The organism is Streptomyces sp. NPDC107765 (genome assembly GCF_055657085.1).
On the sequence record NZ_JBVKBL010000015.1, the window covers coordinates 1 to 57,671 of the forward strand.

The 57,671-nt window shown below is 70.7% G+C and carries 45 protein-coding genes (1 of these 45 running past the window's edge); 14 read left to right on the plus strand and 31 right to left on the minus strand.

Going from position 1 to position 57,671, the window contains the following annotated elements:
* Nucleotides 1-366 precede the first annotated feature (366 nt).
* The 3 genes from ACZ7MX_RS30390 to thyX form a co-directional block, all read right to left on the minus strand.
* On the minus strand, nucleotides 367-2,052 hold the full coding sequence (locus ACZ7MX_RS30390; RefSeq protein ID WP_472136683.1) for a ribonuclease J: 1,686 nt from the start codon (nucleotides 2,050-2,052) through the stop codon (nucleotides 367-369).
* A gap of 113 nt (nucleotides 2,053-2,165) precedes the next feature.
* Nucleotides 2,166-3,065, minus strand: a complete 900-nt coding sequence (gene dapA / locus ACZ7MX_RS30395; protein ID WP_472136685.1) for a 4-hydroxy-tetrahydrodipicolinate synthase — start codon at nucleotides 3,063-3,065, stop codon at nucleotides 2,166-2,168.
* Between the two features lie 197 nt (nucleotides 3,066-3,262).
* Nucleotides 3,263-4,021, minus strand: a complete 759-nt coding sequence (gene thyX, locus ACZ7MX_RS30400; protein ID WP_472136687.1) for an FAD-dependent thymidylate synthase — start codon at nucleotides 4,019-4,021, stop codon at nucleotides 3,263-3,265.
* Between the two features lie 232 nt (nucleotides 4,022-4,253).
* Between thyX and ACZ7MX_RS30405 the strand changes: the two genes are divergently transcribed.
* Nucleotides 4,254-4,493: a hypothetical protein gene (locus ACZ7MX_RS30405; protein WP_472136689.1), complete on the plus strand. Its 240-nt coding sequence runs from the start codon at nucleotides 4,254-4,256 to the stop codon at nucleotides 4,491-4,493.
* A 118-nt stretch (nucleotides 4,494-4,611) separates the two neighbouring features.
* Nucleotides 4,612-5,166 (plus strand): PH domain-containing protein, encoded by a 555-nt coding sequence (locus ACZ7MX_RS30410; protein ID WP_472136691.1) that lies wholly within the window; start codon nucleotides 4,612-4,614, stop codon nucleotides 5,164-5,166.
* A gap of 141 nt (nucleotides 5,167-5,307) precedes the next feature.
* Here ACZ7MX_RS30410 and ACZ7MX_RS30415 read toward each other — a convergent pair whose 3' ends face one another.
* The 6 genes from ACZ7MX_RS30415 to eccD form a co-directional block, all read right to left on the minus strand.
* Entirely contained in the window at nucleotides 5,308-5,757 is a 450-nt protein-coding gene (locus ACZ7MX_RS30415) for a tetratricopeptide repeat protein (RefSeq protein ID WP_472136693.1), read from the minus strand.
* Nucleotides 5,758-5,769: 12 nt separating this feature from the next.
* Nucleotides 5,770-6,522 carry a 4-hydroxy-tetrahydrodipicolinate reductase gene (gene dapB, locus ACZ7MX_RS30420; protein WP_472136695.1) on the minus strand — a complete coding sequence of 251 codons (753 nt, stop codon included), beginning with the start codon at nucleotides 6,520-6,522 and terminating at the stop codon, nucleotides 5,770-5,772.
* A gap of 60 nt (nucleotides 6,523-6,582) precedes the next feature.
* Nucleotides 6,583-7,962 (minus strand): M16 family metallopeptidase, encoded by a 1,380-nt coding sequence (locus tag ACZ7MX_RS30425; RefSeq protein ID WP_472136697.1) that lies wholly within the window; start codon nucleotides 7,960-7,962, stop codon nucleotides 6,583-6,585.
* The gene (locus ACZ7MX_RS30430) at nucleotides 7,959-10,181 is read right to left on the minus strand and encodes a polyribonucleotide nucleotidyltransferase (RefSeq protein ID WP_472136699.1); all 2,223 of its coding nucleotides are present in this window, start codon (nucleotides 10,179-10,181) and stop codon (nucleotides 7,959-7,961) included. Before ACZ7MX_RS30430 ends, ACZ7MX_RS30425 begins: the two co-directional genes overlap by 4 nt.
* Nucleotides 10,182-10,473: 292 nt before the next feature.
* Nucleotides 10,474-10,761, minus strand: a complete 288-nt coding sequence (gene rpsO, locus ACZ7MX_RS30435) for a 30S ribosomal protein S15 (protein ID WP_385864344.1) — start codon at nucleotides 10,759-10,761, stop codon at nucleotides 10,474-10,476.
* 155 nt (nucleotides 10,762-10,916) lie between these two features.
* Nucleotides 10,917-12,380, minus strand: coding sequence for a type VII secretion integral membrane protein EccD (gene eccD / locus ACZ7MX_RS30440; protein ID WP_472136701.1), 1,464 nt, complete (start codon nucleotides 12,378-12,380; stop codon nucleotides 10,917-10,919).
* A gap of 255 nt (nucleotides 12,381-12,635) precedes the next feature.
* Between eccD and eccCa the strand changes: the two genes are divergently transcribed.
* Complete coding sequence (gene eccCa / locus ACZ7MX_RS30445; RefSeq protein WP_472136703.1) at nucleotides 12,636-16,589, plus strand: type VII secretion protein EccCa; 3,954 nt, start codon at nucleotides 12,636-12,638, stop codon at nucleotides 16,587-16,589.
* A gap of 87 nt (nucleotides 16,590-16,676) precedes the next feature.
* Here the strand turns inward: eccCa and ACZ7MX_RS30450 are convergent, their stop codons facing one another.
* Nucleotides 16,677-17,447, minus strand: coding sequence for a WXG100 family type VII secretion target (locus ACZ7MX_RS30450; RefSeq protein WP_472136704.1), 771 nt, complete (start codon nucleotides 17,445-17,447; stop codon nucleotides 16,677-16,679).
* Nucleotides 17,444-17,770, minus strand: coding sequence for a hypothetical protein (locus ACZ7MX_RS30455; protein WP_472136706.1), 327 nt, complete (start codon nucleotides 17,768-17,770; stop codon nucleotides 17,444-17,446). Before ACZ7MX_RS30455 ends, ACZ7MX_RS30450 begins: the two co-directional genes overlap by 4 nt.
* A 237-nt stretch (nucleotides 17,771-18,007) precedes the next feature.
* Between ACZ7MX_RS30455 and ACZ7MX_RS30460 the strand changes: the two genes are divergently transcribed.
* From ACZ7MX_RS30460 to ACZ7MX_RS30470, 3 genes are all read left to right on the plus strand, one after another.
* Nucleotides 18,008-18,409, plus strand: a complete 402-nt coding sequence (locus ACZ7MX_RS30460; RefSeq protein ID WP_472136707.1) for a hypothetical protein — start codon at nucleotides 18,008-18,010, stop codon at nucleotides 18,407-18,409.
* Between the two features lie 604 nt (nucleotides 18,410-19,013).
* Entirely contained in the window at nucleotides 19,014-21,266 is a 2,253-nt protein-coding gene (locus ACZ7MX_RS30465) for an ATP-binding protein (RefSeq protein WP_472136708.1), read from the plus strand.
* Nucleotides 21,263-22,597, plus strand: a complete 1,335-nt coding sequence (locus ACZ7MX_RS30470) for an SUKH-4 family immunity protein (protein WP_472136710.1) — start codon at nucleotides 21,263-21,265, stop codon at nucleotides 22,595-22,597. Before ACZ7MX_RS30465 ends, ACZ7MX_RS30470 begins: the two co-directional genes overlap by 4 nt.
* Before the next feature lie 129 nt (nucleotides 22,598-22,726).
* Here ACZ7MX_RS30470 and ACZ7MX_RS30475 read toward each other — a convergent pair whose 3' ends face one another.
* From ACZ7MX_RS30475 to ACZ7MX_RS30485, 3 genes are all read right to left on the minus strand, one after another.
* Complete coding sequence (locus ACZ7MX_RS30475) at nucleotides 22,727-22,984, minus strand: hypothetical protein (RefSeq protein WP_472136933.1); 258 nt, start codon at nucleotides 22,982-22,984, stop codon at nucleotides 22,727-22,729.
* Between the two features lie 376 nt (nucleotides 22,985-23,360).
* Nucleotides 23,361-24,035 (minus strand): hypothetical protein, encoded by a 675-nt coding sequence (locus ACZ7MX_RS30480; RefSeq protein WP_472136712.1) that lies wholly within the window; start codon nucleotides 24,033-24,035, stop codon nucleotides 23,361-23,363.
* Between the two features lie 46 nt (nucleotides 24,036-24,081).
* Nucleotides 24,082-24,387 (minus strand): hypothetical protein, encoded by a 306-nt coding sequence (locus ACZ7MX_RS30485; protein WP_472136714.1) that lies wholly within the window; start codon nucleotides 24,385-24,387, stop codon nucleotides 24,082-24,084.
* 1,197 nt (nucleotides 24,388-25,584) lie between these two features.
* Here ACZ7MX_RS30485 and ACZ7MX_RS30490 point away from each other — a divergent pair.
* Complete coding sequence (locus ACZ7MX_RS30490) at nucleotides 25,585-25,914, plus strand: WXG100 family type VII secretion target (protein WP_472136715.1); 330 nt, start codon at nucleotides 25,585-25,587, stop codon at nucleotides 25,912-25,914.
* A 163-nt stretch (nucleotides 25,915-26,077) separates the two neighbouring features.
* Nucleotides 26,078-27,085 (plus strand): WXG100-like domain-containing protein, encoded by a 1,008-nt coding sequence (locus tag ACZ7MX_RS30495; RefSeq protein WP_472136717.1) that lies wholly within the window; start codon nucleotides 26,078-26,080, stop codon nucleotides 27,083-27,085.
* A gap of 218 nt (nucleotides 27,086-27,303) precedes the next feature.
* On the opposite strand, the gene ACZ7MX_RS30500 is transcribed toward ACZ7MX_RS30495, so the two are convergent.
* From ACZ7MX_RS30500 to ACZ7MX_RS30530, 7 genes are all read right to left on the minus strand, one after another.
* Nucleotides 27,304-28,665 (minus strand): S8 family serine peptidase, encoded by a 1,362-nt coding sequence (locus tag ACZ7MX_RS30500; protein WP_472136719.1) that lies wholly within the window; start codon nucleotides 28,663-28,665, stop codon nucleotides 27,304-27,306.
* 88 nt (nucleotides 28,666-28,753) lie between these two features.
* A complete protein-coding gene (locus tag ACZ7MX_RS30505; RefSeq protein WP_472136720.1) occupies nucleotides 28,754-30,289 on the minus strand; it encodes a WXG100 family type VII secretion target in 1,536 nt (511 codons plus the stop codon).
* A gap of 50 nt (nucleotides 30,290-30,339) precedes the next feature.
* Complete coding sequence (locus ACZ7MX_RS30510) at nucleotides 30,340-30,648, minus strand: hypothetical protein (protein ID WP_351535844.1); 309 nt, start codon at nucleotides 30,646-30,648, stop codon at nucleotides 30,340-30,342.
* Complete coding sequence (gene mycP / locus ACZ7MX_RS30515) at nucleotides 30,641-31,912, minus strand: type VII secretion-associated serine protease mycosin (RefSeq protein WP_472136722.1); 1,272 nt, start codon at nucleotides 31,910-31,912, stop codon at nucleotides 30,641-30,643. Before mycP ends, ACZ7MX_RS30510 begins: the two co-directional genes overlap by 8 nt.
* Before the next feature lie 228 nt (nucleotides 31,913-32,140).
* Nucleotides 32,141-32,434 (minus strand): WXG100 family type VII secretion target, encoded by a 294-nt coding sequence (locus tag ACZ7MX_RS30520; protein ID WP_030414182.1) that lies wholly within the window; start codon nucleotides 32,432-32,434, stop codon nucleotides 32,141-32,143.
* Between the two features lie 117 nt (nucleotides 32,435-32,551).
* A complete protein-coding gene (locus tag ACZ7MX_RS30525) occupies nucleotides 32,552-32,875 on the minus strand; it encodes a WXG100 family type VII secretion target (protein WP_030802605.1) in 324 nt (107 codons plus the stop codon).
* A 412-nt stretch (nucleotides 32,876-33,287) separates the two neighbouring features.
* The gene (locus ACZ7MX_RS30530; protein WP_472136723.1) at nucleotides 33,288-34,943 is read right to left on the minus strand and encodes a type VII secretion protein EccB; all 1,656 of its coding nucleotides are present in this window, start codon (nucleotides 34,941-34,943) and stop codon (nucleotides 33,288-33,290) included.
* Nucleotides 34,944-35,289: 346 nt separating this feature from the next.
* On the opposite strand from ACZ7MX_RS30530, the gene eccE reads away from it, so the two are divergent.
* From eccE to ACZ7MX_RS30545, 3 genes are all read left to right on the plus strand, one after another.
* Entirely contained in the window at nucleotides 35,290-36,516 is a 1,227-nt protein-coding gene (gene eccE, locus ACZ7MX_RS30535) for a type VII secretion protein EccE (RefSeq protein ID WP_472136724.1), read from the plus strand.
* Nucleotides 36,516-37,370 (plus strand): hypothetical protein, encoded by an 855-nt coding sequence (locus ACZ7MX_RS30540; RefSeq protein ID WP_472136725.1) that lies wholly within the window; start codon nucleotides 36,516-36,518, stop codon nucleotides 37,368-37,370. The genes eccE and ACZ7MX_RS30540 overlap by 1 nt, the downstream gene beginning before the upstream one ends.
* A gap of 303 nt (nucleotides 37,371-37,673) precedes the next feature.
* Complete coding sequence (locus ACZ7MX_RS30545) at nucleotides 37,674-40,460, plus strand: SCO5717 family growth-regulating ATPase (protein ID WP_472136727.1); 2,787 nt, start codon at nucleotides 37,674-37,676, stop codon at nucleotides 40,458-40,460.
* A gap of 645 nt (nucleotides 40,461-41,105) precedes the next feature.
* Here the strand turns inward: ACZ7MX_RS30545 and ACZ7MX_RS30550 are convergent.
* From ACZ7MX_RS30550 to rimP, 9 genes are all read right to left on the minus strand, one after another.
* Entirely contained in the window at nucleotides 41,106-42,053 is a 948-nt protein-coding gene (locus tag ACZ7MX_RS30550; protein WP_030802587.1) for a bifunctional riboflavin kinase/FAD synthetase, read from the minus strand.
* 383 nt (nucleotides 42,054-42,436) lie between these two features.
* On the minus strand, nucleotides 42,437-46,636 hold the full coding sequence (locus ACZ7MX_RS30555; RefSeq protein WP_472136729.1) for a hypothetical protein: 4,200 nt from the start codon (nucleotides 46,634-46,636) through the stop codon (nucleotides 42,437-42,439).
* 282 nt (nucleotides 46,637-46,918) lie between these two features.
* Nucleotides 46,919-47,848 carry a tRNA pseudouridine(55) synthase TruB gene (truB, locus tag ACZ7MX_RS30560; RefSeq protein WP_472136731.1) on the minus strand — a complete coding sequence of 310 codons (930 nt, stop codon included), beginning with the start codon at nucleotides 47,846-47,848 and terminating at the stop codon, nucleotides 46,919-46,921.
* Nucleotides 47,849-47,850: 2 nt separating this feature from the next.
* Nucleotides 47,851-48,300 carry a 30S ribosome-binding factor RbfA gene (gene rbfA, locus ACZ7MX_RS30565; protein WP_351536688.1) on the minus strand — a complete coding sequence of 150 codons (450 nt, stop codon included), beginning with the start codon at nucleotides 48,298-48,300 and terminating at the stop codon, nucleotides 47,851-47,853.
* 66 nt (nucleotides 48,301-48,366) lie between these two features.
* The gene (locus ACZ7MX_RS30570; RefSeq protein WP_030414192.1) at nucleotides 48,367-48,660 is read right to left on the minus strand and encodes a DUF503 domain-containing protein; all 294 of its coding nucleotides are present in this window, start codon (nucleotides 48,658-48,660) and stop codon (nucleotides 48,367-48,369) included.
* 149 nt (nucleotides 48,661-48,809) lie between these two features.
* Nucleotides 48,810-51,887, minus strand: coding sequence for a translation initiation factor IF-2 (gene infB / locus ACZ7MX_RS30575; protein ID WP_472136733.1), 3,078 nt, complete (start codon nucleotides 51,885-51,887; stop codon nucleotides 48,810-48,812).
* 177 nt (nucleotides 51,888-52,064) lie between these two features.
* Nucleotides 52,065-52,343, minus strand: a complete 279-nt coding sequence (locus ACZ7MX_RS30580; RefSeq protein WP_472136734.1) for a YlxR family protein — start codon at nucleotides 52,341-52,343, stop codon at nucleotides 52,065-52,067.
* Nucleotides 52,344-52,465: 122 nt separating this feature from the next.
* Nucleotides 52,466-53,470: a transcription termination factor NusA gene (gene nusA / locus ACZ7MX_RS30585; protein ID WP_030802569.1), complete on the minus strand. Its 1,005-nt coding sequence runs from the start codon at nucleotides 53,468-53,470 to the stop codon at nucleotides 52,466-52,468.
* 2 nt (nucleotides 53,471-53,472) lie between these two features.
* Complete coding sequence (rimP, locus tag ACZ7MX_RS30590) at nucleotides 53,473-54,051, minus strand: ribosome maturation factor RimP (protein ID WP_472136736.1); 579 nt, start codon at nucleotides 54,049-54,051, stop codon at nucleotides 53,473-53,475.
* A gap of 160 nt (nucleotides 54,052-54,211) precedes the next feature.
* Here rimP and ACZ7MX_RS30595 point away from each other — a divergent pair, with 160 nt between their 5' ends.
* From ACZ7MX_RS30595 to ACZ7MX_RS30605, 3 genes are read left to right on the plus strand one after another with little or no spacing between them, the layout of a single operon-like run.
* The gene (locus ACZ7MX_RS30595; protein WP_472136738.1) at nucleotides 54,212-54,715 is read left to right on the plus strand and encodes a hypothetical protein; all 504 of its coding nucleotides are present in this window, start codon (nucleotides 54,212-54,214) and stop codon (nucleotides 54,713-54,715) included.
* Nucleotides 54,712-55,218: a ferritin-like domain-containing protein gene (locus tag ACZ7MX_RS30600; protein ID WP_472136740.1), complete on the plus strand. Its 507-nt coding sequence runs from the start codon at nucleotides 54,712-54,714 to the stop codon at nucleotides 55,216-55,218. Before ACZ7MX_RS30595 ends, ACZ7MX_RS30600 begins: the two co-directional genes overlap by 4 nt.
* 53 nt (nucleotides 55,219-55,271) lie before the next feature.
* Nucleotides 55,272-56,183, plus strand: coding sequence for an aminoglycoside phosphotransferase family protein (locus ACZ7MX_RS30605; RefSeq protein ID WP_472136742.1), 912 nt, complete (start codon nucleotides 55,272-55,274; stop codon nucleotides 56,181-56,183).
* Between the two features lie 75 nt (nucleotides 56,184-56,258).
* On the opposite strand, the gene ACZ7MX_RS30610 is transcribed toward ACZ7MX_RS30605, so the two are convergent.
* Nucleotides 56,259-57,671, minus strand: partial view of a proline--tRNA ligase gene (locus tag ACZ7MX_RS30610; protein ID WP_472136744.1) — the 3' portion only. Its footprint extends 297 nt past the window's final position; 1,413 of the gene's 1,710 nt are visible here — the last part of the coding sequence; its start codon lies off the right edge, out of view — the gene reads right to left on this strand; it ends in the stop codon at nucleotides 56,259-56,261.

A 57,671-nucleotide genomic window follows, 5' to 3' on the forward strand; every position in this document is an offset into this window, starting at 1 on the left:
GGCGCTTCCCTTCGGTCTTGCGTTTCCGACTCTATCAGATCCTTGCGGCTCCGATTTTCGCCGGTGCGTTTCGGCCTTTCGGCTTCTTCGCGGTTCCGACTCTATCAGATCCGATTTCTTGCCGTTTCCGGTTCGAATTCGGTCCGATTTCCCGTCGGAGGGGGTTTGCCTTTCGGCTGATCCGACTTTATCAGATTGCTCTGGGCCGGAATTCCGCTCCGTGGCGAGAGGCGCCCGACGCACAGTCGTGCGGCGCTTCCCGTTCAGGCGGAGCCGTAAACGTACTGGAGCGGGGCGCCCGGATGCAAATCCGGGCGCCCCGCTCCGACTTGAGGACCTTCGTACGACTTCGTACGGGCCGGCGCGTCAGACCTCGACGATCACGGGGAGGATCATCGGGCGGCGGCGGTAGTTGTCCGACACCCACTTGCCGACCGCGCGGCGGACCAGCTGCTGGAGCTGGTGGGGCTCGGCGATGCCGTCCTGGGCGGACTTGGCCAGCGCCTCGTCGATCTTGGGTACGACGCCCGCGAGGGACGCGTCGTCGATACCGGAGCCACGGGCGTGCAGGTCCGGGCCACCGACGATCTTCCCGGTGCTGGAGTCCACGACCACGAAGACCGAGATGATGCCCTCGTCGCCGAGGATGCGGCGGTCCTTGAGGGAGGTCTCGGTGACATCGCCGACCGACAGGCCGTCGACGTAGACATAGCCGGCCTGGACCTTGCCGGCGATCTTGGCGACGCCGTCGACCAGGTCGACCGCGACACCGTCCTCGGCGATGACGATGCGGTCCTTCGGAACACCTGTCAGGGCGCCCAGTTCGGCGTTGGCGCGCAGATGGCGCCACTCGCCGTGCACCGGCATGAGGTTCCGGGGCTTGCAGATGTTGTAGAAGTACAGCAGTTCGCCGGCCGAGGCGTGGCCCGATACGTGGACCTTGGCGTTGCCCTTGTGGACGACGTCGGCGCCCCAGCGGGTGAGGCCGTTGATGACGCGGTAGACCGCGTTCTCGTTCCCGGGGATCAGGGACGAGGCCAGGATGACGGTGTCGCCCTGGACGATGCGGATCTGGTGGTCGCGGTTGGCCATGCGGGAGAGCGCGGCCATGGGCTCGCCCTGGGAGCCGGTGCACACCAGCACGACCTCGTCGTCCGGGAGGTCGTCGAGGGTCTTGACGTCGACGACCAGGCCGGCCGGCACCCGCAGGTAGCCCAGCTCACGGGCGATGCCCATGTTGCGGACCATCGAGCGGCCGACGAAGGCGACCCGGCGGCCGTACTCGTGCGCCGCGTCGAGGATCTGCTGGATGCGGTGCACATGGCTGGCGAAGCTGGCGACGATGATGCGCTTCTGGGCGTTGGCGAACACCTGGCGCAGCACGTTGGAGATGTCGCGCTCCGGCGGGACGAAGCCGGGGACCTCGGCGTTCGTGGAGTCCACGAGGAGGAGGTCGATGCCCTCCTCGCCGAGCCGGGCGAAGGCCGGGAGGTCGGTGAGGCGGCGGTCCAGCGGGAGCTGGTCCATCTTGAAGTCGCCGGTGTGCACGACCATGCCCGCGGGGGTGCGGATGGCGACGGCCAGGGCGTCCGGGATGGAGTGGTTGACCGCGATGAACTCGCAGTCGAAGGGGCCCAGACGCTCGCGTTCGCCCTCGGCGACCTCGAGCGTGTACGGGCGGATGCGGTGCTCCTGGAGCTTGGCCTCGATCAGGGCGAGGGTCAGCTTGGAGCCGATGAGGGGGATGTCCGGCTTCTCGCGCAGGAGGTAGGGGACGCCGCCGATGTGGTCCTCGTGGCCGTGCGTGAGCACGATGCCGTCGATGTCGTCGAGGCGGTCCCTGATGGACGAGAAGTCCGGCAGGATCAGGTCGATTCCGGGCTGCTCCTCCTCGGGGAAGAGCACTCCGCAGTCGACGATCAGCAGCCGGCCGCCGTATTCGAAGACCGTCATGTTGCGGCCGATCTCACCCAGGCCGCCGAGGGGGGTGACGCGCAGGCCGCTCTTGGGAAGCTTCGGCGGGGCGCCGAGCTCAGGATGCGGATGACTCAAAAGACTCTCCTCACCACACGCGCCACGCTGCCGTAGAGGCACGTGGCGCGCATGACATTCGTGCACTTGCTATAAGGCGGTTGTTGGTCCGTATTCAGTTGTGAAGTCTTTGATCAGAGCTGTACCCCGCCGGCGGCGAGGTCGCGCGTGAGCTGCTCGGTCTCCTCGGGGGAGAGCTCGACGAGCGGCAGGCGCAGCGGTCCGCCGGGCAGGCCCTGGAGCCCGAGGGCGGCCTTGGTCGTGATGACGCCCTGGGTGCGGAACATGCCGGTGAAGACGGGCAGCAGCTTCTGGTGGATCTCGGCGGCCTTGGTGACGTCGCCGTTGAGGTGGGCGTCCAGGAGGGCGCGCAGCTCGGGGGTGACGACGTGGCCGACCACGGAGACGAAGCCGATGGCTCCGACCGAGAGCAGCGGGAGGTTGAGCATGTCGTCGCCGCTGTACCAGGCGAGGCCGGAGCGGGCGATGGCCCAGCTGGCGCGGCCGAGGTCGCCCTTGGCGTCCTTGTTGGCAACGATCCGGGGGTGCTCCGCGAGCCGGACCATGGTCTCGGTGTTGATCGGGACGCCGCTGCGGCCGGGGATGTCGTAGAGCATCACCGGCAGGTCGGTGGCGTCCGCGATGGCCGTGAAGTGGCGCAGCAGGCCCTCCTGCGGGGGCTTGCTGTAGTACGGCGTGACGGCGAGCAGGCCGTGGGCGCCGGCATCCTGGGCGGCGCGGGCCAGCTCCAGGCTGTGGTGGGTGTCGTTGGTGCCGGCTCCGGCAACGACAAAGGCACGGTCGCCGACCGCATCGACCACGGCGCGGACCAGCTGGGCTTTCTCCGCGTCACTGGTGGTCGGGGACTCACCGGTGGTGCCGTTGACGACGAGGCCGTCGTTGCCGGCGTCCACCAGATGGGCGGCGAGCCGCTGCGCGCCGTCGAGATCGAGAGCGCCATCCGCCGTGAACGGCGTGACCATGGCGGTCAGCACCCGCCCGAAGGGGGTCTGCGGTGTGGAAGTCGGAGCCATGGGTCCCACGCTACTCGTAGCTCACCGTGGGATGCGCCTCTGGGGAGCAGGGATGTGGACTCCGGCACTGCCTGCTCGGGGGTTCAAGCAGTGCCGGGTCCGTCTGTTCAGCGTAGATGAACTTCTCAAAGTGCCGCAATCCGGACACCTCGTACGCCTCTCCCGCGCACCCCGGCGTCCGGCCCGCGGCCTGGGCCTTACGGTGCGATCCGGCCGTTCGCATTGAATGCGCCGTACGTGAGCGGCATGAGCTTGGCCCAGTGGGCCTCCATCTGCTCGCCGACCATCTCGATCTCGCGCTGGGGGAAGGAGGGCACCTTCGCCTGCTCGTGTTGCGTCCGCAGGCCGAGGAAGTGCATCAGGGACCGGGCGTTGCAGGTGGCGTACATCGAGGAGTACAGGCCGACGGGGAGGACCGCGCGGGCGACCTCGCGGGCGACGCCGGCGGCGAGCATCTCCTGGTAGGCGGCGTACGCCTGGCGGTAGGAGTCCTCCATGACGCGGCCGGTGAGCTCGTACTGCGCGGGGGTGCCGTCGACGAATTCGTACTTGCCCGGGCGGCCCTGCTGGACGAGCTTGCGGGACTCGCCGGGGACGTAGAAGACCGGCTCCAGCTGGCGGTAGCGGCCGGACTCCTCGTTGTACGACCAGCCGACGCGGTGGCGCATGAACTCGCGGAAGACGAAGATCGGCGCACTGATGAAGAAGGTCATGGAGTTGTGCTCGAACGGGCTGCCGTGCCGGTCGCGCATGAGGTAGTTGATCAGGCCCTTGGAGCGCTCGGGGTCCTTCTGGAGCTCTTCGAGGGACTGCTCGCCGGCCGTGGAGACCCGCGCCGCCCAGAGCACGTCGCTGTCCGCGGCGCTGTGCTTGACCAGCTCGACCGTCACCTCGCTCCGGAAGCTGACGGCTGCAGCCTCGGGGCTCTCAGCGCTCTCGGCGGGGGTGTGCGACACCGGCGGTTCCTTCCGTTCGATCCACGTGCGCGACCAGCCTACGGCCCGCCACCGACAGTCCGGGAAATGCGGCGTGATGCCGCGTTAGCCGCAAAAGGGACGCTCTATAGCAGGGGATCGAGCGGGAGTTGATATTTTTCACAGAAGTCTTGGAAAACGGGCACCAAACGGGCGGCGCAGACGTCTATCCCTGTGACAGTGCCCACTACGAGGTTCCTAGGAGAGCCCCCTCATGTTCCGCCGGCGCGAGCCCGTCCCGTTCGCCTTCGTCGCAGAGGCAGACCGGTTCCGCAGCAATGTCACTCCCCCGCCGCGTGCACGTCTCTCACGTACGCAGCTCGTCGGCCAGTCAATGATCACGCTAACAGTCGTGGGTGGCCTCGTCGGCGCCCTGCTGTTCGGCGTTCCCGCACTGCAGCAGGACAGCTCGGCCTCCAACCGGGTGCATCAGTCCGAGGCCGCACACCGCTGAGCGGCAGGGGGCCGGGGCGGACCAAGTGGTTCCGCCCCGCCGGCCCGGATAGCCTCACCGGTCACAGCTTCCACCGGTACGCCCCCGCGTGCCGAGCAGCCACCAGTGAGGATCAGCCGTGCCCCTGCCCTTCCTGACGGCCGACCGCCACCTCGACAACGGTGCCGCCGAACAGGCCGCACTGCCGTACGACGAGCCCGACCACTGGCGCCGTCCCTACCGCCCCGGACCGTGGCGGGTAGGGGCGGCGGCTGTGTTTCTGCTGCTCGCGTCGTTCGTCTTCCTGTCCGCGATGATCATCGCGATGGCCGGCTCCCTGCCCGCGGCGGCCGCGGTGGTGACGACCGGCGCCCTGCTCGTCGCGCTCGCGCTGCGGCTGCTGCGGGTGGGTGTGTGGGTCAGCGCCCGGGGCCTGCGCCAGGTGAACCTGCTGCGGACGACCACGGAACCGTGGAGCGCGATCGCGTCGGTCCGTACGGTGCAGCAGCCGGTGCGCTGGCTCGGCCTGCCGCGGACCGTGCAGGGCCAGGCGCTCCTCGTCGAGCGGCGCCAGGGCGAACCGCTGCGGACCCTGGTCACGGACCACAGCGGCGACTTCCTCGGCCGCCCGGAATCCTTCGAACACGCCGCGGACGTCCTGGAGGCCTGGGCGGCGGAGTACCGGCGGGGGTAACGGCGGTAGGGGGCGGAGGGTGGGGAGATTCCCGTCACCGGCCCATGGCAAGACCGCAACCCCCCGGCCCCACGAGTCACCGGCCCATGGCTGGAGCGCCGGCCCACCTCGGCCTGTCCCCACCCTGTTGCCGCCCCTTGGTCAGGCCGTGGCCGTGCCCTCGTACAGGGTGATGGCGCGTTGCATGGCCTTGCGGGCGCGGGGGGTGTCGCGGGCGTCGTGGTAGGCGACGGCCAGGCGGAACCAGGTGCGCCAGTCGCCGGGGGCGGCTTCGGTCTCTGCCTGGCGGCGGGCGAAGACCGCGTCGGCGGAGTCCCGGTCGATGCGGCCGCCGGGGGTCCGCTTCAGTTCGTCGGCCGGGAGACCGCCCTCCGCCTCCAGTACGGCCGCGAGCCGGTGGGCGTTGCGCGCGAAGCGGGTGTTGTGCCACAGGAACCAGCCGCCGAGGCAGGGCAGCACGAAGGCCACCGCGCCCATGCCCATGGCGGCCGGCTCGCCGGTCAGCAGGAGCAGTACGCCCTCCATGGCCACCACGCCGAAGACGAGGACCAGAACGGTGGCGAGGAAGAAGTAGGTGAACTTTCCGCCCATGACTGTCGCGCCTCAGCCCAGATCGAGGAAGTTTTCCAGGCCCACCGTCAGGCCCGGGGTGGTCACCACGCGGCGGACGCCGAGCAGGATGCCGGGCATGAAGCTGCTGTGGTGGAGGGAGTCGTGGCGGATGGTGAGGGTTTCGCCCTCGCCGCCGAGGAGGACCTCCTGGTGGGCCAGCAGGCCGCGCAGGCGGACCGAGTGGACCGGGATGCCGTCGACGTCGGCGCCGCGGGCACCGTCGAGCGCGGTGGCGGTGGCGTCCGGCTGCGGTGCGCAGCCGGCCTGCTCGCGGGCCTTGGCGATCAGCTGGGCGGTGCGTGCCGCGGTGCCGGAGGGCGCGTCGGCCTTGTTCGGGTGGTGCAGCTCGACGACCTCGACGGACTCGAAGAACCGGGCCGCCTGCTGGGCGAACCGCATGGTCAGCACCGCGCCGATGGAGAAGTTCGGGGCGATCAGCACGCCCGCCTGCGGTGCCGCGGCGAGCGAGGTGCGCAGCTGCGCGAGGCGGTCCTCGGTCCAGCCGGTGGTGCCGACGACGGCGTGGATGCCGTGCCGGACGCAGTAGTCGAGGTTGCCCATGACCGAGGCGGGGTTGGTCAGTTCGACCACGACCTGGGTGTCGTTCTCGACCAGCGTCTCCAGCTTGTCGCCGCGGCCCAGGGCGGCGACCAGCTCCATGTCCTCGGCGGCCTCGACGGCCCGTACGGCCTCGGAGCCGATGCGGCCCCGGGCTCCGAGGACGGCCACGCGCAGCTTGCTCATCGTTTCCTGTCTTTCTGTCGGTGGTACGGCGACGGGCGGCCCCGCTCACCCGGTGCGGCGCTAGGCGACGATGTCGTCCAGTCGCGCCGCCTGCCGGTCCTTCAGCGGGCCGATGACGGAGAGCGAGGGGCGCCGGCCCAGGACCTCGCGGGCCACCTCGCGCACCTCGTCGGGGGTGACGGCCGCTATCCGGGCGAGCATCTCGTCGACCGACATCTGCTCGCCCCAGCACAGCTCGCTCTTGCCGATGCGGTGCATCAGCGCGCCGGTGTCCTCCAGGCCGAGGACGGTGGAGCCGCGCAGCTGGCCGATCGCGCGGCGTATCTCGTCGTCGCTCAGGCCGTGCGCGGCCACCTGGTCGAGTTCGTCGCGGCAGATCTTGAGGACGTCGTCCACCTGGTTGGGGCGGCAGCCCGCGTAGACGCCGAACAGGCCGCAGTCGGCGAAGCCCGAGGTGTAGGAGTACACGCTGTAGGCGAGGCCGCGCTTCTCCCGGACCTCCTGGAAGAGCCGGGAGGACATGCCGCCGCCGAGGGCGGTGTTCAGTACGCCCATGGCCCAGCGGCGGTCGTCGGTGCGGGCCATACCGGGCATGCCGAGGACCACGTGGGCCTGTTCGGTCCGGCGGTTGAGCAGTTCGACGCGGCCGGCGGTGCGGATCGCGCGCGCGCCGGAGCGCGGTGCGACCGGGGCGGCGTCCGTCCGGTCGAGCGCGCCGGCCTGCTCGAAGGCGCGGCGGACCTGGCGGACGACCTTGGCGTGGTCGATGTTGCCGGCCGCGGTGACGACGAGGTGGGTGGGGTCGTAGTGCTTCCGGTAGAAGCGGCGGATGCGGTCGGCGGTGAGGGCGTTGACGGTGTCGACAGTGCCCAGGACGGGGCGGCCGAGCGGGGTGTCGCCGAGCATGGTGTGGGCGAAGAGGTCGTGGACGCAGTCGCCCGGGTCGTCCTCGGTCATCGCGATCTCTTCGAGGATGACGCCGCGCTCGGCGTCCACGTCCTCGGCCTCGATCAGCGAGCCGGTGAGCATGTCGCACACCACGTCGATGGCGAGCGGCAGGTCGGTGTCGAGCACCCGCGCGTAGTAGCAGGTGTATTCCTTCGCGGTGAAGGCGTTCATCTCGCCGCCGACCGCGTCGATGGCCGAGGAGATGTCCAGGGCGCTGCGCTGCTCGGTGCCCTTGAACAGCAGGTGTTCGAGGTAGTGGGTGGCGCCGTTCAGGGCCGGGGTCTCGTCGCGGGAGCCGACGTGCGCCCAGATGCCGAAGGTGACGGACCGGACCGAGGGCAGCGTCTCGGTGACGATGCGCAGGCCGCCGGGCAGGGTGGTCCGGCGGACCGTACCGGCGCCCGCGGTGCCCTTGAGAAGCGTTTGGGTACGGGCGACGGCCCGCCCCTCCGTGGAGGTGCGGGCCGTCGTCGTGTGCGTACGGGACGTCACTTGGCGGCGTCGTCCTTCTTGTCTTCCTTGGCGGCGTCCTCTTCCTCGATCACGGGGATGAGGGAGAGCTTGCCGCGCTGGTCGATCTCGGCGATCTCGACCTGGACCTTGGAGCCGACGCCGAGCACGTCCTCGACGTTCTCCACGCGCTTGCCACCGGCGAGCTTGCGGATCTGCGAGATGTGCAGCAGGCCGTCCTTGCCCGGGAGCAGGGAGACGAACGCACCGAAGGTGGTGGTCTTGACGACCGTGCCCAGGTAGCGCTCGCCGACCTCCGGCATGGTCGGGTTGGCGATGCCGTTGATCGTGGCGCGGGCGGCCTCGGCGGCCGGGCCGTCGGCGGCACCGATGTAGATGGTGCCGTCGTCCTCGATCGTGATCTCGGCGCCGGTGTCCTCCTGGATCTGGTTGATCATCTTGCCCTTGGGGCCGATGACCTCGCCGATCTTGTCCACGGGGATCTTGACGGTGATGATCCGCGGGGCGTTCGGGGACATCTCGTCCGGGGTGTCGATCGCCTCCATCATCACGTCGAGGATGTGCAGACGGGCGTCGCGGGCCTGCTTGAGGGCCGCGGCCAGGACGGACGCCGGGATGCCGTCCAGCTTGGTGTCGAGCTGGAGGGCGGTGACGAACTGCTTGGTGCCGGCGACCTTGAAGTCCATGTCGCCGAAGGCGTCCTCCGCACCGAGGATGTCGGTGAGGGTGACGTAGTGGGTCTCGCCGTCGATCTCCTGGGAGATCAGGCCCATGGCGATACCGGCGACCGGGGCCTTGAGCGGCACACCGGCGTTCAGCAGCGACATGGTGGAGGCGCAGACCGAGCCCATGGACGTCGAGCCGTTGGAGCCGAGGGCCTCGGACACCTGGCGGATCGCGTAGGGGAACTCCTCGCGGGTCGGCAGGACCGGCATCAGCGCGCGCTCGGCGAGCGCGCCGTGGCCGATCTCGCGGCGCTTCGGGGAGCCGACGCGGCCGGTCTCGCCGGTGGAGTACGGCGGGAAGTTGTAGTTGTGCATGTAGCGCTTGCGGGTCACCGGGGAGAGGGTGTCCAGCTGCTGCTCCATGCGGAGCATGTTGAGGGTGGTGACGCCCAGGATCTGGGTCTCGCCACGCTCGAACAGCGCGGAGCCGTGCACCCGCGGGATCGCCTCGACCTCGGCGGCGAGCGTACGGATGTCCGTGACGCCGCGGCCGTCGATGCGCTTCTTCTCCTTGATGACGCGCTCACGGACCAGGGTCTTGGTCAGCGAGCGGTACGCGGCGGAGATCTCCTTCTCGCGGCCCTCGAACTCCGGCAGGAGCTTCTCGGCGGCGAGCGCCTTGACGCGGTCGAGCTCCGACTCGCGCTCCTGCTTGCCGGCGATGGTCAGCGCCTGGGCGAGCTCGTCCTTGACGGCCTTGGTGAGGGCCTCCAGGACGTCGTCCTGGTAGTCGAGGAAGATCGGGAACTCACCGGTCGGCTTGGCGGCCTTGGCGGCCAGGTCCGCCTGGGCCTTGCACAGGACCTTGATGAACGGCTTCGCGGCCTCCAGGCCGGCGGCGACGACCTCTTCGGTCGGGGCCTCGGCGCCGTCCTTGACCAGCTGGATGGTCTGGTCGGTGGCCTCGGCCTCGACCATCATGATCGCGACGTCGCCGTCCGGGAGGACCCGGCCGGCCACGACCATGTCGAAGACCGCGTCCTCGAGCTCGGTGTGCGTCGGGAAGGCGACCCACTGGCCCTTGATGAGGGCGACGCGGGTGCCGCCGATGGGACCGGAGAAGGGCAGGCCGGCCAGCTGCGTGGAGCAGGAGGCGGCGTTGATCGCGACCACGTCGTAGAGGTGGTCGGGGTTGAGCGCCATGATCGTCTCGACGATCTGGATCTCGTTGCGCAGGCCCTTCTTGAAGGACGGGCGCAGCGGGCGGTCGATCAGGCGACAGGTGAGGATCGCGTCCTCGGAGGGGCGGCCCTCACGGCGGAAGAAGGAACCGGGGATCTTCCCGGCCGAGTACATCCGCTCCTCGACGTCGACGGTCAGCGGGAAGAAGTCCAGCTGGTCCTTCGGGGTCTTGGAAGCGGTGGTGGCCGACAGCACCATGGTGTCGTCGTCCAGGTACGCCACGGCGGAGCCGGCGGCCTGCTTGGCCAGGCGGCCCGTCTCGAAGCGGATGGTGCGGGTGCCGAAGGAACCGTTGTCGATCACGGCTTCGGCGTAGTGGGTCTCGTTCTCCACCAGGAATATCTCCTCGTCTGCGTCTGCTGCCCGTGTGGCAGCAGACCTTCTCGGTGGAGCGCCGGTGCGGGCCGGTCTTCGATCGAAGCACCCGGAGTGATGCGACATGCCGTGCATGGATCGTCCGGGGGCCACTACCGAGGACCGGCGGCCAGGAGGCGCTCCTACCGCGTTCAGTTTTGCGATATGGCACCAGAGTACAAAGCTTCCGTCCACCATGAGGTGGGACGGACATCCGGTGCGTACGGCAAAGGGAGCGGTCCCCGGTGGGAACCGCTCCCTTTACGGCGTCTTACTTGGCGCCCGCCGCGCCGCGGCGGATGCCCAGGCGCTCGACCAGCGTGCGGAAGCGCGTGATGTCCTTCTTCGCCAGGTACTGCAGCAGGCGGCGGCGCTGGCCGACCAGCAGCAGCAGACCACGGCGGGAGTGGTGGTCGTGCTTGTGGGTCTTGAGGTGCTCGGTCAGGTCCGAGATGCGGCGCGAGAGCATCGCAACCTGGACCTCGGGGGAACCGGTGTCACCTTCCTTGGTGGCGAACTCGGCCATGATCTGCTTCTTCGTAGCGGCGTCGAGCGACACGCGGTACTCCTCTGGTTTGTCGATCCGTGAGCGCCCCTGGTTTGCCTCACAGGGAATCTTGGATGACTCGTCCGGACCGTTACACAGCGTACCAGCTGGAAAACGGCCCCCCGACCGGGTGGTCGGGGGGCCGTTCTCCGCGAGCGGGGGCCGTGCTAGTTGCCGGTGAGGCCGCGCACGGTGTTGTAGACGTCGAGGACCGCCAGGCACAGCGGCACCAGGGAGAGCAGCACGAGGCCGTCGAAGATGTCGAAGATCCGGCCCCAGAAGGGGGTGACGCCCTTGCGGGGGACGACCAGGCCGACGCCGACGAGGACGGCCGCGCCGACCGCGATGCTGCTGGAGAACCAGACGGTGCGGATGTTGAGCGGTCCGGCGTCCTGGTACTGCAGGAGGTCGACGAAGATGTCCTGCGGCGGGTGCAGGGCGATGCCCAGGATGAGCAGGACGATGGTCAGGATGCCGGCGATGGTCAGGCAGGCGACCTGCGCGGTGTAGTCGAAGAGCCGGGCGCGGAGCATGATCGTGATGCCGGCGGCCAGGGCGAGCAGCTGGGCCCACATGTTGTCGGAGAAGCCGAGGACGACACCGGCGGAGCCGACGACGAGGGCGGAGCAGCCGGCGACGAGGCCGAGCAGCAGTTCGTGGCCGCGCTTGGCCTGGTTGCCGATCTTGATGAAGTCGACGGACTCGGTCTCGCCGCCGTTGTCCAGGGAGCCCTTGGCGATCTGGTCCGGGGAGCGGTAGCCGATGGGCAGCCGGGCGAAGCGGGCGGAGAGGCCGGGGAGCCAGGCGACCATGGCGATGGCGACGACGGCGGTGACGGCGGCGACCTCGCGGCCCTGGGCGTCGGTGAGGATCGCGGCGAAGACCGCGAGGGTGCCGATGGCGGAGAGGAAGGCGGCCGCGACGAAGGGGGCGTCACCGCGCGGCAGCAGCACCACCAGCAGGACGGACGCGATGAGTACGGTCACGCAGCCGACGAGGAGGTGCAGCCGGCCGGGGCCGGCGCCGTCGTCGACCGGGAAGATGCCGGAGCCGGCGATCAGCAGGTGCGGCAGCGCGGACAGGCCCAGGGCGATGGAGGAGCCGTGGTCGTCGTAGACCCGGGCGCGGACGCCGGCGAGGGCGACCAGGACGATGCCGACGACGCCGGCGATGATGCCGGGCAGGCGGTGCATGTCGCGGTTCATCGGGTTCGAGAACCACAGGGCGAACGCCATCATGACGAGCAGCAGCACACCGGCGGTGAGGCCGAGGGTGTGCATGAGGTCGTCGCTCCACCGGCTGCGGTTGCGCTTGACCGCGGAGGCGACGGCGTCGGAGACGTCGTCGAAGACCGGGAGCGGCAGCGATTCGGCGAACGGCTTCAGGAGAAGGAGGTCGCCGTCGAGGATCTGCTGCTGCGCGAGCGACTGCCCGGCGTCGAGGACCGTTCCGTCGCGGCGTACGAGGTGATAGCCGGTGGGCGCGCCCTCCGCCTGGGACTGCCCGGAGAGCCGCAGGATCTCCGGGTAAATGTCGACGAGTGCGACGTCCTCCGGCAGTGCCACGTCGATCCGTGCATCGGGCGCGGCGACCGTGACCCGGCAAAAGCCGGTGCCAGTGCTCGTGCTCACCTGGCGGTTCCCCCTATCCGTTGGGCGTTTTGTCGCTTCGCGCGCCGTATATATAGGGCCGTCTCTGCGGGGCCGTGGCACGCTCGCGAGGCGTCAGCGTACCGTCCAATTCGGCGACCGCCCCACCCACCCCGTGACTTGACGCTTAACAGTAGGATCAACGCCTGGTTCGGGCCAAGGACTTGGCTCGGGGGGACCGTCGAATCCAACGGGGGCGGTCCGAGACTGCGAGATGCATGAAGGACTGATGCCTCGGTGAGCGTTGTCATCGTCAAGCGCCCGCCCCGCGCGCTGCCACCCGAAGTCCCCTCGGAGGAGGTGACACTTGAGGCGCCGCCTGAGCTGCCCCGCGAAGGTGAGCAGGAGAACCTCTTCATGACGTTTATGCCCATGATGGGTATGGCGTCCTCCGCGGGATTCCTGTTCATGGGCAACCAGCCGTTCATGAAAATCATGGGTGGCTTTATGGTGGCGTCCACGTTGGCAATGGCGATCATGCAGATCGTCAAGGCGCGGCAAGGCCCTTCGGGACAAATGGTCCAGGAGCGCCAGGATTACCTCAAGTACCTTGCGCAGAAGCGGAAAGAGGTACGGCGCACCGCGCGTAAGCAGCGGGATGCACAGCTTTTCACCCACCCCGATCCGAGCCAGTTGTGGTCGATCGTCGCGGAGGGCAAACGCGTCTGGGAACGGCGGGCGACCGATCCGGACTTCGGGCAGGTGCGTCTCGGGCTCGGACCGCAGCAGCTGGCCACCCCGCTGAGGGCTCCGGAGACCGCCCCGGTCGACGAGCTGGAGCCGCTCACCGCGCATGCGATGAAGGAATTCCTCGACAAGCACGGGCAGTTGGACAACCTGCCGCTCGCGGTCTCGCTGCGCGCCTTCTACCACCTGACCGTCTCCGGTGACCCGGACACCGTCTACGGCTCGGCCCGCGCCATCATCGCCCAGCTGTGCACCCTGCACTCCCCCGAGGACCTGGTCGTGGCCGTCGTCGCCGCGCCCGGTGCGCAGGCGGAGTGGGAGTGGACGAAGTGGCTGCCGCAGGTGCAGGACAAGACCACGGACGGCGCGGGCAGCCGCCGGCTGGTCGTCGGTGACCTCGGCGAGGTCGAGGAGCTGCTGGCCGACGAGTTGGAGGGCCGCGGGCGGTTCAACCCGCAGGGCACCCCGGTCACCGACACCCCGCACGTGGTGATCGTGCTGGACGGCGGCGAGGTGCCGATGGACTCGGTGATCGCCGGGGCCGAGGGCCTGCAGGGCGTCACCATCCTGGAGGTCGTCCCCGGCGACCTGGACGAGATCCGCGGTGGTCTGGCCGTCCAGGTGTGGCCGGGCAAGCTGGTGCTGGAGTCGGCCAGCGGCGCGGTCTACCACGGTGTCTGCGACACCCTCTCGATCGCCGAATCGGAGGCGCTGGCGCGCCAGCTGGCTCCGCTGCGGGCGGGTTCCGGTGCCGACGGCGAGGAACCGCTGCTGTCCGCCCTGGACTTCACCGACCTGCTCAACATCGGCGACGCCGGGTCCCTGGACGTGTCGCGTACGTGGCGGCCGCGGACGCTGGCCGAGCGGCTGCGCGTGCCGATCGGTGTGGACCGCGACGGCCAGCCGGTCATGCTGGACATCAAGGAAGCCTCGCAGCAGGGCATGGGCCCGCACGGTCTGTGTGTCGGTGCGACCGGTTCCGGTAAGTCCGAGGTGCTGCGCACCCTGGTGCTCGCCCTCGCGGTCACGCACTCCTCCGAGACGCTGAACTTCATCCTCGCGGACTTCAAGGGTGGCGCCACCTTCACCGGTATGTCGGACATGCCGCACGTCGCGGCCGTCATCACCAACCTCGGTGAGGACGTCACGCTGATCGACCGCATGCGCGACTCGATCACCGGTGAACTCCAGCGGCGCCAGGAGCTGCTGCGCTCCGCGGGCAACTACGCCAACATCACCGACTACGAGAAGGCGCGTGCCGCGGGTGCCCCGCTGGACCCGCTGCCCTCGCTGGTGATGATCATCGACGAGTTCTCCGAGCTGCTCGCCGCCAAGCCCGACTTCATCGAGATGTTCATCCAGATCGGCCGTATCGGCCGTTCGATGGGTGTGCACATGCTGCTCGCCTCGCAGCGTCTGGAAGAGGGCAAGCTGCGCGGTCTGGACACCTTCCTGTCCTACCGGCTGGGTCTGCGGACGTTCTCCGCGGCCGAGTCGCGGACCGCGATCGGTGTGCCGGACGCCTACCACCTGCCGAACGTCCCCGGTTCCGGCATCCTGAAGTACGACACCGAGACGATGGTGCAGTTCAAGGCCGCGTATGTCTCCGGTACCTACCGCGGCCCGGGCGGCGGCGGCCGGGGCGGCAGCGGCGGCCGGTCGATGCGGATGCCGGTGCCGTTCACCGCGGCCCCGGTCATCGAGCAGATCATCGAGGAGCCGGTCGTCGAGGCGACGGAGCCGGAGATCGACGACGCGCTCGCCGACACCGTGCTGGACGTCATGGTGCAGCGGATGCAGGGCCAGGGCCCGCCGGCGCACCAGGTGTGGCTGCCCCCGCTGGAGGAGGCGCCGACCGTCAACCAGCTGCTGCCGGCGCTCGCGGTCACGCCCGAGCGGGGCGTGCACGCTGCGGAGTACACCGCGCTCGGCAAGCTCGTGGTGCCGGTCGCGCTGGTGGACAAGCCGTTCGAGCAGCGGCGTGACGTGATGTACCTGGACTTCTCGGCCGGTGCCGGTCACGGTCTGGTCGTCGGTGGTCCGCAGTCCGGCAAGTCGACCCTGATCCGTTCCGCCATCGCGGCGTTCGCGCTCACCCACACCCCGGCCGAGGTGCAGTTCTACTGCCTCGACTTCGGTGGCGGCGGCATGCTCACGATGGAGGACCTGCCGCACGTCGGCGGGGTCGCCTCGCGTCTGGACGCGGAGAAGGTCCGCCGTACGGTCGCCGAGGTCGTCGGGATCCTCAACCAGCGCGAGGAGTTCTTCCGGGCCAACAACATCGACTCGATCGCGACCTACCGCCAGCGGCGGGCCGCGGGCGCCTTCCCCGACGAGAAGTGGGGCGACGTCTTCCTGATCATCGATGGCTGGGGAACCTTCAAGACCGACTACGAGCAGCTCGACCCGGTGATCCTGGACATCGCCGCGCGGGGTCTCGGCTTCGGTGTCCACCTCGTCCTCGGCGCCGCCCGCTACACCGAGGTCCGGCCCGCGCTGCGCGACCAGCTCCTCAACCGCGTCGAGCTGCGCCTGGGTGACCCGATGGAGTCGGAGTTCGACCGCAAGCGCGCGGAGAACGTCCCGATGGGCAAGCCGGGCCGTGGTCTGTCCCCGGAGAAGCTCGACTTCCTCTCGGCGCTGCCGCGCCTGGACGGCATGAGCGACCCGGAGACGATCAGCGACGGCATCGCCAACCTGGTGGCGACGGTCAAGGAGCACTGGCAGGGCGAGCCCGCCCCCAAGGTGCGGATGCTGCCGACGATGCTGCGCGCCACCGACCTGCCCAAGGGCAGCGACTACCCGGAGCACGGCATCGCGATCGGTGTCGACGAGACCACGCTGTCCCCGGCGTTCATCGACTTCGAGACCGACCCGCTGCTGGTCATCTACGGCGAGAGCGAGTCCGGGAAGTCGTCGCTGCTGCGCCTGCTGGCCAAGCAGATCGCCGAGCGCTATCCGTCGGACAAGGCACTCATGGTGGTCTCCGACTACCGCCGTGCGCTGCTCGGGGAGATCCCCGAGAGCCACCTGTACAAGTACTGCGCCGCGGGCCCGCAGCTGCAGGAGGTCATCAGCGGACTGGCCGGTTCGCTGGGCCGCCGGATGCCCGGGCCGGACGTCACGCCGGAGCAGCTGCGCAACCGCAGCTGGTACGACCTGCCGGACGCGTTCGTGATCGTGGACGACTACGACCTGGTGGCGACCAGCAGCGGCAACCCGCTGCAGCCGTTGCTGGAGTACCTGCCGTTCGCCCGTGACCTGGGTCTGCGCCTGATCATCGCGCGCAGTTCCTCGGGCGCCGGACGGTCGTCGTTCGAGCCCGTGATGCAGCGTACGAAGGAGCTCGGTGCGCAGGGTCTGATCCTGTCGGCCGACCCGGCGGAGGGCCCGCTGATGGGCAACATCAAGGGCCAGCAGCTGACGCCGGGCCGGGCCACGTTCATCACGCGCAAGCGTGGTGCGCAGCTGGTCCAGACGGGCTGGCTGCCGGCCAGCGGGTAACCGGCGAGCACGGCAACGGCGGTGGGGCGTCCCTCTGGGAGGGGCGCCCCACCGCCGTTGTGTGGGGTGACGGGACCGGGCCGTCGCTCAGCCGAACGCGCCGTGCTGGGTGGTGTCCGGGGCGGCGGAGTCCGCGGGCTTCTGCTCCGCCGGGGCCGGTGCGTCCTTCTTGCCGGACGCGGCCGCGGGAGCGGAGCCGGCGGGCTTGGTGGAGCCGGCAGACGCGGCGGAGCCGGCGGACGGGGCCGGCGCGGCCTTGGGGTCGCGTTCCGCGCCCGGCGCCGGCTCCGGATCGGCCGGCCGGGTCCGTACGCCCTTGGCGAGGCCCTCGCCGCCGCGGGTCGCGGCCTCGCCGTCCCGGACCGGTCCGAACGGGTCCGGCCCGTGGGCGGCCGTGGAGGTCTCCCAGGTGTGCGTCACCTGCGGGACCGAGCTCTGGCCGCCGCCCTTGCCGCCGCGCTTGCCGAACGCGCCGCCGAGGCCGTTGGCGAGCTGGCCGAGCGCCATGAAGCCGTAGGCGACCTGGGGGCCGGACGAGCCCTGGCCGCCGCCCGAGGCGCTGTGCGCCTGCGGGGCGTCGTGGTCCTGGTCGTCCTTGTCGGCGTCGGGGTGGTGCGCGGCGGCGTTCTCCAGGTCGGCCGCGGCCAGTTCGAAGGCCGGCAGCGCGTCGTCGACGGACCGCTTGAGGCGGTGCCACTCCGCGGCGAACGCCTCGCCCGCCGGGCCGTGCCAGTTGGCCGCGGCCGCGGTACCGACGTGCCGGTCCAGGTCGCGGACCATGCCGTCGAGGTGTTTGCCCATCTCCCGCCAGCCGGCCGCCGCTTCGTGCAGTGCCTCGGGGTTGCGTCGTCCGCTCACTTGGCGCTCCGCATCTTCTCGACGCTCCGCAGGGTGTCGACCAGCTCGTCCTCGGCCGCCTCGGTGTTGGCGACGGTCTCCTTGATGCCGCTGCTGACCTCGGCGAGCCGCTCCTGCAGCTGGACCAGGGCGTGCTCGGCCTGTTCGTACAGCTCGCGGAACGGCCGGGCCGCCTCCTCGCTGCCGAATCCGTCCCGCAGCGCCTCGGCATCGGCCCGCCGTCTGAATGCGGCCAGCTGCCGGCTCAGTTCTTCCGCGCGTATCCCGAAGGAGGCACCGAGCGCGTGCAACTCCTCCGTACTGAGCCGGACTTCGTCGGACATCATTTCTCCCCGAATTGAATGACAGCTGCCTGCCAACATCGCCTCAGGTCTAGCACACCCGCAATAGCCCCGAAGCCCACTGTTGATCGGCCGGCCGCCCGGCCGCGGAATGGATACGGAGCAATATGCGGCAATACCGACAACCCCCGCCTTGACGACGCGTTCACATCCGTCATTAGACTCTGGACGCCGGTGCAGCACGCGTGGTTGCTGTGCCATCACGTCAAGGGGGCAGAGATGAGCAACGAGCGGCAGATCCAGGACGAGGACCTGATGGACGTCGCCCAGGATCCGGAGCAGGCGCACCGGCTGCGGAAGGCACTGAAGGTCCTCGCGGAGAACCCCAACGTCGGCGGCAAGCTCCAGGAGATGGCCCAGGAGGTGCTGTCCGGCCGCATCGGCATGAAGGACGCCATCCAGACGCCGGGCTACATGGACGCCATCGGTGACCGGCTGAGCGAGATGCGGCGGGCCGCGGAGGACCAGACCATGGCCGAGCGCGAGGAATCGCGCGAGAAGTTCGCGGCCTGGCAGAAGGAGCAGGAAGAGAAGGAAGACCAGGAGCGCGCCGAGCGCGACGGCCCGTCGGGCAACATCGTCACCGGCTCGCGCCGCGGCGGTCGCGGCCACCGCGCCTGAACCGTTCCGCCGCTGCCGTCCTGGCCGTCCCAGGCTGCCCCGCGGCCCCTGGCCGCCCGGAGCGAATTCCCGGGATCTTCCGGGGGCTTGGGCGCGCGTATGTCGCCTTGTGTCGTATTGCGGCGTCGTGTCGTACGGGGGCGTCGTGACGTAGGGGGACTTTGTGCCGCACAGGAGTCTCGTGCTGCATGAGGCGTCGTGACATATGGGGCATCGAATGCCGTCTCGCATGGGCATGCAAAGCCCCAGGGTGCGCAGAGTGAGAACGAGAGCGAAGAAGCAGATCAATACCCGGGAATTTCGGGCATTGATCTGCTTCTCTCTCCATAGGTCTCCACAGGACATTTCCAGCACTCGCGATATCTCCACAACCGGCGGCCGCATCTGGCGGACCAGGCCGCGGGAGCCCCCGCCGTCACCGACGCCCCACGAGCCACCGGCAGGCCGGCCGTACACCCGCTCCGGCCTGCGTGTTCCAGTTCCGGAACAGCCGGACCCGCGGCGTCCCGCGCACGCGGCCCGGATCATAGGATCGAACCGGTAAGCCGGTACACGCAGGAATCCACGAAGGTGGAGGGCGGGATTGATGGGGGACGAGGAAGCCATGAGCGCCTCAGACGAAGGAAACGCCCGAACGGCCGGATACGCTCCGCATCCGCACATCGGCGGCCGCAGCGCCGTGCTGCGCGCCCTGGCGGCCTGGCGCATGCGCTGGCCCGGTGCGCCGCGCGTCATCGTACTCACCGGAAGTCCGGGCAGCGGGCGGTCACGCCTGGTCACCGGCTTCCTGATGATGTGCGACCCGGACTACCGCAAGCAGCTGCCGCTGGACGAGATGGACCCGGCCACGGTGCCGCCGGACCTGCCGCCGCCGGCCGTACCGAGCGCCGACGGCCGTACCGCCGCGCAGGTGCTGTGGCTCCTCGCGGACCACTTCGGCCTGCGGGCCGGCCGCACGGAGGACGTCTTCACCGAACTCGCCGCGCGCGAGGAGCCGGTGACGATCGTGGTGCCGGACGTGGACCGGGCCGGTCCGGTGCGCGCCGCCCAGGAGCCGGCCCGCCTCGTACGGGAGGTACTCGCCCCGCTCGCCGCCGTCGACACGGTTCAGCTGCTGGCCGACGTCCCGCGCGAACTGGCCGCGGAGCTCGCCGCGGCGCTGCCGTCCGGGCAGGTCCAGGTCATCGACCTCGACGAGCCCGAGTGGGCCGACCCCGCGGGCCTGGTGCTGCACGCCGAGACCGCGCTCGATCCGGACACCGGAGCTCCGGAACTCCCGTACACCACCGACCCGTCGGCCCGCCGGGCGCTCGCCGAGGCGCTGGCCGAACGCGCGGCGGGCAGCCGGCTGACCGTCCAGCTGGCGGTGCAGTCGCTGATCATGCAGCCGGAGGGCTTCGACCCGGCGGACCCCGCCCTGCTGCCCGGCAGCGTGGGCGAGGCGCTCGATCTGCACGCCCGCCGGCTGGGTGCCGACCCGCAGACCCTGCGGCTGATGCTGGCCCCGCTGGCGTTCGCCGAGGGCGAGGGCCTGCCGGTCCAGCTGCTGGGCCCGCTGGCGAACGCCGTCGCCGGACGGGACATGAGCCAGGACATCGCCGACGGCATGCTGCTGGCCGCCCCGTTCATCCAGCCGGTCGAGGCCGGGGCGGACGACGACACGGCGGATGCCGCGCCGGCGGAGGGCGAAGGGGCCGCGGACGCCCCCGGTGCCGGGCCCGCCCGGACGCTGCTCCGCCTGATGCACCCCGCCCTCGCCGAGGAGATCCGCGCCGGCCTGCCCGACGTCCGGGACGCCCAGACCAAAATCGCCATGGCGCTGCTGGAGGCGGTCCCCCAGCAGGACTGGGCGCAGGCCGATCCGTACATCCGCGACCACCTCGCGGCGCACACCCTCGAAGCCGGTCTGCTGCCCCAACTCCTCACCGACCCGGGGCTGTTCGCGCACGCCGACCCGGTGGTCCTGCGGGCCGCCGTCGAGGCCGTCCCGCTGGAGGCGCTGGGCGCACCGGCCCGTACGTATCTGCGCACGGCCCCGCTGCTCACCCGCTCGCAGGCCCCGGCCGAGATGCGGGCGGCCTTCCTGGAGACCGCGTTCGTCGAGGACGGGCTGACGCCGTACGCCGAGGCGCTGCACACCCGCGGCTTCCGGTTGCCGTGGCGCACTCTTTGGAGCGCACCCCTGCCCGGCGTCCAGGCGGTGACGACCGGCGCCCTCCTCCAGGAGAGCGCGGAGGGCACTGAGAACGCTGAGGGCACGGAGGGAACTGAGGGCACGGAGGGAACTGAGGGCACCCAGGCCGCCGGCCCGCGTGCCGTCGTCGCCCTGGTCGTCCCCGAGGGCACCCCCGGCTCCCGTACGGTGCCGTCCCCCACCGAGGGCAACGGGACCGAGGCGGCTACCGCTGAGGGCGCAACGGAGGGCAACGGGACCGAGGCGGCTACCGCCGGGGGCACGGACGGGGCGGGCGCACCGGACGTCGCCGCCGACCCCGGCGGCCGGGCGATCCTCCTGCACGACCTCCGGAGCCCGGAGTTCCTCGACGCCGACCCCGCGCAGGTGCTGCGCCCCTCGGACGACGAGCGCGCCGCGACGCCCTTCGGCCTCAGCCGGGGCGCCGACTACCTGCGGGTCTGGGCCCGGGCGACCCAGGAAGTGGTGGCCGCACTGGTGTCCGACACCCCGATCACCGCCGCCGACCTCTCCCCGGACGGTGTGCTCGTCGTGGCCACCGAGCGCGGAGTGACCGCCCGGCAGATCCTCGCGGCCGCCCCCGCCGCCCCCACCGTGCCGGCCCCACGCTCCGGCACCACTGACGCCGATGCTTCCCACGGCCTCGAAGGAGACCACTCGTGATCACCCAGGCGCAGGCACACGCCACCGCCGCCCGCTGGCTCAACCCCGAGGGGCACCAGGGCCCGCCACGTGAGGTGGCCATGCAGGAGTTCGACCTCGGCTGGGTGGTGTGGGCCGTACCGCCGCCCCCGGAGGTCGACCCGGAGACCGGGCAGCGCCGGCCGCCCGCCGAGATCGGCACCGCCTGCGGCGTCGTCGACCGGGCCTCCGGCGAACTGACCGTCTGGCCGTCCGTACCGGTCGACGAGGTCGTGCGGATGTACCAGCAGAAGCACGGCGGCGGCACGGCCGGCGCGCCCCCGGCGGAACCCGCCCGGCCGCCGGTCACCGGACCCGGCAACACCGCCGTCGCCACCTACGACGACCCCGCGACCGGCGAGGAGACCAGCCTCGCCCGCGTCTCGGCCCCCGGCCGGCCGCCCGTGGAGTACCAGCTGTACGAGGAGCTGCGGCGGCTGGGGGTGGACCCCGCGGCCGTCCGCGCGGTCCACACCGACCTGCGCCCGGCCCTGCTGCCCGGCGGCTACCCCGGCGACTTCGTCCTCCGGACGTTCCCCAACGCCTCGTTCTCCTGCACCGAGGGCTACGGCATGCGCCCCGAGGAGCGCGCCGAAGGCGTCGCGGGGCTGGTGCGGCACGTCGAGATGATGCACCAGCTGGCGGGCCAGCAGCCGCCGCCGCGGCCGCACCGGGTGCCGGTGCCGGAGCGCGTCGAGCCGGCGCCGCAGATGCGGGACGTGGCCCTCGGCAAGCACCTCGTGGAGGTCTACGGCCCCGAGGGCATCCGCCGCCCGGACGCCGACGACCTGGCCGCCACCCAGCTGCCCGAGGCCACCAGGAACACCCTGGTCTGGGCCGGACTCCCGTCCGAGGTCCCGTACTTCTTCACCGCCGACCGCTCCGACGCCCCGCCCGCCGGCGGGCCGTTCACGGACGTGGCGACCCACCTCCGGGAGATCGGCACGCAGGCCAAGGAGCCGACGCTCGAAACGCTGGCCGGTTACGTCCGGATCGGCACCGACGGCCTCTACACCCTCGCCGTCCAGTGCACCGCCCCGGAGACCAACCAGAGCCTGATCGGCACCGTTTGGGCCGTCCAGCCCTCCTCCGGCGGCGGCCGCTTCGTCAACCGCACCCTCTCCGCCTACCTCCGCTCCCTGGCCCTCCTCACCACCACCCGCCAGGAGATGCAGGGCCTGGACCCGACAGCGGCGGGCGCGGCGGTGGCGGCCTTCCAGGAACAGATCGCGGCGATCGACTCCTGGGCACTGGACGACCCCGGCAACTGGTGGTCGCTGGTGATCGAGCAGATGTGGCACGGGTTGTTCTGAGGCCGTGAGCCGTAGGTGGCCGTAGGTTGCCGTAGGTGACGAGTGCGGAGTCCATGGTTCGGGGGGCTCCGCACTTCGCTGCGCAAGGGGGCTCAGCACTTCACTGCGCACGGGCCCTCGGTCGGTTGCTCAGGGCAGCAGGAGCCAGTCGGCGGCGAGGGCGGCCGCCAGGCCGATGCCCAGCATCCAGGTGCCGAGCCGGGTACGCCCGTGCCGGCTGAGCTCGATCACCACGCCGCAGAGCACCAGCGCGGCTCCATACACCCCGACCACGAGCACCGACGTACGCGAGGCCAGACGCACCACGAGCACCACCGCCATCGCGGCCATGAGCACCGAGGCCAGCACGATGCGTATCCGACGAGCCTGACGAGGCGTCAGCCCCACCCGATTCTCGGCCTCAGCCTCGGCCTCGTCGCCGTCGGAAGGAGTCTCTTCCTCGTCGGCAGCGAGCTCCTCCTCGCCGGAAGGGCTCTCTTCCTCGCGTGAAGGGATCTCATCCTCGCGTGAAGGGTTCTCCTCCTCGTCGGGAACGAGCTCGTCGGCGTCCTCGGGAAGGGCCTCTTCTTTACCGCGTACGGGCTCCTCTTCCTTACCTGGTACGGGTTCTCCCCTACCGGAGACGGCCTCTTCCTTCCCGGTGATGGGCACTTCCTTACCGGTGACGGGCTCTTCCTTGCCGGTGACGGGCTCTTCCTTGCCGGTGACGGGCTCTTCCTTGCCGGTGACGGGCTCTTCCTTGCCGGGTTCGTTCATGAGCGGTTCATGCACCTCGGTTCCATGCACTGACGAATGCCTCCATATGCGTGCGTACTGCGCTGCCCAGAGCGATCCAGGAACCGTCGGTGAAGCCGACATCGAACCGTCCCCGGCCACCCACGGCTTTGGGATGCGGAGTGATCCGAACGATGTCCGCACGAGACACCGCCACCCCGAAATCCCACTGCGGTGTGGTGTCGCGCCAACTCGTATTGCGGTCCACGAGCAGGATCAACCGGCTGTCGGTCATCGCCTGCCGCCGTGGAGTACCCCCGGCATTCGTCAGGTCGACGAGGAAGCGGCCGGCCGTGCTGTGCCAGCCACCGTCCATGACAGTGCCCCAGATCGCCCTCTCGACGGCGCGGTCGGCCACATGGTCCAGGGCATCCACCGTGCGCTCGACCCGGTCGCCGACGCGCCCCGCAGCCCGGGCGAACGGGTGGTTGACCAAGCGGCTGTTGGTCACCGCCCCCAGCGGACGGGCCACCGCGCCGAGTGCGCCGCCCAGCACACCCCGTACCCGCTCCTCGAGCGCGGACGGAGCAGGCGGAGTGGTCGGAGCCCGCAGCTCGGCCGGGACGGAAGGCAGCGCCGTATTGGCGAAGTAGTCACAGGCGATGACCAGCCGTTCGCCCGGCCGGAGAAACGGAAGGAAACAGTCGCGGTACTCCGGCTTCATACGGCGCGGCTCCTCTCGTCGGACGGGCGTCGACCGAAGTGGAGCATCAGCCGAAGGGGTTGTCGGGTCGTGGGACTGCTGGACCGCTGCCGAGCGCACGACCCGTGCCGCCGTAACCGAACGGGGACCGGTCACCACTCAACGCCTGATCGACCTTCTCGGCGGTCTCAGCGGTGTCGTCGGTCTCGTCGGTCTCGTCGATTTGGTGGCTGATGAGGGGCAGGGACTGCACCGCGCCGCTCACCGGATTGCCCGTGAAGCCGAGGCCGTGCGTCACGCCCTTGGCACCGTGCTTGATCGCCTTGTGCGTCATCCTGGCGCCCTGGGAGACGGCGAACTCCTCCGCTTTCACCGGCCTCCTTGAGGTGCTTCCAGGTCAGCGGATTGTACCGCCTGACCTTGGACAGCTTCTTGGCCTGCTTGAGCATCTCCCGTTCCAGCACAGCGACCGCCTTGTCCGTGTCGGCCGCTGCCGCCTCCATGGCGATCCCCACTCGGCCTCCAACTCGGTTTCCAACTCGGCGAGGCGATTCCGGAACACCTCGGGGCCGAGCCGGTCCACTCGCGCAAGGGGTCCGCTCGATAGCGGCGTTGGTCGACCACGCTCTCCCGGAACACGGACGCCTCCCCACACCACAGCTTGGCCGCTTCTTTGAGGGCTCCCGGGTCGCCGGTCACCTCACCCCAGCTGTCCGCGAGCGGCTCAACGAGGGAACGCATGACGCTGTCCACGTTGCCGCTCATCCCGCTTCTCCCGCTTCTCCCGCTCATCCCACTCATCCAGTCGTTGGCCTTGCTACGAGTGCACGTGATGCAGGGCGAAGACGGTCCCGTCATCGCTGTCTCTGCTAGAACTGCGACACGGCGGTGCCGCGCAGGGCGTCCTCTTGGCAGTCCTCGTAATCCTTACTGGCCTCGTCCGCTTCCGGCGGCTACCCGAAGACTTCTCGGGGCACGGAGTGCCGGGCAAGGTCGCCGCGAATCCCACGCACTTCTCGGCACGCTGGTCGAAGCTTTTGGCGAACTTGTACGAGGTCTCTTGGCGGTGACGAATTGCTCCGCCACGGGTCCCCCGGTCGGTCGACGTCCCTGAAGCCCAAGACGCCGGCGGCACCAGCAGTGCGGGCACGGCCAGTTCGCGACCACTCGCTGCAGCCAGCCAACGAATCACCTGGTGCAGTACACACGTGAGCCCCGCCTCGTACCGGCCTACTCCAGCATCATCCCCCGCCACCGACCACCTCCCAACGGCCCGTTGACCCTCAGGAGGCAGGCCCCGCCCACCCCTCCCCCTCACCCACAATCCCTCTCCTCTACGCCTCTACGCGGTATGCGCTATGCGGTATGCGGTAAGTGCCACGAATGCCATAGACAGGCCAATTTTCACGGGACCTCCACGCCAACGAGTAAAGAAACTCCCTTGAATCCACCGCCAGATGGCCCGCCTTGACAGCCCGACGTTCGGTTCACCTAACCTGGGAACGCTAAACTCGCGCCAAGAGTCAGACGCTAAGCGTCCGAGCGGACGCACCGAAAAACGGGGGCTGCGGTGGCAGGCAAGGAATTTGACGTCGATCCGGATGTCCTGCGCACGCAGGGCAACGCGTTCGTCCACATCGGTGGCGATTTCTCCAAGGCATCGAAGAAGCTGAAGGCCGACCTGGAGGACCTCGGCAGTCCCTGGGAGAACTGCGACTTCGGCGACATCTTCGAAACGATCTACACGCCCATCAGGGACGGAATGTTCGAGTCCATGGACTCCCTGGGTGAGCGCCTCGAAGGCATCGGCGACAAGCTCCAGCACATGGCCCAGAGGTACGCCGAGTCCGACCAGCAGGGCATCCACACCATCAGCGCCGTCGGCCGCCCGGTCATCTGACGCTCCGCCCACCGTACTTACGTCGGGCCGCACCATCGGGCCGAGGGCGTGAAAGCTCCTCCCGCTCCACGTCCCACCCCCTCAGCCCGATTACCCATCTCTCCTTTCCCACCCTTTCCGTTGCTCTCCGCAATCGGCTACCACTGCACGGGGGACGATCACTGTGTCATTGACGCTGCCAGGCGAGGTCACCTGGGTCCTGGACCTGCTCGGCTACAGCTGGCCGGACGCCGACGAGGACAAGCTCCACGAATGCGCCCAGGTCTGGCGCAACTTCGCCGAGTCCGTCAACCAAGCAGCTTCCTCGGGCACTTCGGCAGCCAATGAAGTCATCTCCGCCAACTCCGGCGAAGCGGTCGAGGGCTTCACCAACGAATGGGGCTCCTTCTCCGGCGGCGGTAACAGCGGAGACAATTACCTCCGCGACGCCGCCGCAGCGGCGGAAGTCATCGCCGTCGCCTTCGACGCCGCCGCCATCGCCGTTCTCGCCGGCAAGATCGCGGTCATCGTCCAGCTCGTGATGCTGGCCGCGGAACTCATCGCCGCACAGGCCGCCGCACCCTTCACCCTCGGCCTCTCCGAACTCGGTGCTGCCGGCGCCACACAGGCGACCCGCCTGATCGTCCGCCAGATCCTCGACAAGATCAAACGCGAGGTCATGGAGGCGGCCACCAAGGCCATGGAGCACGCCACCATGGATGCCATCAAGAAGATGGCGAAGAAGGCCGTGTCCAAGGAAGCCCGCAAGCTGGCGATGGACTACGCCAAGAAGACGGTCAAGGACACTGTCAAGGACACCGTCAAGGAAAAGGTTGTCGACGCGGCCAAGGAAAAGGCCACAGAAGCCGGCACCGAAATGGCCCAGAACGTCGCCCAGCAGGGCATCGAAAGCCACTTCGGAGCCCGCGATGGCATCGACTGGGGAGAAACGGCCGACATCGGCAAGGAAAAGGCCGGTGAATACGTCGACGGCATCAAGGAAGGCGCCAACGACCTCACCGATCCCAAGACCTACGTCGACCACGCCCGCCAAGACCTCACCGACCGCGGCCTCAACGCAGCCCAACGCCATGCCGACCATCGCACCGGCGGCGCCGCCACCCGCCACCAGGGCGCCACGGACGCCGTCCGGGAAACAGTAAGCGGCAGCGTCGAGGACGTCTTCGGCTGACCCCTCGCCCCTTCGAAGGCAAGCTCGTCCTGTCCTGTCCTGTCCTGCAGGGCCGCTGCATCCCGGAGTCACCCGGGTCCGCAGCGGCCCTGCAGCCATTTCCGAGCCGCCCGGACGGGCATTCACAGACCACCGCTGAAAACACATGGGGTCCGCGACCCGAAGGCCGCGGACCCCAATGAAATCCCGCTACTTTTCTGCTGCCCTACGTCAGAGCATTACCGACCGGGCGGCTGCGTGGGCGGCGCCGGCGGGTAGGCCCCGGGCCCACCAGGCTGCTGCTGGTACGAGTTGTTCGGGTTCGGCGGATGCGGCACAAACCCACCGGGACCGCCGGGCCCACCCGGCCCACCAAAACCACCGGGGCCGCCGGACGGCGGGTCATTACGACGGTTCTTCTTCTTGGCCACGAGGACCACGACCAGGACGATGACGAGAACGACGAGCCCGCCGACGGCGATGAGAATGATGAAGGGCATACTCAAGCCCTTGTCACTCTTGATCTTTGGGCCGACGTCATTATTGCCAGCCGCACTGGAGGGGTCGGAAGACGCGCCACTCTTCAGCGCCGGGAACGGACCATTCTTCGAACCGGCGGGGACGTCCTTGGTCAGGGCGCTGTAAGGCTTGATGAATCCGTAGCCGTAGTGCGCGTCCGGAAGCTTCATGCCCTTCTTGTCATCAGGAAGACCGGCGGTCTTGACCAGCCTGTTGGCGATCTGGCCGGCGGTCAAGTCGGGAAACTTGGAGCGGAGGAGCGCCGCGGCGGCGGAGACGTAGGCGGTGGCGTCAGAGGTACCGTTGGCGAGGCGGTACTTACCATGGACATCCATCACCGGACTGGCGGAGCGAATGTACACGCCTGGGGCGATCAGCTTGACGTGGGGACCGTAGTTGGATCGGTTCCATACATGCAGGTCTTTCCCCACGGCTCCCACCGCGAGAACCCCCGGCATAGCAGCCGGATACGAAAGGGTGTCGGTGCCTGAGTTACCTGTACCGGCAACCAGAAGCACATCGTGCTTTCGGGCATAGGCGATCGCTTCCTTGTCGCCTGGGCTATCGCTACCGCTGGCGAAGGACATGTTCACAACCTTGGCGCCGTGATCAACCGCGTACCTCAGCGCATCGGCGAACTTCAGGTCCTTGCCGAACTCCACTGCGTTATCGGGGTCTTGCAGATCCACAGCGACAGGAAGGATCTTGGCGTCGGGAGCCAATCCCATCACTCCATCGGATCCACCAGGTCCATGTCCGTGGCCAGCAATGAGTGAGGCCATCGCAGTTCCGTGCTCGCGCTTACCGTACGGGCGGTCCGCTGTGCCCCCATCAATAAAGCTCTTCCCCGGAAGTACATTTCCCTTGAGGTCTGCGTGATTACCATCTACCGGGTCGTCGATCACAGCGACTGTGACGCCCTTGCCGGTTGAGATCTTCCAAATATCTTCGGCCCCGAATGCCTTCAAGGCCCACTGGTCGTTTCTGATTTGGTCTGCCGAAGCAACCGGTGCGGTGCCGAAGAGCAGTGCCCCCGCCACTGCCGCGCCGCCCACCGCACGCAGCGTCCGCGTGAAGCTCATGCCATTACACCTTCCTCACAGAGTTGGGGCCCGCAGCCCGAGAGCTGCGGGCCCCAAGCGTGTCTACCGATTGCTTGTCAGGCCGGTCCTACTCGATGACCCGAGGAGCCACATTACGCTCCGTCGTCCAGGTCTCCTCGTCTTCGACGAGGTAGTCGGGACGGCTGGAGTCGTTCCCCTTGCCTTCACCCTTGCCGCCGTGCGCACCATGTGCGCCGCCCATCATGCCTGCCGGGCGACGGCCGGAGCCCGAATTGGTACCAGCGGCGGTTCCTCCTCGGCTGCGGTGCAGCCCGGAACCCCCTTGGCCTCCAGTGCTTGACTTACCACCGGCCGCACCGCCAACGATGCCGCCCTTCTGCCGGGCCATGGCTCCGCCGGTGCTGACACCCGGCTTGCCGCCCATGCCCTTACCCGCGGCACCACCGTGTGCGCCGCCCATACCGGGCATACCGGCGCGGCCGGTGCGGGCACCTGCCGCGCCACCAGCGCCCGCCGTGCCACCCTTGAGGCCGCCGGCGCCGCCCTTGAGGCCACCTGCACCACGACCGGCCATACCACCGGCTCCGCCAGCCATGCCGAGTCCACCGCCTCCCGGGATGTTGACGCCAGCACCACCACCGCCACCACCGGGCATGTGAACGCCGGCACCACCGGCACCGCCGTTCAGACCACCGGCACCGCCACCACCGGGGATCTTCACCCCGGTGCCACCGCCACCACCACCGAGACCGTCCAGGCCGGTGTTGACATTGGGAGTGTTCGGCTTCAGCGAACCCACGCCACCGCTGATTCCCGGAGTCTTCGGCGTGTTGATGCTGGGAGAGGTCGGCATCTTCGGAGTACCGCCGGCCTTGATGCCGCGGGTGGGGATCTTGACTCCTCCACCACCGCCGCCCCCGATCCCGCCGCTGCCCGGCATGGGCATGGCGATAGCGCCTACACCACCAGCGCCGCCCGAGGGGTCGTGTTCGGGGATTTTCTCGTCAATCGGAGGCGTCGGCGCCTTGAGGGACGAGGCGCGCGACACATATGCCGTGCCCAGGTTCTCCATGGCGACAGCAGCTTCAAGCCGCTTCTTCTGGTGGCCGGACAGATTGTCCTTGTTCGCATCAAGGATTCCCTGAGTGCTCACACCAGTCTTCAGCGCATCATTCAGATCGTCGTCGTCGATCTGGTCCGACCAGGGCATCTCGCCCCAGACGTCATCGCTCCAGTTCCAGCCGTCGTCGATCGGCTTGACCTTGTCGATGGCCTTCTGCAGGTCGCTGGCCGTCTGTCCCATGACCTGGGCCGTGTGCGTAGCGTACGGAGCGCCTGTCCGGAAATTGTTGCTGATCTTCTGGGCCTGCTTGGCGAACTTCTCCGCTGTATCGCCGTGCCAGGTCTCCAGCACCTTCTTCACGGCATCCTCGAATCGCTTCTGGATACCGCCGCCGCCTTCACCCGGCCCCACCAGCTGGTCGTGCAGGTCCTGCCAGTGCTGGGCCACGTCACGCACCTGCTGGACATTGGCGCCGTCCAGCATGCCCTTGAGGCCATCGAGATCGTGCAGATTGAACTTGGTTGTGAACGTCTCCCAGGTGTTCCCACCCGTGGGCACGCCGCCCGCGTCTCCACCCATTAGTGGACCCCCTTTCTCTCTCACCTACAGGTCTACCGTCTGACGCTGCGTCACTTCATGCTGTTGTCGTGCTCGGCGTCCTCGTAGGCGTCCTTCGTCTGCTTGGACTTCTTGCCGAAATCGTCGATCATCTTCTCGATCAAGCCCACGATGTTCTGCTCGATGTAGGCCTTCATGTCGTTGTGGGCCTTATGCATCCGGTCGCGCTCCTCGAAGCCCTTCCCGAGCGCCCCGTCCGGCAAGTAAGTCTGGTTCTTCGCCTTGTCCTTCGGGCCGCCCATGTCCTTCAGGACCTGGTTGAGCTCCTTCACGACCTGGTCGAGGGCGTCGAGATCAACGCCGTATTCCTTGCTAGCCATGCTTGGCCTCCCCGTGAGTTGTCAGTCCGGTCTTGCGGCGCCAGTCGCGGATGGCGATCGAGGAGCCGACGACCGCGGCGACGGCCAGGAGTCCGCCGCCGACAATGTAGATGGCGATGCGGGCGCGCCGTTCCCCAGGTGACTCACCGATGGTGATGGCGGCCGGCTGGATGTTGGAGCCGTCAGCAGCGTTGGAGGGCTTGTCCGGCTGGGGTGAGGCGGTGGGCCGGGTGTCGTCCTTGAGGGCGGCCACCGGGTCGACAACGCCCCAGCCGATGTTGTGGTCCGCCGTCCTGCGCACCCGCTCGGCGGTCTGCTCCAGGTGCCAGATCACCTCTTGGGGTGTCCAGTGCTGGCCCTCCTCCTTGTGCTTCGCGATCAGGAGGGCCGCGGCGCCCGCGGCGTACGGTGCCGCGAAGCTGGTGCCCTGGTCGACGCAGTTACCGCCGTTGGGGACGGTGGAGACCATGTCGACGCCGGGTGCGGCGATGTCGACCCAGGCTCCGGGCTGGGAGAAGGGGGCCCGCTCGTTGTTGCGGTCCGAGGCGGCGACGGACAGGACGTTGTCGAACTCCTGGAAGGCGGCGGGGTACATGTTCTTCTCCGCGCCGCTGGCGCCGTCGTTACCCGCCGAGGCCACGATCAGAATCTTGTGGGCGGCTGCGTTCCGGATCGCCGCCTTGAGGAGTTCCAGCTTGGCCGGGCTGGCCGCCGTGCCCTGCGAAATGTTGATGATGTCGACCTTTTGCGAAACCGCGTAATTGATCGCGTCGGCCAGGCTGGCAGCATTGCCCGCCTTCTTTTCGCTGGTCTGTTGCAGGGGAATGACCTTCGCCTGGGGAGCAATTCCGAAGAAGCCGGAGCCGGGCCTCGGTCGTGCGGCGATGATGCCGGCGACCTTGGTGCCGTGGCCGACCGTGTCCTCGGTCGGCTTTCCTCCGACAAAGGTCTTTCCGCCGCTGATGTTGGGCCTGATCTGCGCATTGCCCGCGTCGATACCGGTGTCGATGACGGCGACCCGGACGCCCTCGCCCCTGGTGTCGGCCCACATCTGATTGGTCAGCAGACGCTGCAGCGACCAGGGGGTCTCTTTGATGTCGTCGGCGCCGAACTTGCACTCACCACTGTTGAGCGGAACGTTCGTGTCCGCCACCGCCGGCGCGGCGGTGGCGCAGGACAGGCCGACGAAGCACGCCGCCGTGACCAGTGCGCCCGCCGCTCGTCGACGGTGCCCGGCTCGGTGACCAATGGCGCGAGATCCCACGGGTTGTCTGCTCTCCATGTGTGGCGAAAGGGGCGGGAACGAATCGAGGGGTGAGAGTGGGGGGAGGTGTGAGAGGGAAGAAGTGAGAGAAGGCGGGGGGAGGGGTCGGAGGTGCTGTGGACGGCAGAAGGGCGAGCGCACTGATGCAGCGCGCTCGCCCTCATTGACCACTGTGCGAGCCGTCCGGGCTGCTCAGCCGATCGCCATCCGTAGCTGTGCCGACCTGGGTCAGCCGCCCCAGATACCGGCGTTCTTGTGCTCGGTGGACTGGTAGTTCTGCGCAGCGGTGTCCAGAGCCTTGGCGATGGCCTCCAGCGTGGAGTGCAGGGAGGCGGCGCGCTGGTCCCACTCGCGCTGGCGGGCCTGGTAGCCCTCCTGCGCCGCACCTTCCCAGCTGGCGGCGATCTTCTTGACGCCCGCCTCGAGGTCGTCGAGCTGCTGGCGGATGTTGTTGGCCGTACCGCGCACGTCGGAGCTGGCCTGCTGGATCGTCGCAAAATTAACGAGGATCTGGCCTGACATGGTGTCTCCTCAGGAGTTGATGCTGCTGGTCGATTCGCATGCCGCAGCGGGCCGGCGCGATGGCCGGCACGGGCTGCGGCGAGTGGGCCGGGCGCCGCGGTCAGCGGCGCGGCCCCATCATCCGAACGGGGAAGCCGAGGCGGAGATGTGCGTGATCGACTGCGCCTGCTCCTCTTCGGAGGCGGAGTAGTTCTTCGTGGTCTCGTCGATCGCTTCCTTGATCTCACCCAGAAGCTGGTTGAGACGGTTGGCGTCCTCGTTCACCTGCGACTGCAGCTGGTTGTACGAGGAAGCCGCAGCACCCTTCCACCCCGAGGTGATGGTGTCGACGACCGTGTTCAGGCGGGAGATCTCACCCTGGATCGACTGATTGACCGAGGCGATCTTGCCGCTGAACGCGACCATCTCCTCCTCGGTGGTTGTGTACTGCTGACCAGCCATAGTCAACGTCCCCCATGAGACTCGTACGTCGTACCGCGCCGTGCCGCCAACGGGGACCCACGCGGTCGGCATCACCTGCTGACGCCATTGCCTACTCTAACCACTCCATATGCCCGTTCCCAACAGGGGGGAGACTGTTGTGACGGGATCACAACATTGTCAACTCCCCTTCGCCAAAACGACGTTCAGGGAAACGGACAGATCCCATGCTATCGGTCGAAGGACCGATACGGCCGGGGAACGACGAAGATCACATCGAGAAGTCCCCGGACCGGCGCCATGAATTGCGCGCAAGGGGAGCGGTCCGGAATCCGTGCCGCCGCAAAAGGCCGCGCCGAATGCCCGTTTCCGGGCGAATTCGGCGCGGCCTTCTCTCGTGTCGCGGCGGACTACGCAGAAGCGACCGACAACGTCACGACGACTGAGGCTGCTTCGCGCTGCGGGTGTCCAGCACCGGCCCGTTGGAGAGCAGGGAGGACCATGCCTTCAGGATCAACGGGGGGTGGGTGCCGCCGTATCCGAGGTGGGCCCGCGCCTGGTCGATCTCCTGCTTGTCACTGCCGGCCTTGGTGGCGCTGTCGTTGTTCCGCGGGATGAGGTAGCGCAGACCGGTGTCGGTGACCAGGAACAGGCTGCCGCTCGTGGCCTTGGGGGTGGCGACCTCCGTGTAGAGCAGGCCGCTGCCGGGGGTGACGTACGAGCTGGCGCCCGAGGCGATCTTGGCGGGGTAGTCGTCGCCGACCCAGGTCTGCATGTCCGGCACGCCGTTCGGGTAGCCGAGCTGCTTCTCCTGGCCGCCCGGGTACTTGGTGTTGGTGCCCTTGTAGACGCTGCAGGAGACGCCGCTCTCGGTGGGGCCGCCCAGGCCACCGGTCTGGGAGCCGTTGGTGAAGTCGTTGGCCGGGCTGACGGTGTCGGTCGGCCACGGCGACTCGACGTCGGTGCCGAGGACCTTGCCCAGGAACGTCGAGTAGCCGTTGCCCGTCTCGTCCGGCTTCGGGCGGAAGGAGCCGGTGGCGACCTCCACGGGCTCCAGCGCCGAGCCGGAGGAGTTCACCTTCTGCGCGTTCGGGCCCTCCATCAGGAGCTTGGCGACGAAGTTGGAGACCTGCTCCACGCCGTCCTTCTCCACCACGTACTTCTGGCCGTCGCTGTCCTGCAGGATGGAGCCGACGGTACGGGCCTTCGCCGGGACCTCGGTGTCGGTGGTCTGGCCGCCCGCCCCGCTGACCATCGGCATGGAGATCGCCATGATGCTGGGCACCTTCAGCAGGGTGTCCATGAACTGCTGGGTCACCTTCTGCGGTTCGGCCTTGGCCCCGAAGATGATGCGGCGCAGGTCCTTGTCGCCCTGCTCCTTGCCGCCCGGCGGCTGCCACCCGAGGCCCGTGGAGTTGAACTCGAAGGCCATGCCGTTGTGGTCGACCAGCCACTTCTTGCCGTCGGGGTCCTCGACGTAGAGCGCCTGGTGGAAGTCGAGCTTGCCCTTGCGGGTGTCGTCGACGAGCTGCTTGTCCTTGCCGGCCAGGACGAAGACGGCCTGCTGCGGCTTGCTGCCGGCGCTGGTTCCGGGGCGGTTGCAGACGGCCCAGGTCTTCGGCTTGTCCGCGTCGTCCGCGCTGGGCAGCCGGTCGGGGGCGAACGGGATGCCGATGGCGGGGCCGTGCGGGATCTTGCCGTCGAGTTCGGATTCCTTGACCTTGACGACCTGGAACTTCGGGTCGAGAAGCAGCCGGGCGGATGCGAGGTTCAGGATGGGGTGCAGGAGTTTCTGGTTATTGCCATTGGCGTCCTTGGTGTTCAGGACGATATAGCGGGTGGTGGATTCATCCCCGACGATGACGTTCTTGCCGACCTCGTCCCACCCCGACGGCGCCACCGGCTTGAGAATGCCGCAGGCGCCGAATCCCACGAGCATCAGGACGCCCATGATCATGCTGGGCACCACCGCCTTGAGCGGCTTGGGGGCGCTCTCGATCGATCCGTTCGGCAGCGGCTTCAGGAATGCCGCATTCGTGCGCTTTCGGGCAAACGAATACGCATTCAGCTCGTCCCGACGTGATGCCATTATTGCTTTCTCTCCCCGCCTGTTGGATCCACATCGAACCGCCCCCGGCACTCACGCCGTAGCGCCCTCTACTATGCCGTGTGTCGATCGACCCGTACGGTACGGGTGCCACCTTCCAACGCACCAGTCTCAGCGGCGGCCGATACGCCTAGAGGCCCACATCACCAGTAGAGGAGCAGGCCGGGGGATGTCCAGCGCCACCAGGGCTCGACGCCGCAATGGGCGGCAACAGCAGCAACAGCCTTCCGGGGCACCGCAATTTGCGGGAAATGCTGGCCAAAACGGCACAGCTTCGGGCAACAGAGGTAATGGCGGCCGGGGTTCCGCGTCCCGCCCGGCGGGCCCGGTGGCACCGCGGCTGCGCCAGCAGGCCGGCACGATCGGCGGTGTCCGCGTCCAGCAGCTGGCCATCATCGAACTCGCCGCCGCACTGGTGCTGGTGGGCTGGTCGATCCACCCGGCCGCGCTGACCGCGGCCGCCGTCGTCGCGGCCGTACTGGTCGTCTTCGCGCTCGGCCGGCGGCGCAAGATCCCGCTGCCCGAGTGGATCACGACCGTGCGCGCGATGAAGCGCCGCGGCAAGAACAGCGCCGCCGCGCTCGCGGCCACCCAGGGCGTCGACCCGGCAATCGCCCCCGTGGTGGAGTGCGAACCGGCCCTGCGCACCTACGAGTACACGACCGAGGCCGATCAGCGGGCCATCGGTTTCGTCGGCGACGGCACGTTCCTGACGGCCATCGTCCAGGTGGACGCGCGCGACGAGCCGCTGCGGCCGCAGCGTGGCAGCCACATGCTGCCGCTGGACGTGCTGCACACCGCCCTGGACATCGAGGACATCCACCTGGAGTCCGTCCAGTTCGTTCAGTACACCCAGCCCGCGCCCGCGCCGCACCTGCCCGAACAGGCCGTGGCGTCCCGCTCGTACGCCCCGCTGCAGGCGCAGTCGCAGACCCCGGCCGTCCAGCTGACCTGGATCGCCCTCAAGCTCGACCCGGAGCTGTGCTCCGAGGCCATCGAGGCCCGCGGCGGCGGCCTGGAGGGCGCCAAGCGCTCGCTGCTGCGCGCCGCGGACCAGCTCGTCAGCCGGCTGACCGCGCACGGCGTGCGGGCCAGGGTGCTCAACGAGCGCGAGGTCACGGCCTCGATCGGCACGGCCGTGTGCGTCAGCCCGCGGGCGGCCAACGGCGCCATGGGCCGCGACGGCCGGGCGGTCCGGCGTACCCAGGAGACCACCCGGGCGATGCGCTGCGACGACCGCTGGCACTCCACGTACTGGATCGGCCGGTGGCCCCAACTGGGCGAGGGCGGCGCGCCGTTGGCGGCCGTCACCCAGCTGCTGACCAGCACCAGGGCGATGGCCAGCACGTTCGCGCTGACCGCCACGCACGGCGGCGGCCGCGCCCCGGCGATCACGGGTTACGTCCGCCTCTCCACCCGCAGCGAGAACGAACTCTCGGCCGCCCAGGACGAGTTGGAGCGCCGTTCCGGTTCCGCGAAGGTCGGGCTGGTCCGCCTCGACCGTGAACAGCTGCCCGGCCTGCTGGCCACGCTCCCCCTCGGAGGTACCCGCTGATGGCCTCGCCCACGTATCAGCCCCGCGTCAACACCAGCAGCGACGGCTGGCGCAATCCCCCCTTGTCGGCGGGTGTCAGTGGCGGTGACGGCCGCCGGCTGTCGCACCAGCCGCGTCCGGAGGAGGAGCAGAACGGGCCGACCGGGCCCAGGCCCCGGCCCGGTTACGGCCTGCGCGGCCCGCGGCGCAGCCCGCACGTGCTGACCGCCGAGTCGCTGGCCGCGCTGACCCTGCCGGTCGGCGACGACGGCGTGATCATCGGCATCGACCCGCAGAACCAGCCCGCCGTGCTCAGCCTGCTGCGCCCGACCCCGCTGGAGGTCGTCCTCGTCGGCAGCATGTGGATGGCGCAGGTGCTGGCGCTGCGTACGGTCGCCACCGGCGCCCGGGTCGCGGTCGAGACCGCCCGGCCGCCCGCCTGGGGCCAGATGGCGCAGAGCGCGGGCGGCGGCCAGCAGTGCGTGTCCGTCCACGACGTCCGTCAGATCGCGCCCCAGGGGCCGTCGGTTTCCAGCCCGGTGCTGGTCGTACGGGACATGGGTGCGCGGCCGCCGCGCAATCAGCTCGCCCCGAGCCCCTGGCAGTCGGTGCTGACCGTGCTGCCGTTCCTCGGGCCGCGGTCGCCGCAGATGCTCAGCCGTGCCGACCTCGTCGGGCTGCAGCGGCTGTCGCCGGAGGAGGCGGAGGTCGTGACGCGCATCATGCGGCTGCCGGAGCAGGTCGGCGCGGTGCTGCCGACGCTCAGCGACAACGCCATGCTGTGGTGCCGTCGTGACGGTGGTCACCAGTTCGTCATGACCCAGCCCACCGAGGCGGAGACCAACCTGCTGGGCGGCCCGCGCCGTATGGACTGATACCTCGACACACACCTTCGGCACGGCCGCACGGGCGCACCACAGGCGTAATCGCCGGGTGCGCCCGTAGGTGTGCCGAAGGGCTTGAAGACGACATGGCACCGACTGCCGTTATGGGCCGACTCTTGATTAGGCTGTGTGGGAGAGCCGCAGGAGCACAGCGCGACGGCAGTCGATACGGGGATGGAGACAGTTAGTGTTGGCGCAACCCCGGGTGGTGTGTTCCGACTTCCGCTACACCCGAACGATCCGCCTGTATCCGGTCCTGCCGTTCAGGTGCGTTGCAGTACACCAGGAGGCACAGTGAACGAGCAGGAGGCTTTCCGTCCGGACGGAAACGATCCTGACGACGACCAGTCCGAGTTCGACCTGACCGGCGAGTTCAAGATCGACTTTGCCGCGCCGGCCTGGTACGCGAGCAACGACACCAGTGGTGGCGGCGCAGGTGCTGCGGCCTCCCCCGCGGCTTCTCCTGCGCCTTCGCCCACCACTCCGCCCGCCGCGGCGGCGCCCGGTCCGCCGACCGGTCAGCCGCTGAGCGGGCCGTCCCAGGGCGCACCGGTGCCGGGTCTTCCGCAGCAGGGCGCACCGGCCGTGGACGCCGCACCGCCCGGTTTCCCGACGCTGCGGCCGCAGGGCACGGACGACGCCGCTCCGGCCGCCGCCGCTCCCCCGGCCGCGCCGGAGGCCGCCGCGGAGTCCGCGCCGGCCGCGAACGACGCGTCCGACGGCGGCAACAAGCGTTCCGGCACGGGCGTCGACCCGTCGGCCTCCCTGTGGGACGACGACGATGACGACACCGAGCCGGAGCCCGTGGCGACGCCCGTGACGGAGCACGCGGCCGCCCCGGCACCGCAACCGGAGGCTGCGGCCCCCAACTCCCCGGCCGAGGGCGCCGCCCAGGCCGCGGAGGCCGCTCCGCCGGCCCAGCAGGTCCAGCCCGCTCCCGATGCCACCGCTCAGGGTGCGCAGGCGGGCCAGTCGCCGCTGCCGCAGCAGGCGCAGCCGCAGGGCGCACCCGTACAGGGCGCAGGCGTGCAGGGCCAGCCGCAGGGTCAGCAGGGGCAGTACGGTCAGTCCCAGCAGGGCGTGCCGCAGGGTGCTCCGCAACAGCAGGGTGTGCCGCAGCAGGGCGCTCCGTGGGGCGCCGCGACGGACGGTCAGCAGCAGGGCGTCCCGGGGCAGGCCGTTCCTGGCCAGGCCGTTCCCGGTCAGGGCGTCCCCGGTCAGGGCGGACTGCCGCCGCTGCCGCCGGAGTTCCAGCCCGCCGACCCGCGCATGGCGCAGGCTCAGGCCGGTCAGCAGCCGCCGGCCCAGCAGGGCCAGCAGCCGCAGCAGGGCGTGCCCCCGCAGGGCCAGCAGCAGGTGCCGGCCCAGCAGCCGCACGCACAGCAGCAGCCGCAGGCCGGTTACCCGCAGCAGGCCCAGCCCCAGCAGGCCGGTTACCCCCAGCAGGGTCAGCCCGCGCAGCAGCAGGGCGCCTACGGCTATCCGCAGCCCGCGTACGGCTACCCGCAGCAGGGCCAGCCGCAGCAGCACCCCCACGCGGCCGCGCAGCAGCCCGCTTACGGCTACCCGCAGACCGCGGCCCAGGGCTACCCGCAGCAGGCCCAGCAGCAGGCCGGTTACGACCCGCACCAGGCGGCCCAGGCACAGCAGGCCGCTCAGGCACAACAGGCAGCCCAGGCCCAGCAGCAGGCGCACCAGGCCCAGCAGGCGCAGCACCAGGCCCAGCAGCAAGCACAACAGGGGCAGCAGACGCCGTATCAGCCGCTGCCCGGTCAGCAGGCGGACCCCAACGCCGCGGCGAACTACGCGACGTACTCGCAGCCCGGTCAGCAGCAGCCGCAGCGGGCGGCTCCCGGCGCACCGCTCGGTTACAGCGCGGCGGTCGAGCTGACCTCCGACCGGCTGCTGCGCAACCAGCCCAAGAAGCGCAAGCCGGGCGCCAACGCGCAGCCGTCGAAGTTCAAGCTGGGCGCGAAGAAGGAGCAGGAGGAGCGGCAGCGCAAGCTGGAGCTGATCCGTACACCGGTGATGTCCTGCTACCGGATCGCGGTGATCAGCCTCAAGGGCGGCGTCGGCAAGACGACGACCACCACGGCGCTGGGCTCCACGCTCGCCTCCGAGCGGCAGGACAAGATCCTCGCGATCGACGCCAACCCGGACGCCGGCACGCTCGGCCGACGGGTGCGCCGCGAGACCGGTGCGACCATCCGTGACCTGGTGCAGTCGATCCCGCATCTGCACAGCTACATGGACATCCGCCGGTTCACCTCGCAGGCCCCGTCGGGTCTGGAGATCCTCGCCAACGACGTCGACCCGGCCGTCTCGACGACCTTCAACGACGACGACTACCGGCGGGCGATCGACGTCCTCGGCAAGCAGTACCCGATCATCCTCACCGACTCGGGTACCGGTCTGCTCTACAGCGCGATGCGTGGAGTCCTCGACCTCGCCGACCAGTTGATCATCATCTCCACCCCGTCCGTGGACGGTGCGAGCAGCGCCAGTACGACCCTGGACTGGCTCTCCGCGCACGGCTACGCCGACCTGGTGCAGCGCGGCATCACGGTCATCTCCGGGGTCCGCGAGACCGGCAAGATGATCAAGATCGACGACATCGTGTCGCACTTCGAGACCCGCTGCCGCGGCGTCGTGGTCGTCCCCTTCGACGAACACCTCGCCGCCGGTGCCGAGGTCGACCTCGACATGATGCGGCCCAAGACCCGCGAGGCGTACTTCAACCTCTCCGCCCTGGTGGCCGAGGACTTCGCGCGGGCCCAGCAGGCGCAGGGGATGTACCCGCAGCAGCAGATGGGCGGCGATCCGTACGCCCAGCAACAGCAGCAGGCCCAGCAACAGCAGCAGTACGCCGCCCAGCAGGGCCACCCGCAACAGGGGCAGCCGCAACAGCACCCGCAGCAGGGTCAGCCGCCGGCCGGCTACCCGCCGCAGCAGGGCGGCTGGACCCAGCAGCCCGCCCAGCCGCCGGCCCACTGGCAGCAGCAACAGCCCGCCCCGGACGCCCCCCAGCCGGACCAGTCCGGCCTGGCCCCGGGCTGGCAGCAGCAGCCGCCTCCGCAGTAGCGCGCGTATCGCTCCGCGCGCACGCGCAGAGCGAGCGAGACGGGTCGGGGCCCGGCACCTTGTTGGTGCCGGGCCCCGACCCGTTCGCCATGCTGGCCTGCCGGCGCGGTGTGCGATGTTGGGCTGCTCCCGCGGATGCCGTGAGCGTGGTGAGCGTCGTGGGTGTGGTGAGCGTCGTGAGCGCTGCGAACGTTGTGAGCGTCGTGAAGGTCATGTACCTCGCGCGGGCTGCGACCCCGCCGGCGCCGTCACGCTCATACCGCACGCCGACCCGAACGAGTGAACCATTCCCGGTCGAACTCCGCCTGCTTCCAGCCGAGTTGGCGTGCGCGCAGCACCGCAGGGGAGCATTACACCCGGCCCGAACACACCACCCGCGGCACTACACCCGCCCACCCCCCCGAAGGGGGGTGGGCGGCGGGGAAAAAGTGGTTCGGCGGGAAAGGCGACGGGGAAGCCTCGCGTCGGCGGGGGACTTCCGCCAGCCGGGAAGGGCCTCCGTCAGCCCGGCCACGGCAAACCCGCAGACCTCAACCAGCCGCGGCGAGCTCAAGGCACCAATCGGCCGCGGCGAGCCTTCAAACGGCCAGCCCGGCTGCAGCAAAACCTCAGCTCTCAACCGGCCGTGCCGCCACGTCCCGTCAGTCAGCCGGCGTCGGCGATGAGGCCGCGGGCCAGTTTCACGTCGACCGCCATCCGGTCCAGCAGGGCGTCGAGGGTGTCGAACTTCTCCTGGCCGCGGATGTAGGCGAGGAAGTCCACCCCCACGTGCAGCCCGTACAGGTCCAGCCCGACACGGTCGATCGCGTACGCCTCGACCGTGCGCACCTTGCCGTCGAACTGCGGGTTGGTGCCGACCGAGATGGCCGCCGGCATCGCCTCGCCCTCGACCTGCAGGAGGCCCGCGTAGACGCCGTCGGCCGGGATCGCCGTGTGCGGCAGGGTTTCGACGTTGGCCGTCGGGAAGCCCAACTCACGGCCGCGCTGGGCGCCGCGGACGACGACGCCCTCGACGCGGTGCGGCCGCCCCAGGACCTCCCGCGCACCGGTCACGTCGCCCTCGGCGACCAGCCGGCGGGCGAGCGTGGAGGAGAACGGCTCGCCGCCGCCCGCCTCCCCGCGCTCGAAGAGGTCGACGACCTCGACGGTGTAGTCGTAGGTGGTCCCGAGTTCGGCGAGGGCCTCGACGTTGCCGGTCGCCTTGTGGCCGAACCGGAAGTTGGGGCCCTCGACGACGACCTGTGCGTGCAGCTTGTCGACCAGCACCTTGACCACGAAGTCGGCCGGCGACAGCTTCGAGAACTCCTTGGTGAACGGCAGCACCAGGACCGCGTCCACACCCAGCTCGGTCATCAGCTCCGCACGCCGGTGGTGCGGCGCCAGCAGCGGCGGGTGGGTCCCGGGCCGTACGACCTCGCTCGGGTGCGGGTCGAAGGTCACGACCACCGCCGGGATCCCCAGCTCACGGGCGCGCGCGACGGCCTTACCGATGATCAGTTGGTGGCCGCGGTGCACACCGTCGTACGAGCCGATGGTGACGACGCTGCGTCCCCAACCCTCGGGGATGTCCTCCAAGCCACGCCAGCGCTGCACTCTGCCCGCTCCTCGCCCGAACTCTTGTCAGTCCACTGCGCCACGTCGGCATGGCGCAGGTCTAAGACTGCCATGCCCCGGGTGGTGCTTCGCGCGAAGGGTCACCGGCGACTGCCCGATGGATCTTCACGGCAGCACCGCACCGGCTCCGCCCCTGGGCCGGGTACCCGGCCTCCCTCTCACGGACACCGGACCGCGAACGCCTGAATCGGAAGCGCCTGACCGGGAGCGCCCGGCCCCGGGGTGCCTGCGGACGACTGCGGGTGCCTGCGGTTACCTGCGGGGCTTGCGGGCACCGGCGAAGGGTCCGGTCCCCGATTTCCGGTACGCGCCACGGCCCCGTCCTCCGGTTCCCGTCCCCCGGTTCCCGCCTCCGGTTCCCCTCACCCGCCCCGGCTCCCGGCCGCTGTCGTACGGGCGCGGGCTCCCCGCGGCGCGGCGGACCCCGCCGGATCCGACGCCCCTCCCCGGAGCCGACGGGCGAAGCCGGGCAGTCGGCGGGTCAGCTCCGCCAGCTGTCGTTCGAAGTGGGCCGCGCCGCCCGGCGTACGGGCCAGCAGCGCGCCGGTGCGCCGCACCAGGTCACGGGTGCGCTCCGCGGGCCGCCGGTCGCAGCCCTCGGCGGCAGCCCGGAGCAGCGCTTCGAGGACGCTGGTGTCGGCGGTGGCGCCGTCCTCGCCCTGGCCCAAGCCGTACGGGCCCCTCTCCTGTTCCTCCTGCGCCAGCAGGGCCTCCAGCAGGTCGCCGCGCAGTGCCTCCGAGGCACCGGAACCGCCCTCCGCCAGAACATCGGCCAGCGCGCACCGGACCGGCGCCGGGCAGTCGGTGATCAGCTCACCGGCGAACGGACGCAGTGCGGCGCGGGCGGCCGGTCCGCGCTCCAGGCGGTGGGCGACGAATTCCGCGACCGGGCGCGCGGCGCGTTCCGGGCTGTGCCGGGCGTAGTCACGGACGAGCGAGGCGGCACGGGCGGCGGTCCCGGGCGCGTCGAGCCCGGCGAGCAGCCGCAGCAGGGCGGCGGCGACCGGTGGCCCTTCGCCCCCGGTGAGCCGGGCCCGGAAGGCGGCCAGCACCGGCACGGGGTGCTCGGTCAACGCACCCGCGAACGCCGTGGGCGGCAGCTGTGGATCTCCCGCGACGAAGCGGGCCAGCGCCCGGGCCAGGTAGCGGGGGCGACTGACCGGGTCACCCACCAGGAGCGCCAGCGCCGAACCGGTGCAGGGTTCGTCGAGCGGGCCGGCAAGCGGGCCGTCGAGCAGTTCGTCCCTTTCCTCCTTCACTTCCCCCTCCGCTTGGCCCTTCACTTCGTCCGTCGGCTCGGACGGCATCTCGTATGGCGCGGACCCCCTCTCGCGCAGCGTGCCCTGAGGCCCGGAGAGCAGGTCGAGGGCCGCCCGGCGGAGCAGGGCGCGGTCGGCCTCGGTACGGGCGTGGGGCGCGGCGCGCAGGCCGTAGGACGCGGCGGCCGCCCGGCGGCGGGGGCAGGGGTCCTGGGCCCAGCGGGCGACGGCCCGGCAGACCGTCGACGGCTCGTCCTCGGCGAGCGCGCCGAGCAGCTCGTCTCCCCTGGGGTGCGCGGCTGCCACCAGCGCCTCGGTGAGCACATCGGGTGCCCGCCGACGGTGGGCGTACAGGAGGGCCTGCGCGGCGGCCGCCACGGTGATCTCGCGCGGCGCCGGTGCGGAGGGGTCCGGCAGGGGCGTTGAGTCGAGAGGCGAAGGCGCGGAAGCCCGGGGCGAGGGTAGGGAGCCGTGGGCCGGGCGGTTCGACAGTCCCGCGCCCAGGAGGCGGGTGTCGTCGAACCACGAGCAGAGGAGGGGCTGGACGCGCTGCGGATCGGCGCGGAGCATCCCGGCCGCGGCGTCCAGAAAGCGCGCCGGTGGGGCCACCGCCCCATCGGCCACCGGCCCGTCCGCCGGCACCAGCCGCCGCAGGAGGTCCAGCCGGTCCTCGTCCGCCAGCGCCAGCCGCTCCCAGAACCACGGCCCGAACGCGTCCAGTCCGGTGTGCGCGAACCCGCCCGCCCGCAGCGACCGTTCGGTGATCCGGTCGGCCAGCAGCCGCAGCACGCCGGTGTACGGCCCGGCGTCGGGGAGCCTGAGCAGGACGCCGGCCAGCAGCTGCCGGGCCCACCGGGGGCCACCCACGGGCCGTGACACCGCACCCGCAGCCCCCTCACCCCACGCACTCTGCCCCAGCCACGGCTCCGGCCACGGCTCCGGCTCCGGCTCCCCTCCCGGGACAGTTCCCGGGACAGTCGGCCCGCCCCTTGCGTCCCTAACGTCCGGCGACCGCCCGCCACAGGAGTCGCACCCCCAAGAGCCCCAGGCCCAAGAGCCACAGTCGCAAGAGCCCCCGTCCCCGGAGTCACCGTCCCCAGAGCCGCCGTCCCCCGCGTCACCGCCGCCCGGAAGGAGCGGGGGCTGCGCTACGTCCTCCCGCGGGGCCGGGAGCAAGCTGCCCCCACGGAAGGCCCCGAGCGGACCCTCGCCGTCCGCCGCCGCCACCGTCGCCGTCGCCGTCGCCGTAGGCACCAACTCCGCCAGTCGGAAGGCGAGTTGGACCCTCCCTGCCTGCCGGGCGAGCCGGAGGAGAGCCTCGACGACCGGGGCGGGGCGGTGGCCGGGGACGGTCAGCAGGTCGAGATCGACGTGGGCGCCCTGCAGCCATTCGCCGAACTCGTCGTGGGCGAAGCGGTATCCGGGGCCGGCCGGCACCAACAGGCCCTCGGCGAGCACCGCGGCGGACCAGCCGGCCCGGACCGGGAAGACCTCCTCGAAGGACGGACGGTCCAACCCGCCCTCCACGGAGGCGAGGCAGCGGCGGGCGGCCTCGTGCACCTGGCCGGCGACCTGGGCGGCCAGCCTGCGCACCGCGGTGCCACGCGGCGCGGGCCGGTACCCGGCGGCGATGCGTACGGCGATCCGCAACGACACCAGGTCCAGATAAGCGTCGAAGACCTGGTGGCGGTCCGGTGCCCCGAGCAGTTCCCCGGCCGGCTCTCCGGCCGGCTCTCCGGCCGGTTCCCGGCGCGGTCCCCCGCCCGGCTCCGCACCCAGCTCCCCGGCCGGCTCCCCACCCGGCCCTCCGTTCCCGCGTGCCGCCCCGCCCCGGCCCCCTCCCCCGGCCAGCTCCTCTCGTAGCTCCGCCAGCAGCCGGAGCGTCAGCGGGTGGCGGGCGTCCGGGGCGGCGGGGGCGCCGGGCGGCAGGCCGTAGCGTTCCCGGGCGCGCTCGGCCGCCCTTTTGGGGAGGTCGCCGATCGCCACGCAGTCGGGGAGGGCGGGTGCCGCACCGCCCGGCCGCGGCCGGTGCAGCAGCCCCGGCGGGAAGAGCGCTCCGGCTCGTTCCCAATAGGCGGGGCGGCAGGCGATGACCAGTTGGACGCGGGCGGTGCGCAGCCAGTGGACCGTCGCGGCGGTCCACTCGGCCAGCCGCTCGTGCCGGGCCAGGGCCGCCGGCATCTCCTCCGGGCCGTCGAGGAGCACCAGCAGCGGTCGTCCGGTGCCGGCGGCGAGTGCGGCGACGGTCTCGGGGGTGGCGTCCGTCGGGTCGCCCGCCGTACGTCCCGAGGTCACGAGGGTCCGGCCCGCGGAGCGCAGCGCGCGCCCCACCGCGGTGCGCAGGCCCTCGTCGCCGGCCCGCAGGTCGGCGCCGCGCAGCCGGAGGGTGGGGGCCGGTGGCGCGCCTGCCGACCGGCGCGCCGCCAGCCGGGCCAGTTCCGTGCTCCGCCCGGTGCCCGGCCCGCCCACCAGCGCCAGAACGTGCGCGCCGGCCACCCCCTCCCCCAGGAACCGGGTGAACTCCCCCTGTACGTCGGGGCGTTCGACCGGTTCGGGGCCCGGCCCGGCGGCGGGCGGACTCGCGGAGAGGGCCGTGAGCCGCAGCACCCCGGCGGGGTTCAGTTCGCTGCCGTACGCGGGGACGGTCGCCGCGTTGCGCGCCAGCAGGGCGGCCAGCGGGCCCCCGGGCGCGGCCTCGGCGACCGCGCGCAGCGGGACGGCGAAACCGCCGGCCCGACGGCCGGCGTGCAGTGCGCTGCCCAGCACGCCGAGCACCACACCGGTCCGGCCGTCGAGCACCGGCCCGCCGATCGCGGGCCCGCCGAGCCGCAGTGCCTCCCGGCCGCCCGCGCACAGTGCCAGCTCCAGGACGTGGTCGAGGTGGTGGACGCGGTCGCCGGCGGTGTACGCGACGCCGGAGGCGGGGCCGACGACCGTGCCGTCCAGCCAGCCGCCCGTCCAGAGCCGGGCCGGGGCGCCCGCGTCCGGCCGGACCGTGCCGATCGGCAGGGGGCGGAGCCGGTCCGGGCGGAAGCCGGTGGTCCGGATGAGTGCGAGCCCGCTTCCGGGGAGGGGGGTGAGGGCGCTCGGCTCCACCGGGCGGGTCCATGCCGGGGCCGCCCCGCCGGTGGCCGTGACGGGCCGCATGGGCTGGAGCACCAGTCCGGCCGCGCCGTCCACCGCCTCGTGGCTGGTGACCACCGTGCCCTCGTGGTCCGCGAGGAATCCCGTGCCACGGGTGTGACCTGCCAGATCACGGATCCGCACCAGCGCGGTGTCCGCATCGGCATCCAGCAACGCCATTGCCGATCCTTCCCGCCGGTACCGTCCTCGGAACGGTAAGCAGGCCGTGATCGTCCTGGCAGGGTGTGCGGCGAACGCGCCCCCGTCCGCGCCTTGGTTCACTCCGAGCGCCTCGCCGAATGAGTGAATGCGCGAGGCGCGCTGGATAGGGATCAAGAGGAGGGGGATGGTGGAGCGCGGACCGGCCCCGTGCCTGCCGGGCGGCCCGCGTTCCACCACCTCCCCCGGGAGCCCGGTTTCCGGCTCTCCCGGATAGCGGGTCTCCGGTCGGCTCCCCAGGGGTCAGACGGCGAAGACCGCCAGGCTCTTGGCCTTCCCGCCCTGGTTCTCCACCAGCGCCAGGAACCGCCCGTCGGGCCCGAAGGCCGCGACCGGCCCGTCGGTCTCGAAGCGCGGCATCGCGATCCGTGCGCCGTTGAGCAGCAGCCGGGACTGTGCCTCGGTGACGTCCCAGCGGGTGAAGGCCGCGTCCGCCGCCTCACCGACCGGCATGATCGGCAGCCCGCCGCCCTCGGGGGCGTCCACGGCCGCCTGCAGCTGCTCCAGGGTCTGCGCCCGGTCCAGCTTGTACGGCCCGACGCGGGTGCGGCGCAGCGCGGTCAGATGGCCGCCGACGCCGAGCCCGGCGCCCAGGTCGCGGGCCAGGGCGCGGATGTACGTGCCGGAGGAGCACTCGACGGAGACCAGCAGGTCGGTCACCGGCGTGCCGTCCGCCGCCTCGGTCTCGTGCGCGGAGTGCACCACGAACGAGGAGACGGTGACCGGGCGGGCCGGGATCTCAACGTCCTCGCCCTCGCGCACCCGGGAGTACGACCGCTTGCCGTTGATCTTGATGGCGCTGACCTTGGACGGCACCTGCATGATCGCGCCGGACAGCCGCGCGACCCCGGCGTCGATGTCCTCGCGGGCGAGGCCGTGCGCCGCCTTGGACGCGGTGATCTCGCCCTCGGCGTCATCGGTGACCGTGGTCTGGCCGAGCCGGACGGTGCCGACGTACTCCTTCTCCGTCAGCGCCAGGTGGCCGAGGAGCTTGGTGGCCCGCTCCAGGCCGAGGACGAGCACGCCGGTGGCCATCGGGTCGAGGGTGCCGGCATGGCCGACCCTGCGGGTGCGGGCCATACCGCGCATCTTCGCCACCACGTCGTGCGAAGTGAAGCCGGCCGGCTTGTCGACGATGATCAGGCCGCCCGGCTTGTTGCTCTCACGCTTCATGCTTACGCGGTGCCCTCGTCATCCTCGTCGTCACCGGGCTTGCGGTACGGGTCGGCCTCGCCGGCGTACTTGGCGCCCGAGGATGCCTCCCGGACCTTGGCGTCCTCGGCCCGTGCCTTGGCGAGCAGGTCATCGATCGTCTTGGCGTTCTCCGGCAGGGCGTCCGCGACGAACGCCAGGGTCGGCGTGAACTTCGTGCCGGCCGCGGCACCGACCGCGGAGCGCAGCATGCCCTTGGCGCTCTCCAGCCCGGCGGCGGCGCTGGCCCGGTCCTCGTCGTCGCCGTAGACCGTGTAGAAGACCGTAGCCTCCCGCAGGTCGCCGGTGACCCGGGTGTCCGTGATGGTCACGTGCGAGCCGAGCCGCGGGTCCTTGATGCCGCGCTGCAGCTTCTGGGCGACCACCTCCCGGATGAGGTCCGCCAGCTTCTTCGCCCGCGCATTGTCGGCCACTGGTCCGTCTCCTTCTTGTCTTCCACAATTGTGCTTCCACCGGCGGCGACCTGCCCCGTCATCAGGTCAGTCGTCGTCGCCGTGCAGCCGTCGGCGTACCGACAGCAGCTCCACTTCGGGCCGTGCGGCGACCAGGCGCTCGCAGCGGTCCATGACATCGGTGAGGTGCCCGACGTCCCCGGACACCACCGCCAGGCCGATGGTGGCCCTGCGGTACAGATCCTGGTCCCCGACCTCCGCCACGCTCACCGCGAATTTGCGGTGGAGTTCGGAGACGATCGGGCGGACGACGGAGCGCTTCTCCTTCAGCGACCGTACGTCGCCGAGAAGCAGGTCGAAGGACAGCGTCCCTACGTACATGCAAGCCGGGTCAAGCCACCCGTGGGGCCTTGGGGGCACCTCCCGGCATGGGCCGGGGGCGTGCGTGTCAGTTCGAACCGTACACGCAACGGCCGGGGCCGATCGACGGAGTTTCTTCCGCCGACCGGCCCCGAAAGGTCGCTGCGTGATCAGCCGCGCGGCTTCTCGCGCATCTCGTACGTCGCGATGACGTCGTCGACCTTGATGTCGTTGAAGTTTCCGAGGTTGATACCGCCCTCGAAGCCTTCGCGGATCTCGGTGACGTCGTCCTTGAAGCGACGCAGACCGTCGATGTTGAGGTTCTCCGCGACCACCTTGCCGTCGCGGATGAGGCGCGCCTTGGTGTTGCGCTTGACCTCGCCGGAGCGGATGAGAACACCCGCGATGTTGCCCAGCTTGGACGACTTGAAGACCTCGCGGATCTCCGCCGTGCCGAGCTCGACCTCTTCGTACTCCGGCTTGAGCATGCCCTTGAGGGCCGCCTCGATCTCCTCGATCGCCTGGTAGATGACCGAGTAGTACCGGACGTCGACGCCCTCGCGCTCGGCCATCTGCGTGGCGCGGCCCTCGGCCCGCACGTTGAAGCCGATGACGATCGCGTCGGAGCCGGACGCCAGGTTGATGTCGGTCTCCGTGACCGCACCGACGCCGCGGTGCAGCACCCGGATGTCGACCTCTTCGCCGACGTCGAGCTGGAGCAGCGAGGACTCCAGGGCCTCGACGGAGCCAGAAGCGTCACCCTTGATGATGAGGTTGAGCTGCTGGACCTCGCCGGCCTTGAGCACCTTGTCCAGGTCCTCCAGGGAGACCCGGCGGGTGCGCTTGGCGAAGGCCGCGTTGCGCTCGCGCGCCGCGCGCTTCTCGGCGATCTGGCGGGCCGTGCGGTCCTCGTCGACGACCAGGAAGTTGTCGCCGGCGCCCGGGACGTTGGTCAGACCCAGGACCAGGACGGGGGTCGACGGACCCGCTTCCTCGACGTTGTTGCCCTTGTCGTCGAACATCGCACGGACCCGGCCGTACGCGTCACCGGCGACCATCGTGTCACCGACGCGGAGGGTACCGCGCTGGACGAGGACGGTGGCCACGGCGCCGCGGCCGCGGTCGAGGTGGGCCTCGATCGCAATACCCTGCGCGTCCTGCTCGGCGTTGGCCCGCAGGTCGAGCGCGGCGTCCGCGGTCAGGACCACGGCCTCCAACAGGTTCTCGATGTGCAGACCCTGCTTGGCGGAGATGTCGACGAACATGGTGTCGCCGCCGTACTCCTCGGCCACCAGGCCGTACTCGGTCAGCTGACCGCGCACCTTGGTCGGGTCGGCACCCTCGACGTCGATCTTGTTGACCGCGACCACGATCGGCACGTCGGCCGCCTTGGCGTGGTTCAGGGCCTCGATCGTCTGCGGCATGACACCGTCGTTGGCCGCCACCACGAGGATCGCGATGTCGGTCGACTTGGCACCACGGGCACGCATGGCGGTGAACGCCTCGTGACCGGGGGTGTCGATGAAGGTGATGCGCCGCTCTTCGTCGTTGACCTCGGTCGCGACCTGGTAGGCACCGATGTGCTGGGTGATGCCGCCGGCCTCGCCCGCGATGACGTTCGTCTTGCGGATCGCGTCGAGCAGTCGGGTCTTACCGTGGTCGACGTGACCCATGACGGTCACCACCGGCGGACGCGCGACGAGCATGTCCTCGCCGCCCTCGTTCTCACCGAAGTCGATGTCGAAGGACTCGAGCAGCTCGCGGTCCTCCTCCTCCGGGCTGACGATCTCGACGACGTAGTTCATCTCGTCGGCGAGCAGCTGCAGCGTCTCGTCGGAGACCGACTGCGTGGCCGTGACCATCTCACCCAGGTTGAGCATGACCTGGACCAGCGACGCCGGGTTGGCGTTGATCTTCTCGGCGAAGTCCGTCAGCGAGGCACCGCGCGACAGCCGAACCGTCGCGCCGTTGCCGCGCGGCAGCATGATGCCGCCGACCGACGGGGCCTGCATGGCCTCGTACTCCTGACGGCGCTGCCGCTTCGACTTGCGGCCGCGACGCGCCGGACCGCCGGGACGGCCGAACGCACCCTGCGTGCCACCACGGCCACCGGGACCGCCGGGACGGCCACCGAAGCCGGGACGACCGCCGAAGCCGCCGCCGCCACCGCCGGGGCCACCGCCACCGGGACGACCGGCGAAGCCACCGCCGGTACCCGGACGACCGCCGCCGCCACCACCGGGACGACCGGCGAAGCCGCCGCCACCGGGACGACCGCCGCCGCCGGGACGACCGGCACCACCGGGACCGCGGCCGCCGCCACCGGGGCCGGGACGCGGGCCGGCAGCCGGACGCTGCGGCATCATGCCCGGGTTCGGGCGGTTACCGCCGCCACCGCCGGGACGCGGGCCGGCGCCGGGCGCGGCACCCTGCGGACGGGGCATACCACCGGGGGTCGGACGTGCGCCGCCCTGGCCCTGGGGACGGGGGCCGCCCTGGCCGCCGCCCTGCGGACGCGGGCCGCCGGGACCACCCTGGCCGCCGGGACGCGGCGCGCCACCGGGGCGGGGGGCCTGCGGACGGGCCATGCCCGTGGAGCCACCGGAGGTGAAGGGGTTGTTGCCCGGACGCGGGCCGGACGGACGACCGCCGGGACGCGCGGCCGGACGCTCGCCACCGGGACGCGGGGCGTTGCCGCGGCCCTGACCCTGACCACCCTGACCGGAACCGGGCGCCGGACGGGCCGGGCGCGGGCCGGGGGTGGCACCGGGACGGGGGGCCGACGGGGCGGCCGGGGGTGCCTGGAACTCGGGCTGCGCGGGCGCGGCCGGAGCAGGCTTGGGTGCCGCGGGACGCGCCGGGGCGGGGCGCGGGCCCGGGGTGGGGCCGGCGGCGGGAGTGCTCTTGGGGGCTGCGGGGGCCTCCGGCACCTCGGGGGTGACCGGGGCCGGAGCCGCGGGGCCCGGCTTGGGGGCGCCCGGCTTCGGGGCAGCAGGACGAGCCGCCTGCGCCGGAGAGGGCGCCGACGGCTTTGCGGGGGCCGACTTGCGCGGCGCCGCGGGCTTCCCGGCGGCGCGGCCGTTGCCACTGCCTGCCTGGAATGCGTCGGTCAACTTGCGAACAACCGGCGCCTCGATCGTCGAGGACGCCGAACGGACGAATTCACCAAGTTCTTGGAGCTTGGCCATGACGACCTTGCTCTCCACGCCGAACTCCTTGGCGAGTTCGTATACCCGGACCTTAGCCACTTCGCTCCTTCTAGGTCCGGGGTGTCCACCGGACCGTCGCTACTTCATGGGCGTACTCATCGCGTACTCATCGAGTGCTCATCGCAATCTCGACCTACTTCCGACTCGCGAGGTACCTGACCGCACGGTTTTCCGTGCGCTGTGCGTTCTTGCTGTGCGTTGTTGCAGTGGGCGGCTTCAACCGGCGCGCCGTTCGAGGAACCGACGCAGGTCCGTCGTGTCGAACGGCCCCCGGCCCCGAAAGGCCCGGGGAAACGCCCGGCGGCGGACCGCCAGGTCGAGGCAGACCAGTGTCGGATGCACGTATGCACCCCGGCCGGGCAGCGTACCGCGAGGATCAGGGGCACACTCACCCTCGATCTCCACGATGCGCAGCAAATCGCCCTTGGCCGCCCGCTCCCGGCATCCCAGACATGTGCGCTCAGGGCATGCGCGGGCATGCGTCCGGCCAGACACTGCTTAAGTCTACCTCCCCGCGTCGACCGCACCCCGATGGGGTAAGGGTCGAACGGTTGCTCAGAATTCCCGTCGGAGGGCCGCGGCGCCACCGATTTTTCCGTGGACCGCGGCTCCGGCGGCTACGACGTGTGATCCCCGGCCTGCGACGCGTGCTCGGTGTCCGGCCGGATGTCGATCCGCCATCCGGTGAGCCGGGCCGCCAGACGGGCGTTCTGCCCTTCCTTGCCGATGGCCAGTGACAGCTGGTAATCGGGGACGGTGACCCGGGCGGAGCGCGCCGCCAGGTCCACGACCTCGACCTTGCTGACCCGGGCCGGCGACAGCGCGTTGGCGACCAGGTCGGCGGGGTCGTCCGACCAGTCCACGATGTCGATCTTCTCGCCGTTGAGCTCGGCCATCACGGCCCGCACCCGCCCGCCCATGGGGCCGATGCACGCACCCTTGGCGTTCAGCCCCGACCGCGTCGAGCGCACGGCGATCTTCGTACGGTGCCCGGCCTCGCGGGCGATGGCGGCGATCTCCACCGAACCGTCCGCGATCTCCGGCACCTCCATGGCGAAGAGCTTCTTCACCAGGTTCGGGTGGGTGCGCGACAGCGTCACCGACGGGCCGCGCACGCCCTTGACCACCCGGACGACGTACGACCGCAGCCGGGTGCCGTGGGTGTACTCCTCGCCGGGGACCTGTTCCTGCACCGGCAGGATGGCCTCCAGCTTGCCGATGTCGACCAGGACGTTCTTGGGATCCTTGCCCTGCTGGACGACGCCGGTGACGACGTCGCCCTCCCGCCCGGCGTACTCGCCGAACGTGATCTCCTCCTCGGCGTCCCGCAGCCGCTGCAGGATGACCTGCTTGGCGGTGGTCGCCGCGATCCGCCCGAAGCCGGACGGGGTGTCGTCGAACTCGCGCGGCTCGGCACCCTCCTCCAGGTCCTCGGGGTCCTCCTTCGCCCACACCGTCACATGGCCGGTGTTGCGGTCCAGCTCCACCCGCGCCCGCCGGCGGCTGCCCTCGGTGCGGTGGTAAGCGATGAGGAGGGCCGACTCGATCGCCTCGACCAGCAGGTCGAACGAGATCTCCTTCTCCCGCACCAGCCCCCGCAGGGCACTCATGTCGATGTCCACGGCTACGCCTCCTCCTTGTTCTCGTCGTTCTCGTCGTTCTCGTCGATCTTCTCTTCGTGCTGCGCCTCGCGCTTGTCCGCCGTCTCGGACTTCTCGGGCTTCCGGCTGAACTCCAGCTCGACGCGCGCCTTGGCGATCTCGTCGAACGAGACCCGGCGGGCCGTCGGCTTGCGCCCCTTCACGCCCGGCACCTCCAGATCGAGGCCCTCCTCGTCGACGCCGGTGATCCGGGCGATCAGTTCCCCGGACCCTGCCGCTTCGGTGAGTTGGGCCTTGATGAGACGGCCGAGGGCGCGGTGGTAGTGGCGCAGCTCGGTCAGCGGGCGGTCGGCGCCCGGGGAGGTCACCTCAAGGGTGTAGGGCGCGCCGCCCATCACATCGGTGTCGTCCAGGACCACGGACGCCTCACGGCTCAGCTCGGCGCACTCGTCCAGCTGGACGCCCTCGTCGGAATCGACCACGATCCGCAGCACCCGGCGCTTCCCGGCCGGTGTCACCTCGATCTCTTCCAGATCCAGGTCTCGCGCGGCGACGAGCGGTTCAAGCAGTCCGCGCAGCCTCTCGCTCTGGGTGGTGCTCATCCGGGTGACTCCTCGGCCGCGTGTGCTGTTGTGGGTGGATCGCGTGTCGGATCAAAGCCTATCGGTTCCGGCGGGGTACTGACGATTCGGTGGGTGGTCACGGATACTCTCGCCTGCGGTGATCACGACGGAAGACCCCGGGAAGTGCAACGTGCCGAAAGTGGCGCTCACACGCAGAAGGACCCTGCTGGCCGGCGCCGCCCTGGGGGGCGCGGCGCTGCTCACCGGCTGCTCCGAGGACGTCTCCCCCGACCGGGACGAGCACTCCTCCGCCGCCGACCGGCTGCGCACGGCCGCGGCCCACGACAGTACGGCGCTGCTGGCGCGCTACGACGCGACGCTCGCCGCCCACCCGGCGCTGGAGCCGCGGCTGCGCCCGCTGCGCTCCGAAGTGGCCCGGCACGTCCAGGCGTTCACGACCGGGGACGCCGCCCCCTCCCCCGGCGGCTCCGCCCGCCGGGGCCGTCCGCACAAGGCCGCCGCGCCCCCGGTGCCCGGGGACGAGAAGGCCGCGCAGGGCGCCCTGGCCGCCGCGGAACGCAAGCTCGCCGACAACCGGACCACCGCGCTGCTGACCGCGCCACCCGAACTGGCCCGGCTTCTCGCCTCGGTGGCCGCGGCCGGCGCGGCGCACGCCTATCTGCTGACGGAGCCGCCCCGATGACCTCCCGGAAGAAGAGCGACGAGCAGAGCGACGACGGCCGCGCGGAGCTGACCGCCGTGCAGGCGGCGCTGGCCGCCGAGCACGCCGCGGTCTACGGCTACGGCGTGGTCGGCGGCCGGATCTCCCGCGACCGGCGCACCGAGGCACAGGCCGCCTACGACGCCCACCGCGCCCGCCGGGACGCGCTGCGCCGCGAGGTGCTGGCGCTGGGCGGCACGCCGGAGGCCGCGGCGGCCGCGTACGAACTGCCGTTCCCGGTGCCCGACCCCGCCGCCGCGGCGCGGCTGGCGGCGGAGCTGGAGGACCGGCTGGCCGCCGTCTACGCGGACCTCGTACGGGCCGGCGGCCGGGCCCGGCGGCGGGAGGCGGCCGCCGCGCTGCGGGAGGCGGCGGTGCGGGCGGTGCGCTGGCGCGGCGGCGGCGTAGCCTTCCCTGGGCTCACGGAGCGGGCTTCGGCCGCCGCTCCGTCCGGCTCCACGAGCGCCTCCGCGGGCGCGCTCTGAACGACCGGCGGTCACCGCCCCGGAAAAGGCCCCAGGAAAGGGACGGCGCAGGCATGGCAACGGCACCCATCGAACCGCCGCAGCGTTTGGTGAGTTCGGTGAGCGGCGACCCGGACAGCCCGGTACGGAAGTGGCTCGACGCGCTGCCGACGCTGGTTCAGCAGCGGCTGGAGGACTGGGAACTGACGCTGGAGCGGGTGCACGCCCCCGGTGGCCGCAGCAGTCTGCTGGCGCTCGTACGGCAGGCGGACGGTACGCCGGCGGCGCTGAAGTTGCCGGTGCCGGGCCGCCGGGCCGGGCACGAGGCGGCGGCGCTTGCGGCGTGGAACGGCTGGGGTGCGGTGCGGCTGCTGCGGGCCGACGAGGCGAGCGGGGCGCTGTTGCTGGAGCGGTTGCAGAGCGGGGTGTCGCTGCGCTCGCTGCCGGAGGCCAAGGCCCTTCTGGAGGCGGCCGGTACGGTTCGCCGCCTGTGGGTGGAGCCGGCGGCGGACCATCCGTTCGAGACCCTGGCCGGGCGTACCGAGGAGGAGGTGGAGGCGCTGGGCACGGTGGGTGCGCTGACCCGGGCGGCCACCCCTCTGGTCGAGGAGGCCCAGGAGCTGCGCCGCGGTCTGCCGGCCGCGTCCGAGGAGCGGTTTCTGCTGCACGGGGCGTTCCGCCAGGGCAAGGTGCTGGCCGGTGAGCGGGCGCCGTGGCTGGCGATCGGCCCGTCTCCGGTGGTCGGCGAGCGGGCGTACGACCTGGCGGCGCTGGTGCTGGACCGCTTCGAGGACCTGGCGGCCGGGTCGGGTGCGGCCGCCGCGGTCCGCCGCCGGGTGGCCAAGCTGGCCGACTCCCTGGAGGTGGACCGGGGGCGGCTGCGCGACTGGACGCTGGTCCGGGCGGTGGACACCGGAGTGCGGGAGGCGGCCGTGGGCGACCGCCAGCGCGGCGAACTGCTGCTGGAGTTCGCGGCCTGGCTGTAGACGCCCCGTACGTGCGCTGCGGCGCCGCCGGTCCCGGGACCGGCGGCGCCGCAGCGGCTTCGTATCAGGCGTGGATCAGGCGCTGAGCCGGGCGACGGCTTCCTCGACCGTCAGCTCCTCGCGCTCGCCGGTGCGGCGGTCCTTGACCTCGACCACACCCTCACCGGCGCGCCGGCCGGCGACCACGATGGTCGGCACGCCCAGCAGTTCGGCGTCGGTGAACTTCACACCCGGCGAGACCCCGGCCCGGTCGTCGACCAGGACGCGCAGGCCGGCGTCGCCGAGCCGGTCGCCGATCTCCAGCGCGAGCTCGGTCTGCTTGGCCTTGCCCGCCGCGACGACGTGCACATCGGCCGGGGCGACCTCGCGGGGCCAGCACAGGCCCTTGTCGTCGTGGGTCTGCTCGGCCAGCGCGGCCACCGCACGGGAGACGCCGATGCCGTACGAGCCCATGGTGACCCGGGTCGGCTTGCCGTTCTGGCCGAGGACGTCGAGCTCGAAGGCGTCCGCGTACTTGCGGCCGAGCTGGAAGATGTGGCCGATCTCGATGGCGCGGTCGATCTTCAGGCCGGTGCCGCACTTCGGGCAGGGGTCGCCGGGCTCGACGACGACCACGTCGAGGTACTCGTCGACCTCGAAGTCGCGTCCGCAGACCACGTTCTTGGCGTGCACGCCTTCCTTGTTGGCACCGGTGACCCAGGCGGTGCCGGGGGCGACGCGGGGGTCGGCGAGGTAGCGGAACGCCTTGCCGGCCAGGCCCTGCGGGCCGACGTAGCCGCGGACCAGGTCCGGGCGGTCGACGAAGTCCTCGGCGGTGACCAGCTCGACGGTGGCCGGCGCGAGGTGCTCGCCGAGCTTGCCCAGGTCCACCTCGCGGTCGCCCGGGACGCCCACCGCGACGATCTCGCCGTCGACCTTGACCAGGAGGTTCTTCAGCGTCGCGGAGGCCGGTACGCCGAGGAACCCGGCGAGCGACTCGATGGTCGGGGTGTCGGGGGTGTCCAGCTCCTCGACGGGGCCGTGGGCGGAACCATCGGCCGGCTCGACCTTGACCGTGACGGCCTCGGTGTTGGCGGCGTAGTCGCAGCTCGGGCAGTCGACGAAGGTGTCCTCACCGGCGGACGCGGGCGCCAGGAACTCCTCGGACGCCGAGCCGCCCATGGCACCGGAGACGGCGGAGACGATGCGGTAGTCCAGGCCCAGGCGCTGGAAGATCTTCTCGTAGGCCTCGCGGTGCAGTCCGTACGACTGGGCCAGGCCCTCGTCGGTGGTGTCGAAGCTGTACGAGTCCTTCATGTGGAACTCGCGGCCGCGCAGCACGCCGGAGCGGGGGCGGGCCTCGTCGCGGTACTTGATCTGAATCTGGTAGAGGATCACCGGCAGGTCCTTGTAGGACGTGCACTGGTCCTTGACCGTGAGGGTGAAGATCTCTTCGTGGGTGGGGCCGAGGAGGTAGTCGGCGCCCTTGCGGTCCTTGAGGCGGAAGAG

Excerpts from the sequence above, each read along its gene's own strand:
- dapA (WP_472136685.1), bottom strand. The coding sequence starts at position 3,065 with ATGGCTCCGACTTCCACACCGCAGACCCCCTTCGGGCGGGTGCTGACC.
- ACZ7MX_RS30405 (WP_472136689.1), top strand. The coding sequence starts at position 4,254 with ATGTTCCGCCGGCGCGAGCCCGTCCCGTTCGCCTTCGTCGCAGAGGCA.
- ACZ7MX_RS30415 (WP_472136693.1), bottom strand. The coding sequence starts at position 5,757 with ATGGGCGGAAAGTTCACCTACTTCTTCCTCGCCACCGTTCTGGTCCTC.
- dapB (WP_472136695.1), bottom strand. The coding sequence starts at position 6,522 with ATGAGCAAGCTGCGCGTGGCCGTCCTCGGAGCCCGGGGCCGCATCGGC.
- ACZ7MX_RS30455 (WP_472136706.1), bottom strand. The coding sequence starts at position 17,770 with ATGTCCGACGAAGTCCGGCTCAGTACGGAGGAGTTGCACGCGCTCGGT.
- ACZ7MX_RS30460 (WP_472136707.1), top strand. The coding sequence starts at position 18,008 with ATGAGCAACGAGCGGCAGATCCAGGACGAGGACCTGATGGACGTCGCC.
- ACZ7MX_RS30465 (WP_472136708.1), top strand. The coding sequence starts at position 19,014 with ATGAGCGCCTCAGACGAAGGAAACGCCCGAACGGCCGGATACGCTCCG.
- ACZ7MX_RS30480 (WP_472136712.1), bottom strand. The coding sequence starts at position 24,035 with ATGAAGCCGGAGTACCGCGACTGTTTCCTTCCGTTTCTCCGGCCGGGC.
- ACZ7MX_RS30500 (WP_472136719.1), bottom strand. The coding sequence starts at position 28,665 with ATGAGCTTCACGCGGACGCTGCGTGCGGTGGGCGGCGCGGCAGTGGCG.
- ACZ7MX_RS30505 (WP_472136720.1), bottom strand. The coding sequence starts at position 30,289 with ATGGGTGGAGACGCGGGCGGCGTGCCCACGGGTGGGAACACCTGGGAG.
- ACZ7MX_RS30510 (WP_351535844.1), bottom strand. The coding sequence starts at position 30,648 with ATGGCTAGCAAGGAATACGGCGTTGATCTCGACGCCCTCGACCAGGTC.
- ACZ7MX_RS30520 (WP_030414182.1), bottom strand. The coding sequence starts at position 32,434 with ATGTCAGGCCAGATCCTCGTTAATTTTGCGACGATCCAGCAGGCCAGC.
- ACZ7MX_RS30525 (WP_030802605.1), bottom strand. The coding sequence starts at position 32,875 with ATGGCTGGTCAGCAGTACACAACCACCGAGGAGGAGATGGTCGCGTTC.
- ACZ7MX_RS30530 (WP_472136723.1), bottom strand. The coding sequence starts at position 34,943 with ATGGCATCACGTCGGGACGAGCTGAATGCGTATTCGTTTGCCCGAAAG.
- ACZ7MX_RS30540 (WP_472136725.1), top strand. The coding sequence starts at position 36,516 with ATGGCCTCGCCCACGTATCAGCCCCGCGTCAACACCAGCAGCGACGGC.
- ACZ7MX_RS30555 (WP_472136729.1), bottom strand. The coding sequence starts at position 46,636 with ATGGCGTTGCTGGATGCCGATGCGGACACCGCGCTGGTGCGGATCCGT.
- truB (WP_472136731.1), bottom strand. The coding sequence starts at position 47,848 with ATGAAGCGTGAGAGCAACAAGCCGGGCGGCCTGATCATCGTCGACAAG.
- ACZ7MX_RS30570 (WP_030414192.1), bottom strand. The coding sequence starts at position 48,660 with ATGTACGTAGGGACGCTGTCCTTCGACCTGCTTCTCGGCGACGTACGG.
- rimP (WP_472136736.1), bottom strand. The coding sequence starts at position 54,051 with ATGAGCACCACCCAGAGCGAGAGGCTGCGCGGACTGCTTGAACCGCTC.
- ACZ7MX_RS30600 (WP_472136740.1), top strand. The coding sequence starts at position 54,712 with ATGACCTCCCGGAAGAAGAGCGACGAGCAGAGCGACGACGGCCGCGCG.
- ACZ7MX_RS30605 (WP_472136742.1), top strand. The coding sequence starts at position 55,272 with ATGGCAACGGCACCCATCGAACCGCCGCAGCGTTTGGTGAGTTCGGTG.